Source organism: Aminobacterium sp. UBA4908, from assembly GCF_002398115.1.
In the GTDB taxonomy this organism is placed as follows: Bacteria; Synergistota; Synergistia; order Synergistales; family Aminobacteriaceae; genus Aminobacterium; species Aminobacterium mobile.
Genome location: NZ_DHCG01000004.1, coordinates 77,940 through 135,610, shown reverse-complemented (window position 1 = coordinate 135,610; position 57,671 = coordinate 77,940). Strand labels below are relative to the sequence as shown.

Below are 57,671 nucleotides of genomic sequence, written 5' to 3'. Positions count from 1 at the left end.
GAATGGGAAGATCTTGTTCAATCTTATTCTCTTGAAAAAAGCATGTTTAGAGAAGCAGAACAATTGAAGCAAGATCTTATAAGAGAAGCCCATGTTTTGGAGCCCGAACTTTTATGGAGATCCCTCTCTACTCCTCTTTCCTTGCGCCAAAAAGCGGCGAATAGTCTCTCGTTATTGATGATGCTCTGTGATGGTCATCTCGAAAGATGGGAAAGTGTAGAAGGATTTTGGTATCCACACATTATTCCTAGATCTTTAGCCTTGATGGATGGATTTTACTCTGCAGTTGTGTCTTTGAGCTATATGCCTGATACATCAGCTCATTGGTTGGCATTCTCTCTCTTGAAAAATTTAAGGCAATCTTCTAGAGGCAAACTTCTTTTTTTAGAGGAAGCACCTCAAGCGTATATTGAAGCGTTACGGTACCTTCAAAAGAGTCATATTCCAGTACCGGATTATTGGATTGATATAAAAGGAAGAGGACATCTTCCTCTTGTAAGGCGTTTTGAAGGTGTTGTTAGCTATGGACAAGCTCTTTCTCGTAACATGTTTTTTCTTGACGCTGTAGGTCGTCTCGCAGCAAACGGGGTTTATGCGTGGGATCGAGAAACGGGAGGAATTTACGAGATTGCACGTTGGAATCATCGAAGAATTTTTTTCCCGTGGAATGATTAATAAAGTAAAAAAACTACCTATATGTAATTTTCTAGGCAAGGGGTTTACACTTCTCACTTTATAGGGAGCGACGATGATAAATGGGCACAGAAAGTTCTAAAAATTGGAAAGAACAGAGAAATGTTTTAAAGAACTGGATTCGGCAGGAATGGGGGACTCTAGCGTATACTACGATTGGGACGATTATTATGAGTTTTGCCATTATAGCCCTGACCGCCCCTTATAAATTTGCAAGTACCGGATTGACAGGCATTGCGTTAATCACTCATTATGCCTGGGGTATATCGCCTGCATGGGTTCTTGCCCTTGGGAACCCCCTCTTGCTTATGTGGGGCTGGAGAGTGCTGTCCCCTCGTTTTGTACTTTGGACATTATATGTTACGGTTCTTAATACCCTTTCTATTATGTTTTTTGAGCTTTTTCACTACCCAGTCCTTCACAACACTTTCCTTGCAGCTATTTTAGGAGGCGTTTTAGGCGGGCTTGGGATGGGGTTGGTTTTTCGTGGGGGAGGCTCAACGGGAGGTACTGATGTAATAGTAATGGCAGCGAGAAAAAAGTACGGTGTTGATGTAGGTATGTATTCTTTTTATATTAATATTGCCGTACTCATTGCCTCTTGGTTTGTTGTGGATATAGAACAGCTTCTCATGGGCGGTGTGTTGCTTTATGTTGAAAGCCTCACTATCGATAGTGTATTAAAATCTTTTGACCGACGAAAACAACTTCTCATTATTACGCAGCGACCAGAAGAGATAAAACGATTTATCATAGAGAACCTTGACCGAAGTGCTACTCTTATCGATGCGCGAGGAGCCTATTCGGGTCAACCCAAGAATATGATTATGGTTATCTTAACGCGGCGGCAGGCCATGGAATTAAAAAGATTTGTGGTTTCTATTGACCCACAGACTTTTATTGTGCTTTCAGATGTCTCTGAAGTGGTAGGGTATGGCTTTAAGCATTGGAAGAACATATGAACTGCTAGGAGGATGGAAGGGTAATGGATAGTAGTATCACGAGTATTACAGCGCTGAGAGGTATGTTACGTCAATATCGTAAAGAAGGTAAAAGTATAGGTTTAGTCCCTACTATGGGGTTCCTCCATGATGGGCATATTTCTTTAATTCGAAAAGCGGCACAAGAGAATGATATAGTTGTAGTCAGTATTTTTGTAAATCCCACCCAGTTTGGTCCTCAAGAAGATTATGCATCGTATCCTCGGGATATTTTGCATGATGAAGCTGTGGCTAAGGATGCCGGTGCCACCATTATTTTTCACCCTTCTGTTACTGAAATGTATCCAGATGGCTTCCAGACGCGTGTTAATGTAGAGAAACTGACGAGGGGATTATGTGGACGCTCTAGGCCAGGACATTTCTGTGGAGTGACAACAGTAGTGACAAAACTTTTTAATATAGTCAGGCCCGGCCGAGCATATTTTGGGCAGAAAGATGCCCAACAGGCTATCGTGGTTCGGCGTATGGTTGAAGATTTGAATCAGGATATCCAAATTCGTGTATGTCCTATTGTACGGGAAAAAGACGGTCTTGCCATGAGCTCTCGTAACGTGTATTTAACTGCTGAAGAACGAGACCAAGCGCTAGTTCTTTATCGTTCGTTACAGAGAGCCGTGCAGTTGATTGAGAAGGGCGAGAGAAGTCACGCAACGATTTATGAGACTATAGAAAAAATGATTCATGAGAAGGAAAAAGCGAATATTGACTATATCGAGATTGTAGATTGTTGGGATTTAGAAGCGGTAGATCCTCTTCAAGGGAAGGTCCTTATTGCTTTGGCAGTGAGGTTTGGTTCAACTCGGCTTATAGATAATGTTGTGGTGGATATATAGCGATACACGAAAAGTGATCATATCTCTTGACAGCTTTCTATTTGTTTCGTATAATCCGACCCAATCTGTACCATTTGGAACTTTACCATGATAAATAATAGTAAAGGCGAAGAAGCAGGGCGCCTCGTTTTGTCGAATCCTTACCAGAGATGGATGTTCACCGGCTGAGAGACATCCTTAAGGTGGCGAAAAAGGCCTAAAACCTGTGGAGCTGGGGTGGAAAGGCTTTTGAAAAGAAGGCTGGAGTACATTCACGAATTGCTTCCACGTGACGGAAGTCGAGGCGGGGCACGTTATAGTGTCTAAGCAGGGTGGTACCGCGGGCATTGATATATCAAAGGCTCGTCCCTTCGGGGACGGGCCTTTTTTTATATAGTGTTGATGGAGATTGTTAATGGTATGAGAAGGAGGAATAGATCCATGAGGATTGCGATAGCAGGAGCTACAGGCGAAGTAGGGCGCATGATGGTTCGTGTGCTTGAAGAACAACATATCCACCCTGACGAATGTCATTTCTTTGCATCGTCAAAGTCGGCAGGTTCCACCCTTATGTTTTATGGCCAGGAATACAAAGTGGAGGAGCTGACCCATGAAAAACTCAAGGCTGGCTATGACTACGTACTTTTCTCTGCAGGTTCAGGTGTGTCTAAAATTTTCGCTCCGACGGCGGCTGAAGCAGGTTCTGTCGTTATTGATAATTCTTCTGCTTTTCGCATGAATGTAGACGTTCCCCTGGTTGTACCTGAGATTAATGGAGATATATTAAAAGGATATCGGGGTATTGTAGCTAACCCTAATTGTTCAACTATTCAAATGGTTCTTGGGCTCTATGAAATTCATCGCCGTTTTGGAATAAAATCAATAGTTGTCAGCACCTATCAATCTGTTTCTGGAGCTGGTAAAAAAGGCATGGATGAGCTTCGAGATCAAATTGAAGGTCATATTGAACCTAAAAAGTTTATTCGACAAATTCACCTTAACGTCATTCCTCAAATTGGCGCCCTTTTAGAGAATGGTTTTTCCGAAGAAGAGATGAAAATGGTTCACGAACCTCGAAAAATTTTTCGAGACGAGAGTATTCTTGTATGGCCGACCACAGTTCGTGTTCCTGTCTTTTATGGTCATTCTGAATCTGTTCTTGTCGAGACTCGTCGATCTGCTTCCTTGAAACAAGTGAGGGATGCATTGTTGGAGAGTGAGAATGTGGTGCTTACTGACGATATTATTTCTCCCATTGAAGCTGCAGGAACAGACTTCGTTTATATTTCTCGTCTTCGTGCTTTCGATGAATTTAGATTTTTAATGTGGAATGTTGCTGATAATATTCGAGTGGGAGCGGCGACAAATGCCGTTCGCATTCTACAGAAACATCGGGCACTTAATGCCCGTACTCTATAGCAGGAGGTGTGCCAGATGATTTTTAGGGGAACAGGAACAGCAGTGATTACACCTTTCAGAGAAGGCAAGGTGGATTATGAGAGTTTTGAGAGGTTTCTTGCTTTTCAGATGGATGGTGGCGTGGACTTTTTTGTTGTGCTGGGAACGACTGGTGAAGCTCCAGCTGTAACGATGAAAGAGCGGGAAGAGATCATTCGCTTTGCCGTCAAAATGGGATCTGGACGGATACCTGTTGTGATTGGAACAGGTTCTAACTCTACGGCAGTGGCTTTGGAATTATCGAAGCAAGCAGTTTCTTTAGGTGCTGATGGGGTGTTAGTGGTGACGCCTTATTACAATAAACCTCCTCAGGAAGGGCTTTATCAGCACTTTAGGGCTGTTGCTTCGGGTATTGGAGATACGCCTCTGATTATTTACAATGTTCCAGGGAGAACGGGGATCAATATTCTTCCTGAAACAGTCCTTCGTCTTGCTGAGATAGACAATATTGCAGGAATTAAAGAAGCTTCAGGTGATGAAGCTCAGGTGGATTTTCTCATTCGAAAGGTTCGAAAACAGCGTCCTGATTTCCTTGTATTATCAGGAAATGACGACCAAGCCTTTCACCTTGTCAATGCCGGAGGCGATGGAGTTATTTCGGTGCTTTCCAATGTAGCGCCACGAGAGACATCTGACATGATTCGATATGCTCTCGCCAATAATGTAGAAAAAGCCCGTGAGCTTCACCTTCGTCTTTTCCCCTTAATGAAAGGGCTATTCTGCGAAACGAACCCAGTTCCTGTGAAATATGGAGTCAGTAGCTTGGGATTGTGCGCTAACGAACTTCGCTTGCCCTTAGTTTCAGCATCGGAACGAGCTATGGCTGTTGTGGATAGCGCTATGAAGGAATGTGGCATTCTGTGATGCGGTACGGATTGATTGGGGCCTCGGGCCGAATGGGGCAGGAGATTCAGAAAGTTTTTGCTGATCATACACTTTGCCTCTCAGTGGATGTTGATGGGGAGTGGTGCAACGATACGCCTCAAGTAATTGTGGATTTTTCCAGTCGTACGGCTTTTCCTCGAACCATAGAGTTGTGTCGAGAGCATGGGGCAGCTTTGGTCATTGGCACTACGGCCATTACAAAAGAGGACGTAGACCATCTTCGCTCTCTGGGACAGGATGTTCCTGTTATTCAAAGTTTTAACTTTTCGGTAGGAGTGAATGTTCTGAAAATGATCTTGAGAGAATTTTCTTCTTATCTCTCTGACTGGGATCTTGAAATTGTCGAGGTTCATCATAATCGCAAAAAAGATGCCCCTTCCGGAACGGCGCTCCTTTTGAAGGAAGCTACAGGGCGGAACTGTCCTACCCATTCCTTACGTATGGGAGGCGTTCCTGGAGATCACTCAGTTTTTTTCTCCAATGAAGGAGAAGTTCTGGAACTGACCCATCGGGCTCTTTCAAGGACAGTTTTTGCTCTTGGAGCCTTGCGGGCGGCTCAGTTTGCTGTGACAGCTGAACCAGGATTCTATGCTTTTGAGGAGGTTATTGCATGCGCGCCGAAGAAATCATCAAGTTGATTAAGGAATCTAAAAAAAGGACCCCCACAAAGGCCTTTATTTCTGGTCATTTTGAAGGTTGCGCATGGGGAGCCCTTACTTTTATTGGGGGCGACCATTTCGGTCTTCTCATTGGAGATTACAAAGAAGTGGAGTCCGCCCTGTCGGCGAATGCCAGCCGAATCAATGCTGTACATATAGAGGTTGAGGCCCGTAACTCTGCTCTTCCATTGGCCAATCTCACCAAATATGAGGCTCGAATTGAACCAGGTGCCATTATCCGCGATATGGTAGACATCGGTAAAGGTGCGGTTGTTATGATGGGAGCCGTTATCAATATCGGAGCTATTATTGGGCCTGGCACAATGATCGATATGAACGTTGTAGTTGGTGGACGGGCTATGATTGGTTCCAATTGCCATATTGGCGCAGGGGCTGTAGTTGCAGGAGTTGTTGAGCCGCCAAGCGCGACCCCGGTTATGATTGAAGACAATGTTTTGGTGGGAGCTAATGCCGTTATTCTCGAAGGGGTGCACATCGGGAAAGGGGCTGTTGTTGCTGCTGGTGCCATTGTAACAAGGGATGTTCCATCTAACGCTGTAGTTGCAGGTTCTCCTGCTCGTGTTATTAAAATGGTGGATGAAAAAACAGCTGACAAAACTCAGATCGTACAAGACCTGAGAAACCTCTGATCCAGGAGGTCTGGACAAGTGATTGTGCAGAAATACGGTGGTTCTTCAGTAGCGACACCAGAGAAGATCCGAAGTATTGCAGAAAAAATAAAGAAGCGAGTAGAAACTGGAGAAAAGTTAGTGGTTGTCGTTTCTGCTATGGGTAAAACCACAAACAACCTTATTGAATTGGCAGGGCAGGTCTCGAAAGAGCCTCTTCCTCGGGAACTCGATATGCTTTTAGCTACAGGCGAGCAGGTTTCGGCTGCTCTTTTGGCCATGTCTTTAAACGATATTGGCGTTCCCGCAGTTTCTTATAATGCTTTTCAGCTGGGGATGGTCACTACAGGTGCTTTTTGCAATGCTCGTATTGTGGATCTTGATATGGCGAAACTTGAACGGGAGCTGGAACGACGGCATGTAGTGGTCGTAACAGGTTTTCAGGGGATTACGCCTGAGGGAGAGGTCACGACTTTAGGGCGAGGAGGTTCTGATACCTCAGCTGTGGCTATTGCTGCTAAAGCAAAAGCCAGATGTGAAATTTACAGTGATGTAGCTGGTATTTATACGTGCGACCCGAAAATATGTCCTTCCGCTAAAAAACTTGATTATGTCACATACAGTGAGGTGTTAGAACTTTCGTCCATGGGGGCGAAAGTTCTCCACTCGAGGGCCGTGGAAATAGCAAAAAAATATAACGTCGAACTTTACTGTGCCTCTACTTTTTCTGATGAAAGGGGGACCCTTGTAGTGAGTACATTGCCTGAATGGTTGGAGCAACCGGTCGTTACAGGAGTGACGGCCGACCCGAACCAGAGAAAGGTTACTATTAGCCCCATGCCCGGAGGTAATGAGGCCATGAGTGTTTTATTCACGGCATTGGCTGAAAAAAGTGTAAATGTGGATATGATATCCACAGTAAACGATAACGGGCATTCTTATCTTACATTTACAGTGGTGGAAGGAAAGGGAGCAGTTGTGCGATCCACTGTAGAGGAAGTCTTTTCCTCCTATTCTGGATGGAGATTAACGGAAGATGATAGAGTGGCAAAAATTTCTGCCGTAGGTGTGGGTATGGAGTCGGCGCCGGGCGTGGCGGCTCGCTTTTTTTCTGCTTTATGCCGAGAAAAAATCTCTATGCTCGGGACGAGTACATCTGAAATAAAAATTTCCACTCTTGTTACCAAAGAAAATGCTGACCGCGCAGTAAAAGCTTTGGTAGAGGAATTTGGTTTAACGGAGCATCAGAAATAATGCTGTGCCCAGTCTATCACCCCTTTGACCTCACTATCCTTTCGGCATCGGGCTCGGAGATCACAACGAATAGGGGCGTTTTTCTTGATACCTTCGCTGGGATTGGTGTTCTTCCTTTAGGTCACAGCTATCCGGCTGTCGTAGAAGCTGTGACAGAGAAAATGAAGCGTTATGCTCACATCTCAAACTATTTCTCTGACCCTGATGGAGTCGAAGTGGCGAGGCTTCTCTGCCAGATGGCGGGAAGAGAAGGGGATGTTTATTTCGCCAATTCAGGAGCCGAAGCTACAGAGGCTGCATTGAAGGCTATTCGAAAATATCGAAAAAAAGGGATGCTTGTTTCATTTATTGGGAACTTCCATGGAAGGACATGCGGGGCCCTCTCTGTTACATGGAGTCCCAGTATAAGAGAACCTTTTGAGCCGCTATTGCCCGACGTAGTTTTTTTGCCTAAAGACGTTAGGGTCTTTCGAGAATATGCTGCTTCTCATGATATTGCAGGTGTATTTTTAGAGTGTGTGCAGGGAAACTCTGGAGTATTGCCATTGCCTCATTCTTTAGTCGAAGCGGTAGCGGAACTTAAGGAAGACAAAAAATATTACATTGTAGCTGATGAAATTCAGGCAGGGTTAGGACGGACGGGGTGCTTTTTCTCTTTTCAACATTGGGGGTTAGAGCCTGATATTATTACCTGTGGAAAAGGCATTGGTGGAGGGTTGCCTTTAGGAGCCACTATTTTCTGTGGGTGGTCTCCTTTTCAAGAGGGGGATCATGGTTCTACCTTTGCCCCTAACCCTATTTCTCTTGCGGCTGGGAAAGTAGTTCTACAGGCCCTCACAGAAGAATTTCTAGAAGAAGTGAAGGAAAAAGGAGCCTATTTTGCGAAGAAATTGGAAAAACTTTCGTGGTCCATGGATATCCGCCAGCTTGGTCTCATGATTGGTGTTTCTACAATGAATGCTCAAGACGTGAAGCAAAAAGCGTTAGAGCGAAAGGTGCTCTTGAATGTGGCTGGTGGCAGTATTCGGCTCCTTCCTGCTTTGAATATCTCATATCAAACTATCGACGAAATTGTAGATCGACTCACATTTTAAATGATAAAAAGGGGCGTCCTTACAAGGACGCCCCTTTCCCTTCAAGGGAGTATAAGGCTTCTTCAAGTGTGAGACCTTCTGCTTTAAAGTGCTTAATTCCAGCTTGTGCCAAAGCTTCTTCTGCATTTGGCCCTAAACGGGGCACAATTACAAGATCTATATTATGTTTTGAGAGCAGACGAACAGCAGCTCCCCCAGCTCCGTGTCCCTGTTCTGCATTTGTGTTTTCAATGGCTTCAAGGAGATTCCCATTTTCATCAACAATTATAAAATAAGGAGCCCGGGCAAAACGTTCAGCTATAAGGCTTTTTATAGTTGGTTCATTGACAGCTGCAGCAATACGCATATGTGCACACCTCACATTTTTATGTTATTGATTATTTGAAGCAAGTTTGTATAAATAGTTTCTATTTCTGGATGTAAAGCGTCTAAAGGAATTTCTTTATTTGATATCGCTTCTACAACATCAGGCCTAAAAGGAATAGAACCCAAAAATTGCCAATTTTTGCTTTTAGCCCGATCTTGTATTTCCGCATTTCTTGTTTCTGAAAGATCTGCTTTATTGAGAATGACAGCTAAAGGAACTTCCAAAGAGGAACACAGATCGCCAAGACGAAGAAGATCATGAAGACCTGATAGAGAAGGCTCTGTAACAGCTATAGCCAATGTCGATCCTGTAAGAGCCGAAATTGTCGGGCAGGAGATTCCTGGGGGGCCGTCAACAATCACAAAGGGGTACCCTTTCTTACAAGCCTCTTCTCGAGCTTTGTTGCGAAGCTTGGCAACAAGCATTCCTGAATTTTCTTCTCCTGCATGAAGACGAGCATGCCAGAGGGGGCCCAAAGACGTTTGTCCCCGCCAATATTGGCCCTGTTCGTACGAATTCATAGTAATGGCATTTTGAGGGCATATAAGAGCACAGCCACCACATCCTTCACATTTCCACGATAGAGAGGAGATACCATCCATTTCTTTTTTGAGGGCATCAAAGCGACAGAAACTCACACATTTCCCGCAAAGATTGCAACGTTCAGAGTCTATTTGAGGTATTTTCCTACCACTAAATGAAAAAGACTCTTCATCGTTAGGATGGAGCAAAATCTGGAGGTTGGGCGCGTCTACATCTACATCACAAAAGAGGGCTTTCTTGCTGAAGAGAGCGCATAAAGCTGACACAATTGATGTTTTACCAGTGCCTCCTTTTCCACTGACAATTACAATTTCTTTTGGGTTCATGAGAGCACCTCTTTAACATGGTCAAGAATAGTGTATGTTGCTTCTCGCCATTTTCGATCAACACAAAAGGGGGCTGTCCCTTCTGCATAAGCATGTGCAACTTCTTTTGAAAATGGCAAGCGAGCGAGTATGGGTACATTTATTTTATTGCAAAAGACTTCTGTTTCTTTACTATTACCGAGGTCAGACCGATTGATAACCACAGCTGCGGGAATCTGAAGTTCGTGAACAGTTTCCGCGGCCAAGACAAGGTCAGAAAGTCCAAAGGGTGTTGGCTCTGTAACCAGCACGACGAAATGTGATTGTTCAATGGCGGCAACCATAGGGCACGCTGTCCCAGGAGGTCCGTCTACAATTTGTGGAAAGGGCAAAGAATTTGCCTTTTCGAGAACAGCATGTATAACAGGAACTGGATTAGGTTCTCCTATATCTAATCTGCCTTCAAGAAACCACCAATTCTCAGTACGCTTACTATTCAATTCCCCTATTTGTGTTTGACTGTCTTTAATGGTCTTTTGAGGGCATACATACTCGCATACGCCACATCCATGACATAATTTCATATTGACTGTCGGCACGTTCGTACCAAACTGATTGAGGGCGCCAAAAACACAACTATCAGCACATATGCCGCATCCTACACATCGTTTGGCATCTATCTGGGGAACAACCTTGTAAATAGATTCACTTTCCGGATTTTGGATGTTTAAAACTAAACCAAGATCAGGTTCATCTACATCAAGGTCAATAACTGTTCCTCCTCGAATAGCAAAGGCAAGAGAGGAGGCAACACATGTTTTACCAGTTCCTCCCTTGCCACTAACTACGGTTAATCGAAACATATTCCCCTCCTAAAGAGAAGAATGATCGTGACTACATTGGTCGCCAACAATCTCAAGAGAATTATCGAGAAACGCTCTGAGTGTCTTTTCTACGGAAAGAGGAGGTACGCAAGCTACGTTCACTCCTCCATCTCTCAGCATTTGAGATGCCCTTTGTCCAATACCGCCAGTGATGACAAGATTGGCACCTAGGGATGCGATCCAATGAGGCATAGCCCCTGGCACATGTTCTCCTTGCGGAGGTGTTGCAATTTCCCGTGCTATTTCTTTTTGATTCTCTACGTCAACAACGAGAAATTCTTTTGCGTGTCCAAAGTGTTCTGATACGTTACCTCCGTTTTTAGCAATTGCTATCTTCATGGGAAAGCTCCTTTTTATTTATTTTCTTCAATTTCTGCCATGCGTTTACGAATATTTTCCATCTCGTTTTCAAGCAGAGATAATTCTTCCTTGAGCATATTTCGTTCTTCTTCAATCGTAGGAGTCGTAGGAGCATAATCCCAATCTACTGGAGCATTATAAATACCCCAACCTCTCCCCATGCCACGGCCTAAACCGAAGAAGCAACGACCCCATCGTGAGAATCGTCTACGCACATATCCAAAGTGACATAAACCTCTGCCACCACCTGTCATTGGTCCCATACCACGCGGTCCTGTTCTATCAAAACCAGGCATGTTATTTTTCCTCCTTATTGATAATGATTATCATTTGCATATAAATCCTATTCTCTGTTAAGATATTTGTCAAGCTATATGGTAAAAAGTGTTACGAGGTAGGGGCTTTTCTTCCTACCCATTAATAGATATGTTGAAAAAGGAGTTTTTACTCTATGGATCAAAACGATCAGGTTAAACGCGAGGAGTATGTTGAAGCCCTTAAAAAGGCTGGTTTTCGTTTAACAAACCAGCGCCAGACAATTATAGATGTGCTTATTGAAGGGGAGGCCGAACACGGTAATATACAACTGATATGGGAAAAGGCCCACGAAAAAGATCCCTCCATAGGTATTGCTACAGTGTATAGAACAATAGGCCTTCTTTCTGACATGGGGTTGCTCTATCGTTTTTCTCTTGATGAAGGTTTTGAACGCTTTGAACTTCCTTCTTCGTCTATTCATTTCCATCTTTATTGCCGTTGTTGTGGAAAGGTTCTTCATCTCAAGAATGAAGAAGAAAAAGAAAAAATTATTAAGAAATGGCTTGAAGAGGCAGGTTTTCAGCCTATTCCTCAGAGTCTTGAAATTGCTGGAATGTGTGGTGAATGCGCATCTAAAGTGAAAGAGTGCAAAAAGACACAAGATCTTCCATGCACTCTCTTAGGAAAAGGGTGGAGGCGACGGTATTGTGGCCGTCGGCGAGGCTGTTTCCGTCATGATGACCTATAGAAGTCAATACTATATAAAGACGGAGGGGGAATTGGGAATGAAAGACGTCGTACGCGTTGGTATTATTATCTGTAATAGATATGGAACTTGCGCAGGAGGGAAATGTCTCAGAGCCCTTCATAACAGAGAGGGAGGATTCGCCCGTTACAAAGACAGAGAATTAGAACTTGTGGGGTACACGACGTGTAATGGATGTCCCGGTGGAAATGTGGAATATGCTCCGGCAGAGATGAAGAAAAATGGAGCGGATGTTGTGCATCTTGCTACAGGTATGGTTGTTGGCTATCCTCCATGTCCGAGAATTGATTATTTTAAAAAATATATTAAAGAAGCTTTTGGCCTCGACGTTGTAGTGGGGACTCACCCCATTCCTGAGAAATACTACACTGTTCACTCCGCTCTAGGCACATGGAACTCTCCAATGTGGCAAGACCTGATCTCCGCTGTTATTGGCGATGAAGAGATACGTTTAGCGTATAATTAATTAAAAATAAAAAGAGCCGCCTTTGTGACGTGCACCCTCCAAATGCTGGATTTTCTATCCAGCATTTGGAGGGTGGGACATTGGCGGTTCTCTTTATTTTAAAATTCGCAAAATTCGAAAATGGATGCTAGTATATAAAAACCCTGATTCTTTCGTCGTCCCCCAGTTTTTTAAAGGGGGAGATTTTTTATGGGAGGTAAACGTGTAAAAGTAGTGGAAGTTCTTTTGGTGGAAAGGGATCAACAGTATGCCCAAGAAATGCGAAAACTGTTGAGAGAAGAAAAGATCGTTAACTCTTTACACATTGTTTGTAATCAATATGAGGCTCTCGATTATATTCGCCAAGTAGGTAAATATTGGGATCGTTCCGAGCCTGATGTGGTGATTACAGATTGTGCGTTGCCTAATCATGGCTGTGAGGAGCTTTTGTCGGAAATACGAAGTGAGCCAGCCTTTTTTTATCTCCCCATTATTTTTATTTCCACTCCTGGTGAAATGATTCCTTTCGAAACGGCTGATTATATGGTTCGATTCGTAGAGAAACCTCTTTCTGGAAAAATTTTATTGGAAGCCCTGACTTCCTTTGAGAATTTTTGGATAGCTGTGACCCTTATAAAAGGGTATTAAGAATTTGATCTCTATTGACTAAAGAAGGAGGTATATCATGACTCGGAGTATTGTAAATACGAGAGATATGGTGTGGGTCTTAGATCCTTCTGAAACTTTTGATGGTCCTGTGAGAGATGGAGGTGTTATTGTTGCTCGTGTAAGTCCGGGGTGCTGGGGAGCGATGATTACTCCAGATTTCCCGAGTGGTCATGAGGTGACCCGGCCTATAGCTGTAGAAGGGGCAGAAGTTGGAGATGCCATTGCGTTAAAAGTACGAAAAATACATGTCCTTTCATTAGCCACTACATCTGGTACCGATAAGCCCCAGGAAGGGCATTTTCAAGGGGATCCTTTTGTAGCGAAACGATGTCCTGCCTGTGGAGTCATAAATCCTGAAACATATATAGAAGGAATAGGAGAAGATGCCATACGTTGTAAACAGTGTGGTGTTCCTGTACATCCCTTTAAACTTGAAAGTACTTATACGATAGTGATGGATGACAATAGAAATGTAGCGGTAACGGTTCCTCCTGATGTAGCAGCAGAGATAGCTTGTGATGCGGCACATTTTAGTGCTCTTCCCCCAGAATCCAGACAGTACTCGGCAAATATTATTGCTCGTGGAGATCTGTCGGGTATTATTGCTCCGTTGCGTCCTATGGTAGGGAATATGGGGAGTTGCCCAGCAGCGGCTATGCCAGCATCTCATAATGCAGGTGATTTTGGAAGTTTCCTTGTAGGCGCTTCTCATAAGTATGCCTTAACTGAAGAGGCATTGAAGGATCGTACCGACGGCCACATGGACGTGAATGAGGTTGTGGAAGGTTCTCTCGTCATTGTTCCTGTGAAGGTTTTTGGCGGCGGTATTTATGTTGGAGATGTCCATGCCATGATGGGAGATGGAGAGATCGCTGGCCACACAACTGATGTATCAGCAGAAGTAATTATTGAAGTTCATATCATTAAAGGGCTGACTCTTGATGGACCAATTATTCTCCCTACTCATAATGACCTCCCGGATATTGTAAAACTTCGTTCCCCAGAAATAATGGAAAAAGCTTTAAATATTGCTGCTTCGTGGGGTTTTGATCTCGAACAGGAGGTTTTACCCCTTCAAGTAGTAGGAACGGGGAAAAATCTTAACGAAGCTGTTGATAATGGACTTATGCGTATGGTTTCCCTAACAGGAATGATGCTGCCAGAGATTAGAAATCGATGTACCCTTACCGGCCAGGTAGATATTGGCAGACTTCCTGGGGTTGTACAGATTTCCATGTTAGTACCTCGACCAGTTTTGGAGAGACTAGATCTTTGGAACATTATGTTGGAGCATTATTGCCAGTGTTAAAAGATGTTAAGAGTAACGAATAACCAATAACCAATAACCAATAACCAAAGAGGCTGCCTTAATAGCAGCCTCTTTGGTATTCCCCCCTATAGAGTAGTTCTTATTTTATAGAAACAACCCAGCTCCTGGTCCCATTGGAAGGTTAAAGATGTACCACACAATAAGCTGAAGAGTGAAGAATATGAGGTAAGCAATAGTATAGGGCATGGCCAGAGAGATGACGGTGCCCATTCCTACAGGTTCTGTGTGTCCCTCTGGTTTATATTGCTCCATTAGACCGATAACTACTGGGAGGTAGTAGGAAAGAGGGGTAATAATATTTGAAGATGAGTCTCCAATTCTGTAGGCAAGTTGAGTGAGGGCTGGAGAAAAACCTACCATGGAGAACATGGGTACAAATATGGGAGCTAATATAAGCCACTTTGCAGAACCGCTCATGATAAAGAGATTGAGGAATGTACAGAGCAATATATACATGACGAGGAGAGGAATTCCGCCGAGATTCATAGCTTCAAGCCATTCTGCACCTCGCACGGAAAGTATGGTTGCCATGTTGCTTGTGTTGAAAAGGTTAATGAATAGAGAGGCAGGTAATGCCACAACCAAAAAGCTCAGGCTGCCTTGCAATCCTTTTTGCATAAGCTTCGGAATATCAGAAGCTTCTTTGATGCTGCCTGACCCATATCCATAGGCAATTCCCACAAAAAAGAAAAGAAAGAAGATAATAGCTACGACGCCAGATAGAAGCGGAGACTTTGGAACAATGCTGCCATCATCAGCCCTGAAGAATGAGCCCTGGGGCACCGTAAGGTAGAGCAAAAGACCAATGCATATGATAGCAGCTATAAGAGCGTAACGAAGCCCACGATTTTCCTCTGGAGTTACAGCATGTTTCAGAAGTTCCGATTCATCTTCATGTCCATGAGTATCGCCAAGAATTTTGACTGTAAATCGTTCTGTAACGAAGGTTGTTACAAAGGTTATAACGAAGGTTGCCACTACAAGGAAGTACCAGTTGATAAGGGGATGAACAGGCCCGGGAATGTTCATCCCCTTGGTTACAGACTCTGTGATTCCAGCTAAAAGAGCGTCTGTTCCGGCAATAAACAGATTCGCAGTGAAGCCTCCAGAGGCAGCGGCATAACCTGTGACGATTCCGACCCATGGATTTCGCCCCAACGCTTTGAAAACGGCAGCACCAATAGCAGGAGTGAAAATGATGCCGGCATCAGATGCTAGGTTAGCGTTGATACCTACGAAGGCGAGAACCGCTGTGACAAGAAAAGAGGGTGCACCCATAATAGTTTTTCTCATGAGAGCTGAAATGAGGCCTGTTTGCTCGATGAGCCCAATCCCAAGCATCATAGTCATAATGAGACCCAGAGGCGCAAATCCTACATACGTTTTTACAAAGTCTGCAAAGAAAGGACGAAGCGCTTTATAACTAATCAAGTTGGTAACGGACACAGTGGTTTCTTTTGCGGCTTCTCCTCCTTTCCCAGCAGCCATGTATGTAACAGATACCCCTGCTTTTGAGAGTAAGAGTGAAAGAATAATGACGATAAGTGAAAGGGTGACGAAGAGCCAGAATGGGTGAGGAAGTTTGTTTCCGATAATTTCAATACCTTTGATGAAGCGTTGGAAAAGACCAGGGCCACTTGCTGACGACTTTTTCTTGTTTTCTACCATATAAAGCCCTCCTTTGCTATGTTGTATCATTGCTATTACAAGGGGGGAACGATTCACTAAGAGTCGTCGTACAAAAGCAATAAGCATGTTTTTTATATACTGCTTTTAATAATCAGTCAAGTATTAAAAATATCAGAAATGAAACGGATATAGGGATCCTATGGAAATATATACACACAGGTGTGTAAGTTATCCACAAATAAAGCCGATCGATGTGTTCATTCGATCGGCTTTATTTGTTATTGAAGTTGTTGAAGCAATAATATAATTCTGTTGAGTTGGTTTTCCATAAAATGCCGCACAATAATATGCCCTCTTGAAGTTTGCGGAGAAGAGGAAAGGGCTAAAGAGAGGCCGGGGATGTAATCAAGATTAATAGCCCAATCTTGTAGTTCCGGAGCTTTAAAAGCATAGAGAATCCGATTAAGATTCCTTATGTAAGATAATTGCTTCTCGAGAGACAAGGGATCTCTCAGAGTTTTTTGAATTCTTTGAAGTTCTTGAGTTATGGATTTTGCCTCGTCTTGCTTTTTAAACGCCTTGAAAAGAGGCTGGTCGAGACGCGCTGTAATAGTTTCAATAAGAGCGCGGATATTGTACGAGAAAGACGAAGCACATAATATTCGCGAAAGGGCGAGAAGATAAATTTGCCCATCTTGCTTCAAAATGGAGCTATCGGTGTACTGTGGAAGATCTTTTTCTGTATGCCACCACCAACTCATGAAGCTGTTGGAGGTTGTGTAGGGACTGCCTTTTGGAAGAGTGGAGGACCAAATAAGGTATGGAGAAATGCCGATATTTTGAAAAGATTGATCCCACCCTCGAACATGGGCTCCCCAGACACCTTTTTGTCCAGTGAGATCCTCTATAACAGATGCGCCCCAATTCATGAGGTCGGAGCCCACCGTTATTCGAGAAAAATTTGAAGCCCCTCTCATCCCTGGCATATCGATATTTGAATAGGCTAAGCAATGTCTGTTAAGAGAAATGAAGTTACGAGATGCGAAAGCGGAGGATCCGGCATAACGTCCGTTTGAATGACCTGACCACCAACAGATTCGAAGCCCAAATTTTTTCCCTCTCAATTTCGCAAAGGTTTCTGCCAACGCTAGGGCAATCGCATTGCCGGTGGCGTTGTCAGATGCTCCATAGTGCCAAGAATCTAGGTGGCTTCCAACGAGAAGATAATATGGAGATTCTGTATCCGAAGAAATTACAGCTTCAAGAACGGGTATGTTTGTTACAGCCTGGAGAACGTTTGTATATATTGTTCCCTGGAGAGTTTCCTTTTGTAGCGTCGATGCGAGAGTGTCACTTACGGGTTTTGAGAGAACAATGACAGGAATGGAAGTATACATTCCTGTCTGTTCCGGCTCTGGCGTACCCCATACCATGTTTACATTCCCTTCATGAATAAGTTCCTCATCGCCTTGAGACCAGAGAATAACAAAAGCAATGGCTCCACGACGCTCGGCATCCATAATGGCTACGGGATTCGATGTTCTTGAGACGACTATGATTCCTTCAAGATCTTTTTTATTTTCAGAAGGGTTTCGTTCTGCCCAAAAGGTAAGGGGATGATGTTCCAATGCTTGAGGGGCCATAAGCCGTAATGGAGCCGTAATGCCTTGAGGAGCTGTGGAAGGTGTGAAACTCCATGTTTTGCAAGGAACGTTCCTCTTTTCTCCCTGAGCGTCAACATAGGAAAAATGCGCCTCTTGGGGGGTACTTAAAATAGCCGGGAAATAATAACGCTGGAAAGGAACCCCAGTTGCCTGAAGCTGATTTTCTATGAAATCTAGGGCTCCTGCTTCTCCTTGGCTTCCAGAAAGTCGATTAAAAGAAGCAATAGTTTTTGTATCGTCAAAAAGCTGAGGCCCTGAGAGAGAAGCGCATAGTTCCTTTTCTGTTGGGGAAAGCATATCTAAGCCTCATCAGAGCGATAGATATGAGAGACTTTCAGAAACTCTTCAGTAAAATTAACAAGGTATGCGGAGACTCCTTCAATAATTTCTTTCCCCCATGGCGCATTCGCTTTTTCAGGGACATCCGTTCCACCATAAGCGCCATTAGATGTAACATCTTTCACGTTCCGGATAACTCTTACAGAACCTTTGCCGAAAAAGACAGTGCTGATATGGGTATTCTGAAGGGTATCACTGAGGTGGTGTATTTCTGCAGGGAAAAAGTCCTTCATATGTACCAAATCTGGTTTAATGGCCATCATGACTGATGTCTCTTGACCAGCTCCGTGTCCGCCAGACCACGTAGAATTCAGTTGTCCCGCAAGGACCCACCAATCTACAATTGCAGCTATACCGCCGCGATTGTAAACAGCTAATGCCGCCTTATCTAGCGAAGGACCATTGCCACCATGTCCATTAAGAAAAATTATTTTTTTAATACCTGCATTCATAAGGCCCATCGCTATTCGGGTCATAACTTCTGCTAGAACTTCGAGCCCCATATCGATAGTCCCGGGGAAAGAAGTGTGATAGGGACAGACTCCGTAAGGCATTGTTGGTACAAGAAGCACTCGATCTGGGTATGCGGCTTCTATTCGTTTTGCCAGCTCTTCAGGAATCATATAATCGGTTCCGAGAGGGCCGAGAGGGCCATGCTGCTCCACGCTCCCTAAGGGAATAAGTCCTATGGTTTCTTCAGAAATACTTTCCTCGAGTTTTTTCCATGTAAGAGAGGCTAAATACATTAGTATTGGCTCCTTTCTGAGTGAAACTAAAGCTTATTTTTATAAAAAGCCCTGGCTGTAAACGGCCAGGGCTTTTTAGAGTAGGGTAAGGTTATGCGAAGTGCTTCTCTAAAGTTTCTTGGGAAGCTGGACGAGTACACTTGCTGACGATGACCATAACGATCATTGCATAGATCCAGCAAACGATTAAGGGGTTAAATCCGAAAGCCCAAGACTTGAATTTGAGAGTCATAAGAACAAAGAGTATCTCTCCTACAACAACTGAAGCAAAAGCGCCAGCTTTTGTAGCGCCTTTCCAGTACATTCCCAAGATAATAGGCGCAGCCCAAATTCCTAATCCACCGAAGGCGAAGAGAATGAGCTTAAAGATGGTTGCTGGCCGGGATATACCAAAAAGAATGGCGATGACCCCAATAATGACTGTAACGTACCGCGATATTTTAAGGATATGAGCATCGGTAGCTTCAGGATTAAAAAGCTTCTGATATATATCTCTCGTTACTGCGCCAGTAGAGACGATAAGGAGGCTATCGATTGTGGACATTCCCGCAGCCATAATGCCTGCTATGAGAACAGAAGAAACGAAGGGGGATACGCTCTGCTGAAGAATCAGAGGAACAACAAAGTCGATTTGTTTCCCTTCTAAGAGAGGAATGGATACGATAGCATTGACGCCAGACCACTCAATAAGAGTTGCGGCAAGCCACATGCCGATTGTTCCCAGAATCACGGCTTTGAACATGACCTTATAATCTTTCATAGCAAAAAATTTTGTGAATAACGTGGGTTGGCCGATAGAGAAAAAGCTCCACATAACGATCATGGAAACATAATTTCCCCAGCCATAGGATCCCCCGACCCCAGGATGGCTCATATACTCTGGGTTCAGCTCCAGAAGTTTTTGGGAAATAGAGGAGAAGCCTCCCCCTATTTTCACTGAAATAATGAAGGTTACGATAGCTGTAAGAACCATGAGAGACCCCTGCACCACGTCTGTGAGCATGGCGCCGCGAATTCCACCGCTCATGCAGTATAAGATGACAATGACTCCCATGGCTACAATACCTACCCATTCAGGTGCACCAGTAAAGGTACGCAGAATAATGCCGGCACCAATAGTTTGTGCACCCATCATGGGGATAAGAAAAATGATCATAAGAACAGCAAGGAGAACGCGCAATCCGTCAGATTCAAAACGATCTGCAAGATAATCGGCCATAGTAAGAAATTTGTATTTATGGCCGAGGTGGACTAATTTCCTCCCTACAAAGAGTGCAGGGATGATCATGCTGAAAACAAGGCCGGGAACGGATATAGATAGGCCCGCAAAGCCTACTTTATAGCAAGTGGCTGGGCATCCCATGAAGGTACTCATGCTGTATTGAGTAGAGAAGTATGCAATACCACTTACAATAGCTCCAGCCTTACCACTCATAACAAAGAAGTCTTGGAGCGTGTTTGTGTTTTTGGCAGAGTAGTAACCAATGAGCGCCATTAAAATAAAATAAAAACCAAGAACAGAATAAAAAGCACCAGGCATTGGGTGGATTAATGTAGAGACAGCATCCATGATTATTCCCTCCTATTTTCCACTATCTTCGTCGAATTCGTGGTACTCGGGACGAGACATGGCCTGCTTATAAAAAATGTAGATGAGAACCATTGTCGCTGCCGTATGAAGGGTCCAACCTACGATAAACAAGGGAAGTCCTGCTATTGACGGAATGTACTTCGTGGAGAAAAAAAAAGGGAAAGGAATCATAATTAAAACGTACATAAACATGAAGATCCAAAACCATTTCTTTTCAAAAGCATTACTGAAAACACCCATGAAGAACGACCTCCTCTTAGCTGAGATGGGATTATAAGACGTTTTTTGTCGTTTCTTCAGGCATCACTCCCTTCCATAGAGCATAAAACTCCAAGTCGAAGAGAAAAATGGGGATGCATTGCAAGATTTCAAGGATGTAATATGCAAAAAGTAAGGAAGAAAGCAAAATATATGTAAAGGGCAATGTCAAGAACAGATAATGTATATGCATCCCCCTGCTCATCAATGGATACACAACTATATCCATTGATGATGATATTGTACATTCCGTATTCTTTTTTTGTCAAGTGTAGCCTTTAAAAATCGGTAGGTATGCTTTGAATCTTCTTTTTGATAAAATATCTTCGTTTCTTCTTAGGAACAAATTTGCGTATACGTGTTAGTATGCAATTATTCTTTTTCCTCTATGGGGGTGACAATGAGCGAAAAATTGCAGTGTTTTTTAAGAGCGACCACAATTAAGGAGGGAATATATGATGACCGTGGAAAAAGAACATCGCGAAGTTGGCTTAGCAGGTTCCATTGGAATTTTTAGTGCAATTCTTGCGATAATCATGGTAGGGAAATTGTTTTTTGGCTTCGATACGGCTCTTCTCTTAATGATTGTTTCTATGTTTACGTCCTTTGTGTATGTTTTTGGATATAAATTTACATGGGATGAACTTTTTAACGGAGGTATCGTTCCCATGGTGGCCAGAGCTTCGGGAGCTATTATGATACTTCTCACCGTGGGACCTATGATTGCAGCTTGGATGATTTCTGGAACAATTCCTTACATTATCTATCTTGGCCTTCAACTTCTTACTCCCAAAACGTTTCTTCTTGCCGCTTTTATCGTTACGTGTATATCTTCTACTGTAACTGGAACATCCTGGGGATCTGCTGCGACTTTTGGTGTGGCTTTTATGGGGATAGCTATGGGATTAGGAGTTTCTCCCGCAGCGGCTGCTGGTGCTATTGTAGCCGGCTCATATTTCGGTGATAAGCTGAGCCCTGTTTCTGACACCACTGTTTTGGCAGCTGCTACTGCAGAAGTAGATGTTATTGATCACATTCGCTCTATGATATGGACTACGGCTCCAGCCTTTATTATTAGCCTTTTGATCTATTCCCTTGTTGGGTCCAGAGCTTCCGGGGCTATCGATATGAGTCAGATTAACGAAATCCTGACAGCGTTACAAAATACGTTTACGCTGACACCAATCGTTCTCATTCCACCTGTCGTTCTTCTTATCCTTGCTTATATGAGGAAGCCCACTCTTCCTGTTCTTTGGGTTGCCATGATGGCTGCAGTACCTTTAGCTATGATGCAAGGGTATACAGTTCCTGAAGTTGTCAAGATAATGGCTAATGGCCCTAAAATTGCTACAGGTGTGGCCAGTGTCGATAAGTTACTGAGCCGTGGGGGACTTTCGTTCATGGCAGGGTCTGTTGCAGTTGTTTTCTTTGCTTATATTTTTGCCGGTCAACTTGAGTATTCTGGTACTTTTAGCAGGATAAGCACGGCATTGCGAGATAAGTTTATTCGTGGAAATAAGGGAAAACTTGTTTTCTCTATCTCTCTTTCAGGTATCATGACAGGTCTGGGAACGGGAAATTCGTACTTGAGTGAAATTGTTCCTGGTACTATGTATCGCGAATTGTGTGATGAGATGAATGTTTCAAGACGAGTTCTTTCCAGGACTCTTGAGGACTCTGGAACTGTGGTAGTTCCCCTCATCCCATGGTCTGCTGCCGGTATCTATATGTCCACCGTTCTTGATGTGCCGGTGTTTTCTTATGCGCCATGGGCCTTCTTATGCTACCTCGGTTTCTTAACAGCCTGGTTTTACGGCTTTACTGGTATAGCCATTTGGCCTTCAGATAAATCTAAGGCGAGAGGCTAGGCGATAGGTATGGGGCTTTTACTGATTAAAAATGGTCATGTTTATGGGCCAACATCTCTGGGGAGAAAAGATATACTTATAGCAGGACGTTCTATTTTGTCTATAGATACTCACATTTCGGAAGAGGCGGTACGGGCATTAGATAAAAACGCTGCCATTATTGACGCTGAAGGGGCCTGGGTTACACCTGGCCTTATGGATAGCCATATCCATTTTAATGGTGCTGGAGGAGAGGGTGGTCCTCATTTTCGAACTCCGCCCCTCCAACTAAGCAGTTTTATTCAGGCCGGTATTACCACGGCAGTGGCGCCTCTTGGTACAGACGGTGTGTCTCGATCGTTAAGAGAGCTTCTTGCAAAAGCACGTTCTCTCGAAAACGAAGGGATAAGTACCTATATGTACAGCGGTGCGTATCGACTTCCATCAGTAAGCATTACCGAAAACGTTATGACAGACATTGTTCTTATCGATAAGGTTATTGGAGCCAAGGTGGCCCTTTCAGATCATCGGTCATCCCATCCCACAGTAGAAGAGTTGCGAAGATTGATTTCTGATGCGAGAGTTGGTGGTATGCTGGCTGGGAAGGCGGGGATTGTAGAAGCTCATATGGGAGCTGAAGAGTGGGGGCTTGGTATTATCCAAGAAGCTCTTGCTGGAACACAAATTCCTATGAGTCAGATTGTACCTACACATGTAAATAGAAATCAAAAGCTTTTTGACGAAGCCCTTAAATATTGCGAACAGGGTGGAGTTGCGGATATGACTACAAGTATGGGAAGTGATAGTGACTCGGTGAAGCCCTGCGATGGAGTGCGTCAGGCGCGGTTGCGAAATATCCCCCTTTCCAGGTTTACTATGAGCACAGATGGCAATGGAAGTATGCCAGTGTTTAATAAAGCAGGTGAACTTGTAGGTATGGGAATTGGCGAGCCTATAACTCTCTTTACGGCGCTGCGGGAGATTCTTCTGGAATCGGGAGTCTCTACAGAGGAAGCTCTCGCTTTAGTGACAAGTAATGTAGCCGATCGGTTGAAACTAGCCAATAAAGGACGTCTCTCTGCAGGGAATGATGCAGATCTTCTTATCATCACTCCTAGCGATATAGCATTACGTTATGTAGTGGCTAAGGGAGTTATAATGATGAAAGAAGGGACGGTTATTCGCAAAGGAACCTTTGAGTCCTGCTAGATTGCAGGCCGAAGATAGAAAGCAAAAGATAAAAGATAAGTTTAGAGAGCTCCTGTGAAAATAGGAGCTCTTCTTGATTTTTAAAAGAAGAGGGGGACTATGATAATGAATGGTCTTGTAATTAGGAATGTTCGTGTCTATGCTCCAAACTCTTTGGGCTATAAGGATATTTTTATTTTCGGGGGGAAAATCATAAAGATTGAAGACCATGTTTCTTGTAATGCATTGAAAGAAACAGGCCTCGTTTTTCGCATTATAGAGGGGGACCAACTTCTAGCTGTTCCGGGGCTTATTGATCAACATGTACACTTTAATGGAGCCGGAGGAGAGGGAGGCCCTCTCTACCGAACACCGCCTACCCCTCTCTCCCTACTCGTTAAAGCGGGCATAACAACAGCTGTGGGATTGCTAGGAACGGATGGTGTTGCTCGTTCTTTGCGAGAGTTGCTCATGAAGGCCCGTGCCTTAGAGATGGAAGGTATAACCACAAAGATATTTACAGGAGCCTATCAGATCCCCAGCCCTGTTCTGACAAGTGATATTACAAGCGATATAATGCTCATCGATAAAGTAATAGGTCTTAAAATTGCCTTTTCAGATCATCGGTCTTCGCATGTGAGTCGACAAACCCTTCAAGAAACTGTATCACAGGCACGGGTAGGTGGCATCCTCTCTGGAAAATCTGGAGTTGTGATGATCCATATAGGGGAAGGAACTCATCGTCTTCGTCCATTTTTAGATATTGTAGAGACAACTGATATTCCTATTCACCAATTCGCTCCAACCCACCTCAACAGATCTCAGGAGGTTCTTCAAGAAGCTGTTTTTTGGGGAAGGGAAGGGGGATATGTGGATATAAGTGCTGGGGTTTCGAGTCGTTATGGTTTTATTTCAGCTGTAAATCCCAGCCAAGCTGTAGCATTGCTTTTGAAACAAGGAGTGGCTGAAAACCGCATTACTATGAGTTCAGATGGCAACGGAGTCATGACTGTCCATAATCCCGATACAGGTACACTACAACCACTTATCGCGCCGGTGAAGGCTTTATTTGAAGAATTTACGCAAATGATTCGCGAGGGGATAGCTATAGAAACGGCAGTTCGGATTGTATCGACGAATGTAGCTGATCATCTTTGCCTTTTCGAAAAGGGAAGAATTGTCGAAGGTGGTGACGCGGATCTTCTCCTTTTAAGTGAAGATGAACTTTCTCTTCACACAGTCATAGCTCGCGGAGAGATTATGTTTGAAAAGGGACGAGTGATAAAAAGAGGACTTTTTGAGGAACAATAAAAAAGAAGGCCCTCTACTAGCTCTAGAGGGAGGGCCTCTATTTCTCTACATATCAAATTCTCCAAAGGACATATGCGGACTTTTTTGGGGATTAAGCATTGAGTTATAGGCGATAACAAGATGCTCTTGCATGGCCTTTTCTGCAGCAACAGGGTCGTTAGCGGTGATAGCTTCTACAATTTTATGGTGTTCTTCGTAGCTTAACCTTATTTGGGATCCAGGCTGGACCTTATTGAGTTGGGCCAGATTATAAAAACTCATGAAAAAGAAAACATAGAGGTTGGAACGCCAAAAAAGTTGTTGTATATAGCGATACAGATACGTATTTCCTGACATTTTAGCAATGGCCATATGGAACTTCTCGTTCAAGGCAGCATATTCATCTTTTTCGTTAGCGAGATATCTCTTTTTCTCTTCTTCATTGATGCGTGTCAGGGTTTCGGCCATTCTCTTGTCAGCAATTCGCGCAGCAATTCGTGCGGCTTTCCCCTCCAGTGTTATGCGCATGTAGTAAATTTGTTCCATATCGTCCGGAGAAAGAGTAGGGATCAAATATCCTTTTTGCTTAGGCATTTTTTCAATAAAGCCTGTTGAAGCTAAACGAGAGAGAGCCTCCCTCACGGGAGTTCTGCTCATATCGAGTTCTTCAGCCAGGTTTGTTTCATAAATTCTATCTCCAGGTTTAAGTTCATGAGACAAAACAAGTCCTATGATTTTTTGGAAAGCTCGATCGCTTGCTCCTGAACGTTCAGCCACAATTTTTCCTCCTCTGCATAGTAACGTATACCCACTTCATCTTAGCATAAGAAATACATAGCGCTTTAGTCTACCATAAATAAAAAGCGGTTCTGAAGTACATCCCAAAAGTTGGGCAGATATGGCATATGGAGGAACACATTGTCCTTGACAGAAGAAGAGGCTTCTTTATAATCGCTATTGAAATAACATGATATTATAAAACATATAAAGAAATATTTTAGGAGGAATAACCCTGGTTATAGATACGCATCTTCACTCAGAAGAATTTTCTTCCGATAGCTTTCTTCCCATAGAAGAAGCCATCCAAAGAGGTCAAGCTCTTGGGCTTAATGGTATTTGTGTCACAGACCATGAAAGCATGGGAATGCGTGCTTTTGCTCAGGAACTGTCGAAAAAACATAATTTTCTTGTGTTGGTAGGTCTTGAGCTTTTAACTTACGAAGGCGATCTTCTTATTTTTGGTCTTGACGCTGTTCCTCAGAAGAAAATGCATGCTATTGATGTGGTGGATATTGTTGCCCAACAAGGAGGAATAGCTGTGAGTGCCCATCCTTTCCGGGATAATGGCAGAGGTATGGGGAATTTTATTCGCTCTCTTCCTGGACTTAATGGAGTGGAATCTTTCAACGGAAGTACTCGCCTTACTCATAATTTTAGAGCTCATAATCTTGCTTGCGAGCTGGATCTTCCTTGCCTTGGCGGTAGCGATGCTCATCTTGTCAATAGAGTAGGGCGTTATGCCACCGCTTTCCCTGGTATTGTGAGGAGTGAAGAGGATTTTATTGGTGCTATTAAAACAGGAAATGTTTATCCCGTAGTCTATGATGTAGACCGATATGTACGTGTATAGTCTTTTACTTTAAAGGATATAAGCCACCCATATAACGGCAGTCATAACTGCGGCGCTTACTGGTGCAGTGAGAAGGTTGTCCAGCTCATGTTTGAAAAGACCCTCTGTAAAGAGCGTTGCCAAACTGCCCCAGAGTAATATGAGCCATGGTGCCTGTCCCATAGGAACCAACAGTCCAAAAACATATCCTCCAGAGATAGCACCACAAAAACATGCCAAGCTTCCTTCGAGAGTCTTGCCTTCCAGCCATGGAATTTTCCCCCAACGCTGTCCTACAAGTACGGCCCAGGCATCTCCGATGGTAGCCATGACGAGGGCTTGAACTGAAGCGGGATCTGGAAAAAGGGACGCAACAAAAGCGCCGAGAAGATAGCACGTTGTGCCAGAAATAGATTTTTCTTTTCTCTCGTAAGGTTCTGGAGATATGACAGTTAGCCATTTAGACAGGAAAGGGACATGGCAACTTATTTTCTCAAGAGCGAAAGAGAAAACTGTAGCGATCATAAGGTATTTATTCATGACGCCTGAGCCACCAAACGGGTAGATAATGCAGGGAAAAATCAGCCCCCCATATCGGAGTAATTTTCGGCGAACGAGAGGTTCTCGAAAGGCGCAAGTTACGAAAGTTATATCTGAAGCTATTTTGTGGCGCCAGTTAATGAAGAACCATATGCCCACAGGTATTAGCGAAAGAACAGTCCAAAGGTGTGTTTCCGCTCGAACCATCCCCAGAAAAACGCCTAAAACCCATCCTAGGAAAATGCAGAACAAAACGCCCCCACGAAAAGTCAGCCAAAGGGTCAGGGCAATAAGAATAGCTGCTGACATTTCAAGAGGGAGCAAGAGCATGGAAACGATTCCTAAAAGAATTGCAGATCCAATCATTTTTCTCCTTCCTTTTTATCATTTTCCTGCGAGAAAAGAGGATAGTCTTGAAGTTTAACGAAACGGAATCCTTTCTCTTGCAGTAGCGGAATTACGCTCATAAGCCCTTCAGCGGTGCTGCTTTCGGGATGGTTCATATGACAAAGAATAATGTCTCCAGGGCGAGCCTTTAAAAGAACAGAGATAATTTCTTTTTTCGAAAAAGAGGCCCCGCCATCGCCGGCAATTGTGTATCCTACAACAGAGTAGCCCCGTTCCTTAATAATGGAAAGAGCTATATCGTCGTAATAATTTGTTCCTGAACGAAATAGCTTAGGATGTCGCCGAGTCCTGTTGTAAATTGAAGCAGCGCCTTTATCTACCTCTTCCAATAATTCATCTATGGAGCAAGACCCTTTAATTCCGTATGCAGATTGGCCAGAAACAGAAGCAGGTTTGTGGTTCATCCCATGGTTCTCTATTTGAAAGAGGGGAGAGGAAGCGAGATTTAAAAAAACTTCTTCGTTTACCTCTATCCATCGTCCTGTAACAAAGAGAGTGGCGGGAATTTTTTCCTTCTCAAGCCATTCAATAAGCTCCCTGTCAAATCCGTTCCCTCTTTTCCCTCCGCAAGCATCTAACGTGAGCGCTACTACAGGCTCCTCGGTTTTCATGCGAGTACAAACCCCAGGAATAGTTTCTCCCCACAACCGGGGTACAGGGGAAGAAAAAACCTCCCCAGCAGGGAGTAAAAGATATGTATATACCATAATGATAAAGAAAAAAGGGTAACTCACGTATCTTTTTTTCATAGTTTTAGTGTGCTCAAGCTAGAGAAATTCCCTTCTCAAGATAAACATTTTGTACGGAATGAATAAGATCAATGCCTTCTTTAAAAGGTTTCTGAAAGGCTTTTCGACCAAGAATGAGCCCCAGACCACCTCCTCTTTTGTTGATTACCGCAGTTCTTACAGCCTCTCTAAGATCGCTAGCACCTAAAGAAGCCCCCCCTGAGCTGATGAGACCAATTCGTCCCATATAGCAGTTCGCTACTTGGTAACGAAGAAGGTCTATAGGGTGATCGGTAACAAATTTTTCATAAAGCTCTGGCGATGTTTTCCCAAAATGAAGATCTCGAAAGCCTCCATTTGTCATAGGAAGTTTTTGTTTAATAATATCTGCTTCAAGCGTAACACCTAAATAGTTTGCCTGTCCTGTCAGATCAGCAGCGAGATGATAATCCTTTTCTTTAGTTTTAAAGGCCTTGTTTCGTAAGTAACACCAAAGGATGGTGGCCATGCCCATTTCATGAGCTGCTTGGAACGCTGCGGAAACTTCTTGAATTTGGCGAGGCGACTCTGGGCTTCCAAAATAAATAGTCGCGCCTACCGCCACTGCCCCCAAATCTCGAGCTTGTTTTACCGACGCAAAAAGAATCTGGTCGTAGGTGTTGGGATATGAAAGAAGTTGGTTATGATTTATTTTAAGTATAAAGGGAATGCGGTGGGCATATTTTCTAGCCATGGCTCCCAACACGCCAAGTGTGCTGGCTACTGCGCTGCATTCGGCTTCTATAGCAAGTTTCACAATGTTTTCTGGATCAAAATAGATTGGATTAGCTGCAAAACTAGCGCCGGCAGAGTGTTCCACGCCTTGATCTACAGGAAGAATAGAAAGATATCCTGTCCCTTTAAGTCTGCCATGGTCAAAAAGTGTCTGGAGAGATCTCAGCACAGGGGTAGGGCGGTCTGTCTCAGCCGCAAAGCGATCTACAAAATCTGGGCCAGGAACAACAAGCATATCGGAAGGAATTCCCCAACACGTATATGTGAGGAGAGATTCCCTTTCAGGCCCAAGAATTTCCCCAATTTCGTCCAGATACTGCGACATAATTTATCCCTTCTTTCTTTTCTGGATTTCTTCAAAAAAGAGCGAAGCAGAAGAGAATATGGTGTAAAAACAATTCCATCATAACCATGATACCCAATGAATTCAAGCCATCATGTGATACCATACGTTATATAGTTAACTAGAAAGCGGAGAGAGGAGATGACGCTTATGGAAGACGTTCTTGCACCAAAAACTTCTGTTATCGGTTTTATAGGGTTAGGCGTTATGGGAGGTAGTATGGCGAAGCATATTCTCGATGCAGGATATGAACTACATATCTACAACAGGACTCGTGAGAAAGGAAAGGACCTCGTAGAACAGGGCGCTATCTGGGAAGAAAAAGTAGCTGATCTTGCGAGAAAATGCAATGGTGTTATCACAATGGTGGGGTTCCCCAGAGATGTAGAGGAAATATACTTTGGGTCTCAAGGGCTGATTGAGAATACAAAACATGGCACATTTCTTGTTGATATGACGACCTCAAGTCCGAGTCTGGCTCTTCGTATTTATGAAGCGGCGGAACGCAAACAACTTCACGCATTGGATGCTCCTGTCTCTGGTGGGGATAAGGGGGCAAGGGAGGGCTCTCTCTCCATAATGGTTGGGGGCAAAGAAGACACGTTTAAAGCGGTTCTCCCTCTTTTCCAGGTCATGGGAAAGAATATTGTTTACCAGGGCAGGGCTGGGAGTGGTCAACATACTAAAATGGCCAACCAAATCGCCATCGCTTCCAACATGATCGGGGTGTGCGAAGCTATTTCTTATGCTCTTAAAGCTGGCCTTGACCCGGAAAAAGTTCTTGCTAGTATTAGCCAAGGTGCCGCTGGCAGCTGGTCTCTATCGAATCTTGCCCCTCGTATGATTGCCGGCAACTTCGACCCAGGCTTTTATATAAAACATTTTATTAAGGATATGAAGATTGCACTGGAAGCGGCTGATGGAATGAGCCTTGACACTCCTGGTTTGGAGATGGCTCTTTCCATGTATAAGAAATTAGCGTCTTTGGGACACGAAAATGATGGGACCCAGGCCCTCTTCCGTCTTTATAGCGACAAAGAATAAGAGAAAATTTATAGAGCAAATGGAGAAGGCCCTCTCTACAGGAGGGCCTTCTTTAGAGTAGTTCTCGAATTTTCTTTAATTTTTGGGCACGTTCAATAGCACGATCCATAAGTGCCATATGGTTGACCACGACTCGCTCATGTGTGGCAGTTAAAATAATTCCGAGGGCATCGTTTGCAGAAATTTGAAAGAGTAAGCGATTCCCCTCTATTTCGGCGAGAGTCGCTTTGAATTCCAGAGAGACTCCGAGCATAGCGGTGGCTTCATGAACAACTTCAATAGATTTTCCAATAGAGATATATCCTTCGGGCAGAAGATGGTCCACTGTTTTCATACATGCCTCAATAATAGATTGAACACACGACGAGGTGGAAAGAAGCTGGTTGAGATGAACATTTTTATTCCCCACAGTGTCGTCCACTTCCACGGTTTTCTTTACAGTAGCAAAGAGACCTGGTGTCAATATATTCCGCACATCGAACATGTTCCGCCCTCCTTTACAAGATTATTTGTTCTTTATTTTAACACTTGTTTGTCGATCTATGAAAATTTTATGATATATTAAATATTAAGTATTTCCCAAATAGGAAGGAGAGAAGAGAGTGGCGAAAATACTTGCAATTTGTGTGAGTGAGAAAAGAAATGAACCTAAAAGACTACAGAATGAGGCCTCTTTTATTCCAGGTGGAATTGAAGGAGACTCGCACTATGGTTTAAGCGAGCGAGAAGTGAGCCTCCTTCGTCGTGAAGATATAGAGGATGCGGAACAAAAGGCAGGCTTTTCTTTCCCACCAGGTTCTCTTGCTGAAAATCTGATTGTGGAAGGCTTGCCGAGCGAGATGCCTTCAGGAGCTCTATTGCAAATAGGAAAGGATGTAATCCTCCAGGTTGTGGGAAAAGGGAAAAAACCTGGCGAACCCCACTCTTATGACTATAAAGGATGGTGCCTTCTGCCTCTCTGCGGATATTTCCTTAAGGTTTTGAGTGGAGGTACAGCTTTTTTAGGTGATGAAGTGATCTTCCGTTAGTTTGGAAGACCTGGACGTTTCTATAAACATGCTTAGATTAAATATGATTAATAAAATGGATAATAAAGAAAATACGCAACAAGTGATACAGCAACTTTTTGTCAATTCTCATGAGGCCGTTGTTTTAAGCGATGGATCTGGGCGCTGGATATGGGGCAATGAGCAGGCTGTACAGATTTTTGCTCTTCATGAAAAAAAATTAAGAGGGCATTTACTCTATTGGCTGGAAGATGACCAGAAAAGATGGTTTGAAGGAGGAGAGGTAAAGAAAGAGATTTTCATCACGGAAACAACGGGAAAAAGCTCTTTTAGCCTTCAAAAAACCCCCCTTTTCGATGAGCAGAACAATGTTCGGGAAATGGTAGGGGTTATTCGGGATGTTACGTATAGAAAGAAACGAGAGAAAATCGTTCAATTGACTTTAGGTGTTATGAACCACGCCTTGGAAGGTGTGGTTATAACCGATTCCTATGGAACGATTACAATGGTGAACCCTGCCTTTACAACTATTACTGGCTATGAATCTCATGAAGTGATAGGGAAAAACCCAAGAATATTGAAGTCGAATAAGCACACAAAGAACTTTTATATGAATTTTTGGAAATCTCTTATTGAGAAAGGATATTGGGAAGGCGAGATTTGGAATCGCCGTAAGGATGGGGAAGTGTACCCTGAGTGGCTTTATGTTACTAGCGTATACGATGAGAAAGGGCAAGTTACGGAATATATCTCTGTTTTTAGCGATCTTTCTACAATGAAGACGAAGGATGCCCAAATTCGCCTAAAATCTTGGTACGATCAGCTTACGGGACTACCGAACAAGGAGATGTTTCTTGACCTTTTACGTCGGGAGATGAAGAAAAGATCAAAAGATGCCCCTTTTTTGGGAGTTTTATTTCTGAATATAAATCGTTTTAAAGCTGTAAATGAGAGTTTAGGTCATTTTTCCGGCGATCTTCTTTTACAGCATGTAGCTCAACGTCTTCAAAAAGCTGCTGGAGAAATAAATACGGTAGCTCGTATCAGTGGAGATATTTTTTATATTCTTGCCCATCAGGCTAAAAATGTTATGGAGATAGCTCAGATAGCAAAGATGCTTTTAGAGTGCTTCAATGAGCCCTTTGATGTAAATGGTACGCGTTTTTTCCTAACAGCACGGGTTGGTATTAGCGTATTTCCAGACGATGGAACAGACGAGGAGATTTTACTTCAAAAAGCAGATATTGCTCTTTTTAGAGCGAAAGAAACGGGTTTAAATGCGCATCAATTTTTTAAAGGTGAACTTGGTGTTCAGACCGGTGAGCGCCTTTTACTGGAAAGCGATCTTCGAAGAGGGCTTTTATATAACGAGTTTTTTCTCTATTACCAGCCGCAACTCGATATGGTGAAAAAGCATGTTTGTGGAGTAGAGGCATTAGTACGATGGAAACATGGGAAGCGGGGGCTTATCGCTCCTGGAGACTTTATTCCTACAGCGGAAGAGACAGGTCTTATATTACCTTTAGGAGAAAAAATACTTTCTATGGCGTGTAAGCAAAAGAATCGATGGAACGATCGCTTTCTCGGTTCCATCGAAGTGAGCGTAAATATTTCTCCTAAACAGATCTACCAGAAAAATTTCATTGATGAAATAAAAAATATCCTTGAAAAGTATTCTATTGAACCGGGCCAAATTGCTTTTGAAATTACAGAATCTGGAATTATGAAGAACGGAGATTTTTCTCTGACGATACTTCAGAAATTAAAAAGCTTCGGTTGTCGGCTTTTTATCGATGATTTTGGTACAGGATATTCTTCATTAGCGTATCTTAGCCGTTTCCCTGTAGATGTTATAAAAATAGATAAGTCTTTTATCGATGGAATTGGGAAGAATAGCAGTGATGAATTACTTGTTAAAACTATAATCAACTTAGCACATTCTTTGGAACGTAGCGTGATAGCGGAAGGAGTGGAAACTGCGGAGCAACAGTGCTTTCTTGAAAACGTACACTGCGATGTAATTCAGGGGTATATTCTGAGTCGTCCCCTTCCTGCAGTAGAAGTCCCAAATTTCATAAAAAACTATTATCATGCCTAACATAATAAAGGAGTGGGTCTTCATGGATCATCAAAGTTCCATCACGCTCTATGAGCAGGAAGATCACAAGTTTTATCTTCTCGGATGGGAAGAACAGGAAGAAGAAGGAGTTGTCCAGACGAATCAATACGTTATCCTTTCAGGTAAGGAAGTTGTATTGCTCGATCCAGGCGGGGCTCATGTTTTTCCTAGAGTACTTGCCAACGTGGCAGAACTTTTTGAGCTAAAAGACATTAAACATATTTTTTATTCTCACCAAGACCCAGATGTATCGTCTGGCATTACGCTCTGGTTGTCTATGACAGAGCGATCTCAGGTTTATATTTCGGGGCTTTGGACCCGATTCCTTCCTCACTTTGGAATATACGATCATAGAAGAATTACAGCTATCCCCGATAAGGGGGGAGCCTTTTCTCTTTCTAATGGCCGGACTATGAAGCTGATTCCTTCTCATTTTCTTCACTCGACAGGAGCTTTTTCCCTCTATGACCCTACCTCAAGAATTCTCTTTACGGGAGATATTGGTGCTGCGATTTTCCCTCAAAATAGTCGATATCCCGTGGTAGATAATTTTGAAAAACATATTCAGTATATGGAGGGATTTCATAAACGGTATATGGCTTCCAACAATGTTTGTCGACGCTGGGTAAAACAAATCTCTTCTTTGGATATAGTCGCTATTGCGCCACAACACGGAGCTGTTATCAAGGGTAACGACGTGAAGAAATTTCTTTCCTGGTTCGAAAATCTCCAGTGTGGAATGGATCTTCTCGGAACAATATACGGAGCCTAAGGGATTCTTCATATGCTCAACAAGGGGGGATTCATTCTAATGGATAAAAAATATGAAGACATTATTCGACGGTTGAGTACGGCTTTTTTTGCCGATACTATAATGAATTCCTTTATGACTCAACTCGACGAAGTGTTGGTGAGACGTGTTCGGCAGGTGGAACGAGAGATCTCGGAAACAGCGGGAGAATTTATAAGATTGAACGTTTCTCTTGGAGAAATGGTGAAAGATTTTGAAAAAAAGAGTGAGCAGACTCAAAAGAGCATGGAAGAGATTCATAGAATGAACCAGACACTTATGGAAGATTTAAAACGTTCTGGCACGGATCTTGAAGGAATGAGTAACGATGTGGATCGTACCGTTCATACGACTTCCGGGACGTTGGAATCTTTTCTAGAGGTAGAAAAAATGTCTCGGGAAATTCAGAGAATTGCGAAGCAAACGAACCTCCTAGCCCTCAATGCCTCTATTGAAGCGGCTCGAGCTGGGGATCATGGGCGGGGTTTTGCTATTGTCGCAAAAAATGTTCAGGAGTTAGCGGCGGAAACTAAAGTCGCCTCTGAAAATATCACATCTAAGGTAAACGAAATATCTCGTTCAGTTAATGAAGCCGTGGAGAGTGTCCAGCGAGTGGGAAGCATGTTTAAAACGATTCGAGATTCTTTAGCGTCTTTTGCAGAATATTTAACCGAAAATAAGGTTTTTTTGGAACAAGTGCGGAATACAATGACTGACGGTGCTCTTCAAATAACGGAAACTTCTGACGAAATGGAGCGTTCTGTTGTAGTAATGGGGGATGCCTCTAAAAAATTTGAATCTATGGCGGCTACTATCTCTGCAATTGTCCTTGCACAAAAAAATTTGAAAAAAATCAGGCTTTAGACAACTTTTTTACTTTCTTTTCCCTTATATTCAGTAGACGAGGAAGAGAATATGAACGGAGGGAAGGGAGATATTATCCCCCTTCCCTCCGAAGAAGAATCCTTAAAGTCCGAGAATGTTAGGTAGCCACGTAACAGTAGCTGGAATATACGTGATGAGTGCCAGCAGTATCAATAAAGGTATGAGCAAAATACAAAGATCTTTAAGCATCTCCCGTATAGTTATTTTTGCAATACCACATGCCACAAAAAGGCACACGCCAAGTGGTGGAGTACACATTCCAATAGTGAGGTTTACAGCCACAACCACTCCAAAGTGTATTAAGTCGATGTTGAAGGCTTTGACTATAGGAAGGAATAGTGGCACAAAAATAGTCAGCGCACTCGTTGTATCAATAAAGGTCCCTGCGATAAGCAATACTATATTAATGATGAAAAGGGCTCCCCATTTACTGTGTACAAGAGACATAAGTGTTGCTGCTACCTCTTGAGGAACCATTTTTACGGTCATGAACCATATAAAAAGATTTGCAGTCATAAGCACCGTCAAGATAATACCGTTCATAATAGCGGCATTCACGAAAGCTTTCCATATTTTTCTCCATGAAAGCTCTCTATAAACTAATCCACCGACGATGAGGGCATAAGCAACGGCTACTGCTGCTGATTCTGTTGGAGTAAAGATGCCGCCAATAATACCTCCAATGATAATAATGGGCATGAGCAAGGCTAAAATAGCATCTTTAAGTCCAGCTCGGCGCTCTGTGGCAGTAGCTCGGGTTTTGCTCCCTTGATATCCTCGCTGCCTGCTAATAAAGTAATTGGATATCATAAGGAAAATGCCCATTAAAATGCCAGGAATAATACCGCCCATAAAGAGTTTGGCGATAGAAGCACTAACAATAACACCATAGACGACTAGGGGAATGCTTGGTGGAATAATGGGGCCTATGGATCCTGCTGTGGCGACAAGAGCTGCTGAGTATGACGGAGAGTAGTTTTTATTAACCATTTCCGATATAAGAATGCCGCCGATGGCAGCAGTGGCAGCGATAGCGGATCCGGTAACGGCAGCAAAGATCATAGAGGCTACGATAGTCACCATACCTAACCCGCCTGGCCAATGTCCCACAAGAGATTCAGAGAAGTTAGTAAGTCTCTTCGATATTCCTCCAGCAGCCATAAGATCTCCAGCGAGAATAAAGAGGGGAATAGCGATGAAGGCAAAATTATCCACCCCTGTGAACATTCGCTGCACAATAACCTCTAAAGGTAAAGATGTTCCGAGCAACCCTACAAGCGTGACGAAGCCCAAAGAGAAGGAGATGGGGATCCCCACAAGAAATATGGCAAAAAGACCAAGAATCCAACCCATAGTTTACCCCTCCTAAGCCTTGGGGGCGTGCTTGAAGAAGCCACCCACAATTTGAAAGGAATCGATAACAAGAAAAACAAGCATACTCAATACAGTAATCGGAATGACTGCATAAACATAACTCATAGGAAACATGAGGTATGGAGTGTATTGATCAGCGTTCGCTTGCATAAAGGGAATGCTGTAGCGAAGCAAACATGCCAAAAAGATAAAAATCACCACATTAGAGATCAGGTCGAAATAAGGGCGGGTTTTCGAAGGGAAAACCTGTAAAAGCACATCGATGTTGAGGTGTGATTTCTTAAAGAGCCCTACAGCCATGCCAAAAAAAACGGAATAGACGAAAAAAATACGAATAACATCAGTTGCCCATGGCATGGGCATCTGAAATACATAACGTTGGATCACCTGTGCAAAAGTGACGAGGAATAGAACAACAAGGCTGATGCCAGTTAATACAGAAAAAAGTTGCTCGATCTTTTTCAATAGAGGTCACCTCTCTAGCGCGACGACGAGCGCAAAATGGAAAAGGGTGAGGGCAAAAGCCCTCACCTGATAAAAGCTATTTTACCTTCGCCGCAGCATCCTTAATCTTGTTGATGAGTTCTTCAGGAACGTTATCGAGAACTTTGTAAAGGTCTGCTGTTGCTTGGGCAAAAGCCTCCTTATCGGGGTTCTCTACTATCTCTACACCAGCTTTGCGTATGAAATCCAGGCGTTCCTGATCCATCTCAAAAAGTTTTTCTCGTTGGTACGTAGCTGCATCTCTGGCAGCATCTTTAATAATTTTCTGATGCTCTTCAGAGAGAGAACTGAACCATTTGGGGTTAGCAATAATAGCTGCAGCCTCATATGTATGGCCATCTAATGTAAGATATTTTTGAACCTCATAATATTTCATGGAATAAATAGTAGCGATGGGGTTCTCTTGTCCGTCCACTACTTTCTGCTGAAGGGCGCTATAGAGTTCACCGAAAGAAATAGGTGTGGGGATACCACCGAGCATTTTAATAAACTCCATCCAGCTTTTTGATTCCTGAACGCGGATTTTTAGACCTTTTATATCCTCTGGTTTTTCAATAGGTCGAATGTTGTTTGTGAAGTTACGGAAACCAACTTCCCAGAAAGCAAGATTCTGGAAGCCTTTCCCCAACATAAGGGCACCGAGTTCATCTCCAACCTCACCATCAAGGACGGCATAGACTTGCTCTCTAGATTGGAAGAGGTAGGGAATCCCCAGAACCTGAAACTCTGGTACGAAGCTTGGAAGAGCTCCTCCGGCAGCAATAGAAACTATTTCGATCGTTCCCATGCGAACCCCTTCAAGAAGTTCACGTTCACTGCCTCCTAACTGTCCTTGCGGGAAAATATTTACTTTAATTTCTCCATTAGATCTTTCTTCAACTAATTTCTTAAAATATTCTGCGCCAATCTGATATTGGTGTTCAAGGCTTCCTCCATGGGCAAATTTCAACTCCACTGCTGCCATAGAAGTACCGGAAAGAACGAACAACATCGTTACTGCTAACATTGCTACAATTTTCTTCACTTTTACGTACCCCCTCACAATATGGATATAAAAACAGTGGGCATAGTGCCGCTCCTGCTTGTGCCTCCCATGTTATTTCAGATAGATTTCAGGGACTCTATCTTTAAAGATGGGCATATAGGTGCGTATCTCTTCAACTTTCTTCGTGTCAATAGTGACGAAGCCAGCTTCTTCTCCGTCTCCTGCTTTATATACAACCTGTCCCCAAGGATCAATCACCATAGAGGATCCACCAAAAAGGGTCCCTTTTGATGTCCCCACACGGTTACATGCCACAACGTACATCTGATTTTCGATGGCTCTTGTTTGAAGGATATTTTCCCAGTGGTCAATACGCACAGTAGGCCATTCTGCACTAACGAAAAGTACTTCGGCTCCATTAACGGCATAGGTTCGAAGCCATTCACAAAAGCGGATATCGTAACAAATAACACACCCAGCTTTTGTCCCATCGATGGAGAAGAGGCAAGATTTTTTGCCTGGGGCCAGATATGTATCTTCGCCCATAAGGCCGATAAGATGTACCTTATCGTAAAAAGCAATAAGTTCACCTTCCGGAGAAATAACTTGGGCGCGGTTAACGAACCTATTCCCACTCTTGGCTAGGACAGACCCTCCTACAAACCACACATTATATGTGCGTGCTAACTCACCAAGAAAATGTGCGGCTCCTTTCCCCTCAGGGTCTGCAAGCTCTTCAGCTTGTTCCAATGCGTAACCTACGTCCCATATCTCTGGAAGGACAATAGCTGTCGGAATCTCCGTTGGGGTAAGAGTCCGTTCTAACCATTTTTGTATATTAAGGCGATTGGCTTCTCTGTCCCCTATTTTTATATCAAGCTGCAGCATTCCAATTCTGAGCATAGGCACTCCTCCTTAATTCCGATCTGGCAACCTACGAACAGTGTACGTATGGCTTATAGACCGCTTTAGGACGGGATCATTCAGTTCCATCCTGAAATCGCCTTCGTAACAGATTTCGCCTTTGAGAGGTAACGTTCCACTGAAATAGGAAAATTTCCCGGGATAAGGTTTATCTTCTGTTGCCAGTTCTAGAAGTCGTTCTGGTATCAGAAGGCTCGCGAGGGTTCCCTCCTGATAAAGATACTCCTCTTCTTGTGGTGTTTTTCGAACCCAAGATCGTAGCTCTATTTCATCCCAATGAGGGCGAATATCGCTCATTTTCCAAAAAACGTTTCCAATCACCTTGCTGCAGGCTTGCTTGGCCTTTGAAACAGAGACGGTCTCCAATGCCCGATCTGTATGATCGCTGGCAACTGTCATAAAGAGGTTGCCGCCCTTATCTGCAGCAACAAAAAATTCTACTTCACCAGAACAGCCATTTCCTACCACCCATAAAATGGTATTAGTGGTTATACGTTCCGGATCGATCCAGTACATACTTGGAGTTTTTTCTGGTGCAGGGACGCCAATTTTTCTCAACTCCTCTACGTGGGCCATAACACCGGCTTGATCCCGACCAGCATAACCAATGGCTACACAAAGGTCCCATTCGAGGCAAATTTCTTCAAACCTTCCGTTATCTCTTAAAGCAATACTATGAAAATTCATGAGCTTTTCCTTTTCCTCCTTTCTGGATTAGGACATTTTTTTGTCATATAGAGCTTGATCCATAGCTACCATGCGCTTATGGAGAATCAATTCTGTATCGTCGAGATGTGCCAGTAGGGCTTTTTTGGCTTCCCGCCTCTGTCCATTTCGAACAGCACTGCAAAAAACAGAATGATCAGCAAGGACTCTGGGAAAACGCTCTTTCCCTGCGGCCATAGCCATGACTCCAAGCCATATCATTTCTTCGCTGATAGCATTCCAAAATTTTTGGAATCGAACATTCCCAAAAACCGAGAAATTCGCTGAATGAAAGTTTTGGTCTGAAGATATGAAAGAGTACAGGTTGTCCATGGAGTCTTTCATCTGTGAAATATGTTCGCTCATAACATCGGCTGCCTGTCGGTGGAGTTTTGCATTGAAAATAAGATTTAGCATAGCTGTTTCAAGAGTGCGTCGAACCTGGAAGACTTCTTTGAGGTCTTCCACTGAGACAGAACGAACCTGAATATTTTTTCGGGCATGAATTTTTAACCATCCTTCCTGAGAAAGACGATGAAGAGCTTCACGAACGGGAGTGCGACTTACCCCTAAAGAGTCTGCAAGAACTCGCTCTTGGAGAATAGCTTCAGGGGGGTATTCGAGAGAGAGGATGGAGGTTTTTATTTTTTGATATACAGATAAAGCTAAACTATTATTCTTCATCTGGCATACCACCAATAAAAAAGATTTTTTAGTTTCTTATACAGGTCTGTAATTAGAATGTATAGCAAGATAAAAAAACTAGTGTTTAAGCATGTTTACATGATATTTATAAAACAAAAAATATTTTTTGTCATCACCTAAAGAGGAGGCTAATAGTTTTTATCTTTTATTTATCTCAAACTAGTATACCAATAAATTTTTATGCCCTAAATTCGAGAATAAAGAAAATGGGAATATTAAGATTTTGAGATTCAATCTATTTATATCTGTAACGATGTTTAAAAATAACTGAACAAAAATAGACCCCCAGTCATCTTTTTGGATGACTGGGGGTCTATAAAAAACAAGTTTATAAAAATATAGAAGAACTTCTTCGCCTGTTTTATAACGAAGGAGGTTCGTCTCCTCGTAAGGATCCTTCGATTTCGTTGATTTTCTCTTCAAAACCATAAATTGTAGGATCAATATCATCGACTGTCTGATTTAATTCCCTCATGCTGCGGAAAGAATATCCCGGGGGAAGATGATTGGCATACCGTTTAATTTTTAAAAGAGATTGAAGATAATTTCGTTCATAAGGAGCGATAAGTTGAGCGGCAAAAAGAGCTTCTGGCTTTTCTTCTGCAAAAAAGAGTCTTGCCATTTCCAGATTTTCATCAGCGCTCATTTCTTCGTACCAAATTTCTGCCAAAAGGGTTCTAAATCGTTTCCGGTGCTGGGGACGTACCATTCGTCGCAGAGCCCGATCTATACGTTGCAGTCCTTGGCGGAGTTCCCCTCTGAGAATGGCCGGATCCATAGGAGGGAGAGAATATTTACTAATATAATCTGCCTCATCGTTAATATGTATTTCTCGGCGGAGAAGTTGCCCCCACGCTGGGCGTAAAGAGACTGAAGCTGCTTCTGGGTCAATATGGAGCAATTCCTTAAAAACGTCCCCTGTCTCATAGCCTCGATGCTCGCAAGGAGATTGAGAAAGCCATGTTACATATCCTGTTTCAAAGAGGCCTTTTCGTCCTGCCCGCCCGGCCATCTGTAAAAATGCGTTTTTGCTGATAGGCGCATTGTCATGAAACTGCACGAGCTGGGCAAAAATAACGCTTTCTGCTGGCAGGTTGACACCAAGAGCTAGAGCATTAGTTCCCACAACTACATCGAGAATACGTTCGCGAAAAGCGGACTCTACAAGAAGCTTCTCTTTGGGAAGCATGCTTCCATGATAGATTCCTACCCCGCATAAGAGAGGCATTTGGACCTTGGGGACATCAAGAATCGTAGCCAGCTCATAGAGTCGAGTTCGTTGATCTTTAGGAATGCGGCGACGAGTTCTTGCAATGGAGTAAGCTAGATCCATGGCTCCTCGCTGAGAGAAAACAAAGACGAGGGCATCATGTATATTGTAGATTTGAGCGGGTTTTTTAGGGGTATAAATCAACTCTGTAGCCCGTTCCTCCCCTTGGTAAACCACAAAAGAACGTTCGGTAATAGACTCTAAATACCTTCCGATAGCTCCCGGTTCGCTGAAGGTTGCGGACATGACGAGAATTGAGGTAGTGGGGGCCGTTTCTCGAATGCCGTCTATGTAGGTCCGCGCTCGGTCTGGATCCTCAAAAATATAGTGAAACTCGTCAATAATCAATTTTTGGTGAGGAGCCTTTGTATATTTTAGGGTATAGATTTCCTGAGTGCAGCAAATAATAGGGGCCTCTTCGTTTCTTTTGAAGTCGCCAGTTTCGATCCCTACATCGAATCCCATACGTCGAAGGTCCATATATCTTTCATTGCTCAATGCTTTTATAGGAGCTGTAAATATAACCCTTGATATATCGGGAATTTGCGGGTTCCCTTCTTTATCAAGGAGTCCAGACCAAAGATAGGCAACAAGAGTTTTGCCTGACCCTGTAGGGGCAGAAAGAACGGCATTTTCTTCCCGTATTTTTTTATATGCCTCTATTTGCCACGGGTAGAAGCTTTTTACCATATCTGCTGAGATCTCCCTTTACTTAGATAATACCTTCCAACTTATTATTTTTATATTATATCAGTACAAAAGAAGGGGCTGTACAGCCCCTTCTCGAAAAGTTGTTTATTTAAAGATCCTTTAACGTTTCGTCGGATCCAGGTGACGAGCAAAACCCTGGGTGATCCTATCTATGGCAATAGCCATAATGACGATGCTGATTCCTGCTTCGAAACCGCGTCCCATGTCGATACGGTTAATAGAAAGAAGAACCTCCTGCCCCAACCCTTGAGCGCCGATCATTGAGGCTACAACTACCATAGACAGCGCCATCATTGTTGTTTGGTTAACTCCAGCCATAATAGTGGGCATAGCTAGCGGAAGTTGCACCTCTTTTAGCAATTGCCACGATGTCGCTCCATACGCGATAGCCGCTTCTTGAGCTGGTTTGGGAACTTGTTTGAGCCCGAGAGCTGTTAAGCGTATTACTGGCGGTAGAGAATAGATAAGGGTGGCCAGTACAGCTGGGACTTTCCCCAAACCAAAAAACATCATGGTTGGAATGAGATAAACAAAACTTGGCATCGTTTGCATGGCATCCAAAATAGGATGAAAAATAGGCCCTACACAGTGAACTTTTGCTATGAGTATCCCCAGGGGGACTCCCATCAAAAGTGCTAAAATTACTGCTGCAACGACGATGGAGAGTGTTCCTATAGCAAGTTCCCATAATCCAAAGACTCCTATAATCAGGATAGACATGGGTAAAATGATCGTTGAGCATAAACGTTTTGTAGCTTTCCAAGCTAAGAAGCCTACGAGGAACACATAGCCCCACCAAGGGATTGCGCTTAACAAGTTTTCTATTCCTAGAAGTACCTCTAAAATGCCGTTGGCGATACTGTCGAAGGTAGGGGCTAACTTTTCAAGAAGATAGTCCACTCCACTATTTACGAAATCTGCAATATGAAATTCAAGCGTTTCCGGAAATATGTTTTTTCTCCCCTTCCTTTTATATCTCGTTGATATTGTTTTCCTTTAAAAAGATTCTTTATTAGCTATTTCTAACTGATGCCGTTTGTCCTGGACAAATCGCGCAACGTAGCTATCAGCTGGATTTGCAAGAATATGGGTAGGACGACCTGTTTGAACAATAGTCCCGTTTTTCATGATAGCCATCCTGTCTCCAAGTTGTATGGCTTCATCCAAATCATGCGTGACGAAAAAGATAGTCTTATGAAGCTCTTGTTGAAGGCGGGCAAGTTCGTCTTGCATCTCCCTTCTTATAAGGGGGTCAAGGCCACTGAAAGGCTCATCCATAAGCAAAATAGGAGCGTCCATTACAAGAGCTCGCGCGATGCCTACACGTTGTCTCATTCCTCCACTTAGAGATTGAGGGTAATAATTCTCCCATCCTTCCAAGCCGACATGGTTCAAAGCGGAGCGAGAACGTTCCTCCCCCTCTTTTTTTGAAATACCCTGTAGTTTCAACCCAAAAGCTACATTTTGGAGTATTGTCTTATGGGGTAGTAATCCGTAATGCTGAAAAACCATGGCTACGTGCTTTCTCCGAAATTCGATAAGCTCTTTTTGAGAAAGAGCCGTAACTTCTTGCCCGTTTGCTTGTATTTTCCCAGATGTAGGTTCAATGAGGCGAAGAATGCATCGAATCAACGTAGATTTTCCACTTCCTGAAAGGCCCATAATGACAAAAACCTCTCCCCGTCTGACTGAGAGGGATACACCTCGTATGGCCACTATAGTGTCTTCTGATTTGTCAAGTTGAGCAATCAGGTCCTTGTTTTCTACATCTATGTTCATATTATTTCTTGCGTAGACCTTCCATAGATCTTTTATTTCAAGGACTGTTTCTAGATTTTTATTGTTCTGGTTCTGTATCATCCTAAAATGTCCCCTTTTTCAAGGGCCATTTCAATTTTTTTAATTATCACTTCATCTTGAACCCATTCCTTCCAAACCCTCGAATATGTTTTTAAAAACCAGATCGCTGTTTCCATAACAGTGGAATTCGTGTCTCTCATGTAAGCTAGAGCGTTGTTATTTTGGTCGATAGTGGTTTGATATCTTTTTAAAAATTCTGCAATATCAGGGTTGGATAGAACGAATTGGGAGTTTGCCAAAATTAAGACCTTTGCTGAAGGAAAAGCACATTTTCGAGTGGTTTCCCATATTTTTTTATTGTAGGGAGGCTCCTCTAACTTTGTCATGGAGTATTTACCCATAATGGCTGTAGGCTCCCAATAGTAGGCCAAAATAGGTTCACCTTTTTCGTAAGCTGAAGCGATGGCTGATGCAAGAGCTGTCTGAGAACCAGGGTCAAAAGCTTCATATGTTTTATAAAGATTGTAAGCTTTTAACTTATTAAGGTTGATGCTATGAACTTTCCACCCTGCCGGGCCATTGTAAAATCGACCTTTTGAAGGCTCCTCCGGATCTCTAAATAACTTCCAATATTTTGGGAGATCCTTTACGTTTTTCAGAAGGGGAGCTACAGGTTGTAACTTGCGGGCTTTGTCCCCTTTTATTACATAGGTAGGCACATACCACCCTTGCGGTGCATCGGGGAAATTTTCTCCGAGGGATACAACTTTTCCCTCTTCTTGTGCCTTTTGCCACCATTCATGAACATTATCTGCCCAAAGTTCCATGGTGATTTGGGCATCTCCTCGTTCGATGCCAAGAATCCCTGGAAGAGATTCTGCAAACATATAATCAGTTTCTCTTCCATAGCCATACGTTATGATGTAGCCAGCTATCCGATTGTGTATTTGTACGCTATCCCAGCTGAAGTCAATGAAAGTTACTTTTTCTTCTGCTGCTCGTAATGGCAAGGTTTCAACAGTGAGAATAATCAACATACATACGCCTATAAGTATGGTTTTCCTTAAAAAGTTTTTCTTCAAATGTATCCACTCCTTTTGATGGGATGGTAGATATACTGGTGAGGGAAATAGAGCAGGTATTTCCGAACATAAAAAAGAAATCTCCCTTGTTTGAAGGAGAGTGCCTTAAAACAAATACTGATTCGTAGTATTAAATAGGGGGATATACAACACAGAAAAAGGGGAGATATTATGACTCCCATCTACTGGAAAAGCGTTTATATATTTTGCTTAATATGATTGTTGGGTTCAAACACAATAATTACAACCAGATCACTGTGAAGTATAGAACAAGTAATGCCCAAATTTCTCTTTTTAATTCTATTGTCTAACTCTCCAACCCTTTAACCCTTTCAGTCACCTTCCTTCGTGAGCGCAAGGTTGCTTGCTTCGTAGGGCCTGTGAGCGCAATGGGGCAAATAGTAACACTGTACAATAATTTAGTCAAGAAAACATTCTCTGAGTTATGAATGGACCCTTCCATTTACGTAGGGTTCGGTATATGATCAAAGTCGTCTGTATAGCTTGAAATAAAAGGGCTGAAGAAACAAGGAGGAAACGGTGTGTATAGCATGTGGAAGATAATAATTTCCGATCTTCTAGAAGAGAGTGAAAATCAGTGTCTATACTCCATGATTCCTAAAGAAGAGGAAGAAAAGAGAGGCTTAAAAAGCCATATTTTTTGGCAGCAGATTGGTGATGAGATAACAGCTCTCGCAGCCGATAGAAATTTGCCTTTTGAGGCAGTAACAGAATATTTAAAAAAAGCGAAAAAAAATTATGGAAAAAGAGTTTCTCTTTATATAGAAAAGTAGAAGAAACTCTAGGTAAAAAGGAGACATACTTTGGTTATTGACGTTTTATCCGCATCTTTGATCTCTTTATTGAAAGAGGCGGGAGATATTATTAAAGAACGAAAGAGTACATATATTGCTCGTCGAAGATCGTTGTCAGACTATACAACGGCAACGGACATGGAAGTAGAGCGATTTATAGTTAGTCATCTCCAAAAGCTTTCCCCGGAAAGTGTTATTGTAGCTGAAGAATCGTCATCGTCTCGCGATAAAGCTCAACTTTGCAATAAGGCATTTGTGCTTGATCCTATCGATGGAACGGTAAATTTTTATCATAACTATCCTGCTTTTGCCATTTCTCTAGCATATGTTGAGAGGGGAACTGTTCAAAGGGGTTATATTTACGATCCCATCAATGAAGAGTTTTTTTCTGTCGTGAGAGGAAAAGGGGCTTTTTTAAATGGCACACCTATCCGTGTTTCGACAACATCAACTCTTTCAGAAAGTCTTGTTGGTTTCGGAACTGCTTACAATAAAAAGCTCGGGAAAAAAGAAATTTCTCTTGTAATGAAAGTCTATGAGCAGTGTCATGACGTGCGTCGGCGAGGAGCGGCCTCTCTGGATGTTGCTTATGTAGCTTGTGGAAGACTTGATAGCTATCTTGAAATGGATCTGAAACCTTGGGATTTTTATGGGGGAATTCTTCTTCTTGAGGAAGCTGGAGGGCTTGTAACAGATTGGAGTGGTAATCCTATTCAGGGGCTTGGAAATCAGGATGTTCTCTGTAGTAATGGGTTCATTCACAATGAAATACTTGCGATCGTAGAAGGAAACCGATCACTTATACAATAAAGAGAGATTATAAAGTACTTTAAAAGTTAAGATCTTAAAGCAAATCTTTGTATGTAGGGCGTTTTTATATTTCTATTGTCCGGGGGGATTGTACAGGTGCCACTCTCAAGCATATTTCAGGTTCTGGGTGGTGTTGGGCTTTTTCTGTTTGGAATTAAGCTTATGAGCGATGCCTTGCAAGATTTGGCAGGAGACAGACTACGCAAGTTGATTGGCTCGCTTACCAGCACACCAGTTCGAGGCGTTCTTATTGGGACATTAGTTACGATACTTATTCAAAGCAGCAGCGGAACGACGGTTATGACGGTGAGTTTTGTTCATGCAGGTCTAATGACCTTGAAACAAGCAGTAGGGGTTATTATGGGGGCTAACATAGGAACGACTGTAACAGCCCAGATCATAGCCTTTAAGTTTAAAAGTTTTGCTCTCCCCGTCATTGGTGTAGGTATGATTCTTGCTGTTTTCGGTAAATCTAAGCGACGAAAGTATATTGGGAATGGGCTTGTAGGGTTTGGTCTCCTTTTTTTAGGAATGCAGACTATGGAAAGTGCAATGTCTTTTCTTCAGGGACGAAAAGATCTCTTCTTGCTTTTCGGCCGCAGCCCCCTTTTAGGCGTTTTAGTAGGAACTTTAGTTACTATGGTTGTTCAGGCAAGCTCTGCTACCATTGGTCTTACCATTGCCATGGCAAGCCAGGGACTTCTATCTCTTGATGCGGCAATTCCTATTCTTCTTGGAGATAATATAGGTACGACTATAACGGCTGTTATCGCATCTTTAGGGTCTAATAGGTCTGCGAAACAAGCGGCAGCGGCTCATGTGATGTTTAACCTTATTGGGGTATTTATTTTCGTGCTATTTTTACCAATTTTCAAAGCGGCAGTAGTTCTTACATCATCGGAAATTGCCCGACAACTTGCCAATGCCCATACTCTTTTTAATGTTGTTAATACCCTTCTTTTCCTCCCCTTCACTTCGCCTTTTGTAAAAGTTATTCAAAAGATGGTCCCCACTAAGGATAATGGAATACGGGTTGGGCCCCAATATTTGGATCCTAAGCTTGTTGTGGCATCTCCCGCGGCAGCTGTAGATGCTATTAAAAAAGAAATCGCTCGTATGGGAGTTGTGGCTCTTTCTATGTTACAGGGGGTAAAAAAAGCTTTTCTTGAGAACGATTCAAAGATGGTCGAAGAGGTAAATGAATCGGAGAAAATATTGAATGAGCTCACCCATGCTATCGCAAAATATGCTGCGGAAATATGGCAAGAAGGCTTGCCGAGTGATCTTTCCACAGTTCTTTCTTCTTATGTGAATGGAATTAGCGACATAGAAAGAGTTGGTGACCACTGCCAAAATTTAATAGAACTATACGAGTATAAGGTGGAACATCGTCTGGATTTTTCTCCTGTAGCCTTGTCGGAGTTTGAAGATATGTTCGATACAGTCTTCCGTTCCGTAACCCTCAGTCTCGAATCGGTGGCAGAAGAAGATATAAATAAAGCTCATGAAGTGATAGATGTGTTAGAGGTAGAGGTGGATAGAAAAGAGAAATCTCTTCGGAAAAGCCATATCAGGAGATTGAACCGGGGGGAATGCCAGCCATCGGCTGGAGTCATTTTCATCGATATTTTAAGTAACTTGGAAAGAATTGGAGACCATGCCCATAATCTTTCCTTTATAGCTATCGATATAGCCAAAACTCATCGCCATTAATCGTTGTCGTCTTTCGGATCAGTAAAGCGAGGGGGAGTAAGAGAGATGGAGTCATCCATTTCTGTAAGGTAGCGCCAGTACCTCATTGGCATATTCCTTTTCTGGAGTCCTTTGTTCCTTCGAGATGTTATAGTAACGCTATTGAAAAAGGTCTTCCAGAGCTTTTGATACTCTTTCTCGCCTTGTGGGACATTGAGAGATTTTTGGAGATGAAAGTCCGTTTCGTACCAACATCGCTGATCGTAAATCAATGCCTTGCCTCTCCCCGTGTCGTGAATGACCCAATTTTGATCAGCCATTCTGTGAGCGAAGTGGTTACCGAGTAGAGGCAATATATAGTGTTCCGGGGCGATAGGGGCGTAAAAAATGCCTCCGAGATCTTTGAAACGCAAAATGCCGCAAAACATATGACGCTCTCTCGATACTCTCCTTTGTGCGTCAAGTGTTTGCAGAACACTTTCATTAGAAAATAGAGTTTGAGCTTCTTTCCCTCTTTTCCAAACCATCTCTAAATAATTAAAAATGGCCATATCTATCTGAGGAAATTCTCCGTGGAAGGCATAATATGCAGTTGTGAGAGCTTCCTGTCCTCCTCGCTCCTTCAATAAAGTATAAACAGCTCCTGCTATTTTAGGGCGAGTGCCCACATGAATAGTCTGGAAAAGGTTTTGTTGCTCTCGCTCTTGAAACCTTCTGATAATGTTCTCTGGCCGAAGCTGCCTTAAAGAAGCTTCAAAAATAGTGCATAAAAGACCATCAAAAGTACTATCGTAACTGTAAATGATCATGATTCAAAGAGAAAGAGCTGCTGCCCATACGATGTGAATTTACTTCGCTCTGCTAAAAAGTGGTGGCGGAGTCTCGTCTCATCCATAGTTTTATCTCCGCGAAATACTCCATTGCATGTAATAAAATACTGAGCTCGCTTTATAACGACTCCGAGGCGGGAGAGTAACTCAAAAGAGATGATATTGTTTTTTCTCGCAACAACAATTCTCTTGGCGGATTTTACGCCAATGCCTGGAATTCGAAGAAGCTGCTCGTACGAAGCTTTGTTGACCTCTACAGGGAAAAATTGGATGTTCCGCAGCGCCCAATCTGTTTTGGGATCGAGATCCAGATCAAAATAGGGCCTCTTTTCATCAAGAAGCTCACTGGCTTTGAAACGATAGAAGCGAAGTAGCCAATCAGCTTGGTACAGCCTGTTCTCTCTCCGCAAGGGGGGTGTTGATAGCGCTGGAAGCAATGGGTTATCAGAGACCGGAACATAGGCAGAATAATATACTCGCTTGAGGTTGTAGTGAGAGTAAAGGTTTTCAGAAAGACGAAGGACAGTAAGATCATCTTCTGGGGTTGCCCCTACAATAAGCTGTGTACTCTGTCCTGCCGGAACGAAAAGAGGGGCTTTCCTGCCACGCCATGTTGGCTTTCCCAGCTGATTTTCTTCAATGCGTTTCGTGAGGTGTTTCATAGGACGCAAGATCGACTCCTTGCTTTTCTGGGGAGCGAGCAATGTAAGGCTTTTTTCTGTGGGGAGTTCAATATTGACGCTCATGCGATCAGTGTATTGTCCAACAGCGTCAACGAGCGCTGGATCAGAACCTGGAATCACCTTTGTGTGTATATATCCGCCGAATCTATGCTTTTGCCGAAGAAGCAAAAGTGTTTGAAGCAAATACTCCATTGTATGGTTAGGAGATTTATACACGCCAGAGCTCAAGAATAGACCTTCTATATAGTTACGGCGATAAAAATTAATGGTGAGTCCGGCAAGCTCCTCTGGAGTGAACGTAGCTCGTGGGCGGTCGACACTTCGTCGATTTACACAATAGGCACAGTCATAGATACAATCGTTTGAGAAAAGAACTTTCAGAAGAGAGACACACCGGCCATCAGCAGTCCACGAATGACATATTCCTCCAAGGCTGGCGTTGCCTATTCCTGACGGATTTTTACGTTGGCTTCCGCTGGAAGAACATGATACATCGTATTTAGCTGCATCAGCAAGAATAATAAGTTTCCCTTCCGTGTCCATTTTTTCCCCTTCCATTCTCTTAGGATACTGTTATTATGGTTCGGGGACGGCTGCAGCCCCGGGGATGCAAATTCGGGGGCATTCCCGGGGAGTCTCCTCCACCCTCTATTATATCCTTTCCATTCCCCCATAAAAAAGGTTTTAAAGAGAATTGTCATCTATTTTTTAGATATGGTTGACATATAAAGATGCCTTCGTTTATAGTGCATTAAGACGTGGATGGACGCATGTCTGGCGTTACATTTCGTAAACGCCCAATCGCCTGCAGAATTGGAGCGGATGTGTTATGGAGTCAATATATGAGTATATTCGTCGCACAGGTACTATATCAATACCATTGAAAAAACTTCTTTCTTGGGCAGAGACAGTTCCCCTTAAAGAGATTTTAGAAGCCGCTGATACTGTGAAACAAAAATATGCTGGTACGGGTGTGGAACTTTGTTCTATTTTGAATGCCAGGTCTGGTCGATGTAGTGAGGACTGCGCTTTCTGCGCTCAGTCGGCTTGGTGGAATACACATTGCGCTCCGAAACCCCTTATTTCTTTTCCCGAGGCTCTTTATGAAGCTCAACAGTGCGAAGCGAAGGGCGTTCATCGTTTTTCCCTTGTTACAAGTGGTCGTTGTCTTTCTGTTGAAGATATGGACCATCTCTGTCGAATATATGAAGGGCTTGCTTCAAAAACATCGTTGCGTCTCTGTGGGTCTCATGGCCTTATTACTGAGAAACAGGCTCGTCAACTAGCTTCAGCTGGAGTAAGCCGATATCACTGTAATTTGGAAACTGGACCGAACTTTTTCCCCTCTATTTGTTCTACCCATACTATAGAAGATAAGTTGAAAACCCTCTCTTGTGCTCGTCGAGCAGGTCTTGAGCTTTGTTCAGGAGGGATTATGGGGTTGGGAGAGACCCTTCAAGATCGTCTCGAAATGGCGTCTCTTGCTGCTCAGGCAGGGGCTGTCTCGTTCCCCTTGAATATCCTCACCCCTATTCCAGGAACTCCTCTGCAGGATTGCCGCATTCCTCAGGTACACGAAATACTGCTATCAGGAGCTCTTATTCGTTTCCTTCTCCCCCACGCTACTCTTCGTTATGCAGGGGGGCGAAAGGCCCTTGGTGTCCACGTGGTAGAGGGGCTCCACAGCGGAATAAATGGCCTTCTCACAGGCGATTATCTTACGACAACTGGACAATCGGTGGAGGAAGATTTAAAGATGGTTGCTTCCGCCGGGCTCTCGGCTAGTGTTCACGATATGACTCTGTTCCCAAATGGACTTCTCCGGAAAGAAGAGCCTCGGTAGAGCCATTTTTATGGCGCACAACGAGATGGCCTGATGAATCGATGTCTATTGCGGTGGCAGTAGTGACTCCCTGAGAGCTTTCATATGTAATTTCCTCTCCGATGAGAATAGAAAGCTCTCGACAAATGCGCAGATAGGCAGGATGGAGATGTCCTTCAAGAAAACCCTGGTAGAGAGGCTCAAAGATGTTGAGAATAGCGGCCATGAGGCTTTTACGATCACATGGGGTGCCTTTTTCTATCTGTACCGATGTAGCAACAGAACAAATGTCTGTTGGGAAAGAGGGAGTGTTAACATTTATTCCTATGCCAATAATGATATGTTCAATGTGGTCGAGCTCGCAGCTCATTTCAGTGAGAATGCCACATACCTTGCGCTTCGATAAAAGGACATCGTTGGGCCACTTGATTTGAGGAGACAACCCTAATTCCTGAAGAGCCGTAGCTACGGCAGCAGCTCCTACCTGAGTGACGGAAGCGGCTAGAGACGGAGCTAGATCTGGACGAAGGATGAGAGACATTTGGATGGATGTACCAGGTGCGGAAAACCATCCTCGGCCAGAACGACCGCGTCCTGTAGTTTGGTGCTCTGCCACGACAACGCTTCCGTGTGTTGCTCCTTCGCGAGCTAGTTTCCGAGCCTCTATGTTAGTGGAATCCAGCTTCTTATAGTGCAAAATAGGGTGACCGAGATGGGTTGTGGTCAGGAGGGGTTCTATTTCGTAAGAGTTGAGCAGGTCTGGAACATGTATAAGACGATAGCCTTTACGGGAAGAGGAGTCTATTTCATATCCCTCTTCTCGTAATTGCTGGATATGTTTCCATATAGCAGTGCGGCTGACCCCGAGATCCTCGCAGAGAGCTTGTCCAGAAACGTATGTTCCCTGGGCTCTTTTTAAAATATTTATAATATGTTTTCTCAAAAAATCGCTCCCTTACCATAACAATATATGGAGATATCGTCCTTGCCATAAACTATGCCTTGCCTTGTAGGGCTGTGCTATCAAAACAATTTACAGTAGTATTGTCTTCCCAAACATTATGCCTGCCCATGCAACAACAGCGGTTTGAGGCGGAACGCCATCGCCGATAAAAATTATAGCACTTCATTCCAATAATTATTGTCATGGGAGAAAAGTAGGCTATGGGCTGCCTTTAGCCGTAAATCCCCGAAATATATTCAGCTGTCCGTTCATCCTGAGGCTGACTAAAAATAGTCGAGGTACAGCCTTCTTCTACTATTTCTCCATCGAGCATGAAGAGAGTTTTATGAGCTAATCGTCGCGCTTGGAATAGATTATGAGTTACGATAATAATCGTATAGTGTTCACAGAGCTTCGCAAGCATTGTTTCTATGTTCAGAGTATTTTTTATATCCAAAGCAGAGCATGGCTCATCGAGAAGTAGGATTTCCGGCTCTACGGTAAGAGCTCTTGCAATACACAATCGCTGCTGTTGTCCACCGGAGAGGAGAGTTGCTTTCATAGAAAGATTATTTTGTACTTCTTCATAAAGCCCCGCTATTTTTAGCTTTTCTATAATGATAGTATGAATATTCTCTTTTTTATATCCATAATATCGAAGAGGATAGGCCATATTATCGAATATGGAGAGGGGAAAAGGTGTTGGTGTTTGAAAAACCATACCAATTCTTCGGCGAACCTTTTCAGGTTGTAGCGAGAGAATATTTTCTCCATCAAGTAAAACGTGCCCTTCTGTAATGGCACCTTCCTCCTCGTTAATAAGTCGGTTCAAACTTTTTAGAAAAGTAGATTTTCCGCACCCTGAGGGGCCAATAATGGCTGTAATCTGGTGAGGAGGGATAGAAACGTTTATTCCTTTCAATATAACCTTCCCCCCAAAGGATACAGATAGGTTGCGGGTTTCAAGCATAGGATCCATTTGCTACCCTTCCTTTCTGTGCATTCTTATAAAGATGGGCACACTATTTAAGGCTAACAGGATAATGATAAGGACGAGAGCGGTCCCATAAGCTTTGCTTAAAGAGATTCCTTGTCCTACAAGAATATAAAGATGATTAGGTAAAGCCATGGCAGGTGAGAAAAGACTACGAGGCACAGGGGCGAAGAGGACTGCTCCAGTAAAGAGTATAGGTGCTGTAGCTCCCATGGCAAAACTGCCCCCCAAAGCGATGGCGCTAGCTATATCTCCTAAACTTGCAGGGAAAACAAGGTGGAAAAGAGTCCAGGTTCTTGTAACGCCTAATGCTAATGAAGCTTGGACAAGTTGAAGAGGAAATTCCCGAAAAGATTTCTCAACGCGGACCTCTATAAAAGGGAAAATCATAACACCGAGAATAAGTCCCCCTGAAAGAAGCGATACACCTAACTTGAGAGTAACTACGAAAAAAGCGTACCCAAAGAGCCCCAAAATAATAGAAGGTACTCCTGCCATAGAGTAAATAAAAAAGTGACAAAGACTGGTAATGCAAAGATTTTTATTGTAAAAAACCAGCCAAATAGCTGTGGGAATGGCAAGTATGGATCCGAAAAGGCAAGCAATGCTTGTAAAACCGAGACTTCCCATAATGGCAGGCCAAATTCCCCCCTCTATCCCAAGAGGGAATCCTTGGGGTGTTCCCAGCAGAAACTGGATGGAAAGCTCGTTAATTCCATGAATGAATATATAGCCTAGAATAATGGCCAGTGATGCGAAGGTCAGGCATATACTTATGAAAAGCCAAATGCGAATTCCCCGATAACGACGGAATCTATTCATTACGCATCTCCTTCGAGACTTTTTTCGATTATAAAAAACAGGGTATTAAAAACAAACAACACGAACATGAGTACGAATCCAGCGGCGAAAAGAGCGCGATAATGGGGGCTTCCAACGTGGGCTCCCCCCATTTCCAGAGCGATAAGGCCGGGAATTGTTTGTGCTTTATGAAGAAGCTTGGGAAAAATGGGACTGTTCCCTATCACCATCATGACGGCCATCGTTTCTCCCATAGCTCTGGAAAAAGAAAGAATCAGAGCAGAAAAAAGGGCCTTAGACATGGAAGGGAAGAGCAAATATCGGATCATATGCCAACGGGAGACTCCAAGGGCAGTAGAAACGTGTTTGTAGCGGCGAAGAATTTTTGTTGCAGATTCATGACATGTAGAGATAATGTAGGGTAGAATCATAACAGACAAAAGAATTCCCCCAGCCAATATTGATTCTCCAGACGAGAAAGAGAAGTGGGTCTCAAAAAATTTTACGATGATTAAAAGCCCTGCGAATCCGTACACTACAGAAGGAATCCCAGCCATAAGGTCAATAAGCGGAAGACAGATGTTTGGGAGTTTATTGCCTGCTAGTACAGAAAGAAATGTGGCAACTCCTACTCCGATAGGGAAAGCTATGGCGGTGGCCAGCACTGAAACATAAACAGTAGCTGCAATCATTGGCGCCAGACCAAAAGCTGGAGGCGTAGCAAGAGGATTCCAACGCTGTCCTGTAAGAAAGGCCCGTAGAGGGGTATTTTGAAAAAATATCAGGCTTTCTTTTGCTATGAAAAGGAACATAAAAAATAAAAGGGAGACAGAAAGGAGAGTCACTCCTTTACATATTATTACAAAAAACCTCCCTCTTTTATCCTCCTCGACGAAAAGATAAGAAGAGTTTTTCACAAGCAAGAACCTCCTAAATTATGTTTCCGAGCCAGATATGCTAAAAATTTGTGTATCATTAACAAAAGAGGCCGGAGAACAATGTCTCCGGCCTCTTTAATATAACGTTTATTAATCGCTATTGGGCCGGTACGAAGCCCATTTGTTCTACAACAGCCATTCCTTCTTCAGAGAGAAGACTGTCTACAAAAGCTTTTTCATTAGCGCTCATGGCACCTTTCTTTATTATAAGAAGAGGTCGAGCTATAGTGTAGGAGCCGTTGAGAATGTTTTCAACAGTGGGTTCAACACCATCTACTTTAAGGGGAATGATTTTCCCTTTATTCATATTGACCATTCCGAAGGAAGCATATCCAATAGCGTTTTTATTCTCCATAACTTTTGTTACAAGTGCTCCCATGGAAGGTGCCTGTATGGCATTGGGAGTTACGTCTACTTTTCCCATGACAGTTTTCTGGAACACCTCATGAGCGCCACCGCCAATATCTCGAATTACAATAACGATTTCATCTTTAGGAAGGCTGGAATCCAAATCATTCCAATATTTATACTCGCCACTGAATATCTTGACTAACTCTTCTTTAGTGAGGTTGGGCTTGATCTCATGTACCTTGTTATCAGGATGGACCGAAATTGTAAGAGCATCTGTCCCAAGATGGAACTCGTGATAATCTCCCACAGATTTTTTCTCTTTTTCCGATACTGCTCGAGCTGTCATGCCCAAATTGCTGGTGCCATCAAGAATCGCCTTTACTCCTTCTCCAGAACCGCCGCCTGATACGAAAATTTCAATTTTTGTATTTGGTAAGGAGGAATCCACTTTATCCCAAGTTTCATATTTCTCTATAAATTGCTTGGATATTTGAGAAACAACAGGGGCCAGCGTAGAGGATCCTTTAAAAAAAAGTTGCCCATCCGCAGCATGAGCGCGTACTTTCCCAAGGGAAAAAAGCCCTAAAACCGCAAGATACAAACATAAAAAGCGGATCTTTTTGTTCAACTATAACTACCTCCTATATTATATATTCCTTATTTGCAACAAGATTATAGCCCGCAAAAAAGTCTCTGTCCATTACAATAGACTTGATTCAAAATAATTTTCATCAGAGAAGAGAAGAGGAGGGGAGCTTCGTGGATTTTTGTATTGCGGGTCTTGGTGGTGTTGGTGGATATTTTGGGGGGCGGTTGGCTTCAGCCTATGGAAAGTCGCAACAACATAGAGTTTCTTTCCTTTGCCGTGGAGAGCATATGACGCAAATTAAAAAAGAAGGATTGATTGTTAAGACCCTCTCTGATACGTTCCGTGCAATTCCCCATATGGTTTCTTCGTCTCCTGTGGACATTGGCCCTGTGGATGTAATCTTTTTTGCGGTGAAGGGGTATGATCTCTTCAATATGGCCGAAACAGTTCATTCTCTTTGTCATGACCGCACATTGCTTATTCCTGTGGGAAATGGCATCGATAATCCGCATCTCTTGGAGAAAGCGAGTTTAAAAGGGGTCTTCTTCAACGGATGCGTATATATTTCTGCGTATATATCGGCGCCTGGAGAGGTACGTCAGGTAGGGGGCAGTTGTAAAATGGTGGCAGGCCCTCTCGATGGAAGGGTTGAACGATATGGAGAGCTTGAAAGTGTAATGAAAGAGGCAGGTATCTCTTTTGAACTGACGCCTCATGTGGAAGAAGCGGTATGGACAAAATTTATTTTTATGAGCCCTATGGCGGCCATAACTACGTTGGTTGAAAAAACATTCGGGGAGGTATTGTCCGATCCCTACTTAAAGCAGACACTCCGCGAACTTATGGAGGAGCTTCATAAATTAGCCCAGAAGAAAAATATTTCTCTCCCTGAAGATATTGTAGATCGCTCTCTTGCCCAAGCCCGGTCTTTCCCTTCGGGGACGCGATCCTCTATGGAGCTGGACTATTCCAGGGGACGTCGAGTTGAGCTCGAAACATTTGTAGGGGCTGTCGTTCATTTGGCATCTTCGCTTCAAGTTCCAGTTCCCGTGTATGATCAAATATATCGACGTCTTCATAACAAAATTTTAACTTCAGGGAAAGAGAGAAGGTAGGGGCTGCTGTCTATAAA

Annotated in this window: 59 protein-coding genes (1 of these 59 only partly in view); 27 read left to right on the top strand and 32 right to left on the bottom strand. The window is 43.2% G+C overall.

Annotation, left to right across the window (positions count from 1 at the left end; genetic code table 11):
* The 9 genes from B4J50_RS05315 to B4J50_RS05275 all read left to right on the top strand — a co-directional run.
* Nucleotides 1-675, top strand: partial view of a hypothetical protein gene (locus B4J50_RS05315; RefSeq protein ID WP_024821271.1) — the 3' portion only. The gene continues 81 nt to the left of window position 1, outside the view; 675 of the gene's 756 nt are visible here — the last part of the coding sequence; the start codon falls outside the window, past its left edge; the stop codon is at nt 673-675.
* An 80-nt stretch (nt 676-755) separates the two neighbouring features.
* On the top strand, nt 756-1,655 hold the full coding sequence (locus tag B4J50_RS05310) for a YitT family protein (protein ID WP_024821270.1): 900 nt from the start codon (nt 756-758) through the stop codon (nt 1,653-1,655).
* Between the two features lie 23 nt (nt 1,656-1,678).
* A complete protein-coding gene (panC, locus tag B4J50_RS05305) occupies nt 1,679-2,527 on the top strand; it encodes a pantoate--beta-alanine ligase (protein WP_286847739.1) in 849 nt (282 codons plus the stop codon).
* A gap of 420 nt (nt 2,528-2,947) precedes the next feature.
* Entirely contained in the window at nt 2,948-3,925 is a 978-nt protein-coding gene (locus B4J50_RS05300) for an aspartate-semialdehyde dehydrogenase (protein ID WP_024821268.1), read from the top strand.
* Between the two features lie 15 nt (nt 3,926-3,940).
* The gene (dapA, locus tag B4J50_RS05295; protein ID WP_245587069.1) at nt 3,941-4,828 is read left to right on the top strand and encodes a 4-hydroxy-tetrahydrodipicolinate synthase; all 888 of its coding nucleotides are present in this window, start codon (nt 3,941-3,943) and stop codon (nt 4,826-4,828) included.
* A complete protein-coding gene (locus B4J50_RS05290; RefSeq protein ID WP_274532060.1) occupies nt 4,813-5,487 on the top strand; it encodes a 4-hydroxy-tetrahydrodipicolinate reductase in 675 nt (224 codons plus the stop codon). The genes dapA and B4J50_RS05290 overlap by 16 nt, the downstream gene beginning before the upstream one ends.
* On the top strand, nt 5,460-6,158 hold the full coding sequence (dapD, locus tag B4J50_RS05285; protein WP_024821265.1) for a 2,3,4,5-tetrahydropyridine-2,6-dicarboxylate N-acetyltransferase: 699 nt from the start codon (nt 5,460-5,462) through the stop codon (nt 6,156-6,158). The genes B4J50_RS05290 and dapD overlap by 28 nt, the downstream gene beginning before the upstream one ends.
* Before the next feature lie 18 nt (nt 6,159-6,176).
* Nucleotides 6,177-7,391 (top strand): aspartate kinase, encoded by a 1,215-nt coding sequence (locus B4J50_RS05280; protein ID WP_024821264.1) that lies wholly within the window; start codon nt 6,177-6,179, stop codon nt 7,389-7,391.
* A complete protein-coding gene (locus B4J50_RS05275; protein ID WP_286847740.1) occupies nt 7,391-8,485 on the top strand; it encodes an aspartate aminotransferase family protein in 1,095 nt (364 codons plus the stop codon). Before B4J50_RS05280 ends, B4J50_RS05275 begins: the two co-directional genes overlap by 1 nt.
* Before the next feature lie 19 nt (nt 8,486-8,504).
* Here the strand turns inward: B4J50_RS05275 and B4J50_RS05270 are convergent, their stop codons facing one another.
* The 5 genes from B4J50_RS05270 to B4J50_RS05250 are packed head-to-tail and all read right to left on the bottom strand — an operon-like array spanning nt 8,505 to nt 11,240.
* Nucleotides 8,505-8,831, bottom strand: a complete 327-nt coding sequence (locus B4J50_RS05270) for a NifB/NifX family molybdenum-iron cluster-binding protein (protein ID WP_286847741.1) — start codon at nt 8,829-8,831, stop codon at nt 8,505-8,507.
* A gap of 11 nt (nt 8,832-8,842) precedes the next feature.
* A complete protein-coding gene (locus B4J50_RS05265; protein ID WP_286847742.1) occupies nt 8,843-9,721 on the bottom strand; it encodes an ATP-binding protein in 879 nt (292 codons plus the stop codon).
* Nucleotides 9,718-10,563, bottom strand: a complete 846-nt coding sequence (locus B4J50_RS05260) for an ATP-binding protein (RefSeq protein WP_286847743.1) — start codon at nt 10,561-10,563, stop codon at nt 9,718-9,720. The genes B4J50_RS05265 and B4J50_RS05260 overlap by 4 nt, the downstream gene beginning before the upstream one ends.
* Nucleotides 10,564-10,572: 9 nt before the next feature.
* Nucleotides 10,573-10,923 carry a NifB/NifX family molybdenum-iron cluster-binding protein gene (locus B4J50_RS05255; protein ID WP_286953970.1) on the bottom strand — a complete coding sequence of 117 codons (351 nt, stop codon included), beginning with the start codon at nt 10,921-10,923 and terminating at the stop codon, nt 10,573-10,575.
* A 14-nt stretch (nt 10,924-10,937) separates the two neighbouring features.
* Nucleotides 10,938-11,240: a DUF5320 domain-containing protein gene (locus tag B4J50_RS05250; RefSeq protein WP_286847744.1), complete on the bottom strand. Its 303-nt coding sequence runs from the start codon at nt 11,238-11,240 to the stop codon at nt 10,938-10,940.
* A gap of 155 nt (nt 11,241-11,395) precedes the next feature.
* Here B4J50_RS05250 and B4J50_RS05245 point away from each other — a divergent pair, with 155 nt between their 5' ends.
* The 4 genes from B4J50_RS05245 (at nt 11,396) to B4J50_RS05230 (ending at nt 14,391) form a co-directional block, all read left to right on the top strand.
* Nucleotides 11,396-11,950: a Fur family transcriptional regulator gene (locus B4J50_RS05245; protein ID WP_286847745.1), complete on the top strand. Its 555-nt coding sequence runs from the start codon at nt 11,396-11,398 to the stop codon at nt 11,948-11,950.
* Nucleotides 11,951-11,987: 37 nt separating this feature from the next.
* On the top strand, nt 11,988-12,434 hold the full coding sequence (locus B4J50_RS05240; RefSeq protein ID WP_286847746.1) for a CGGC domain-containing protein: 447 nt from the start codon (nt 11,988-11,990) through the stop codon (nt 12,432-12,434).
* Nucleotides 12,435-12,623: 189 nt separating this feature from the next.
* On the top strand, nt 12,624-13,061 hold the full coding sequence (locus tag B4J50_RS05235) for a response regulator (RefSeq protein ID WP_024821254.1): 438 nt from the start codon (nt 12,624-12,626) through the stop codon (nt 13,059-13,061).
* Nucleotides 13,062-13,098: 37 nt separating this feature from the next.
* Nucleotides 13,099-14,391: an acetamidase/formamidase family protein gene (locus B4J50_RS05230; protein ID WP_286847747.1), complete on the top strand. Its 1,293-nt coding sequence runs from the start codon at nt 13,099-13,101 to the stop codon at nt 14,389-14,391.
* A 105-nt stretch (nt 14,392-14,496) separates the two neighbouring features.
* Here the strand turns inward: B4J50_RS05230 and B4J50_RS05225 are convergent, their stop codons facing one another.
* From B4J50_RS05225 to B4J50_RS05205, 5 genes are all read right to left on the bottom strand, one after another.
* A complete protein-coding gene (locus B4J50_RS05225; RefSeq protein ID WP_286847748.1) occupies nt 14,497-16,080 on the bottom strand; it encodes an AbgT family transporter in 1,584 nt (527 codons plus the stop codon).
* Nucleotides 16,081-16,319: 239 nt separating this feature from the next.
* Entirely contained in the window at nt 16,320-18,002 is a 1,683-nt protein-coding gene (locus B4J50_RS05220) for a M28 family peptidase (protein WP_286847749.1), read from the bottom strand.
* 2 nt (nt 18,003-18,004) lie between these two features.
* Nucleotides 18,005-18,790 (bottom strand): creatininase family protein, encoded by a 786-nt coding sequence (locus tag B4J50_RS05215; protein ID WP_286847750.1) that lies wholly within the window; start codon nt 18,788-18,790, stop codon nt 18,005-18,007.
* 91 nt (nt 18,791-18,881) lie between these two features.
* Nucleotides 18,882-20,360 carry a sodium:solute symporter family protein gene (locus B4J50_RS05210; protein WP_286847751.1) on the bottom strand — a complete coding sequence of 493 codons (1,479 nt, stop codon included), beginning with the start codon at nt 20,358-20,360 and terminating at the stop codon, nt 18,882-18,884.
* Nucleotides 20,361-20,372: 12 nt separating this feature from the next.
* Nucleotides 20,373-20,621, bottom strand: a complete 249-nt coding sequence (locus tag B4J50_RS05205) for a hypothetical protein (RefSeq protein ID WP_024821248.1) — start codon at nt 20,619-20,621, stop codon at nt 20,373-20,375.
* 473 nt (nt 20,622-21,094) lie between these two features.
* Between B4J50_RS05205 and nhaC the strand changes: the two genes are divergently transcribed.
* The 3 genes from nhaC (at nt 21,095) to iadA (B4J50_RS05190) (ending at nt 24,985) form a co-directional block, all read left to right on the top strand.
* A complete protein-coding gene (nhaC, locus tag B4J50_RS05200; protein ID WP_245587068.1) occupies nt 21,095-22,507 on the top strand; it encodes a Na+/H+ antiporter NhaC in 1,413 nt (470 codons plus the stop codon).
* Nucleotides 22,508-22,516: 9 nt separating this feature from the next.
* Nucleotides 22,517-23,695 (top strand): beta-aspartyl-peptidase, encoded by a 1,179-nt coding sequence (gene iadA, locus B4J50_RS05195; protein WP_286847752.1) that lies wholly within the window; start codon nt 22,517-22,519, stop codon nt 23,693-23,695.
* Between the two features lie 105 nt (nt 23,696-23,800).
* Nucleotides 23,801-24,985 carry a beta-aspartyl-peptidase gene (gene iadA / locus B4J50_RS05190; protein ID WP_024821245.1) on the top strand — a complete coding sequence of 395 codons (1,185 nt, stop codon included), beginning with the start codon at nt 23,801-23,803 and terminating at the stop codon, nt 24,983-24,985.
* Nucleotides 24,986-25,030: 45 nt separating this feature from the next.
* Here the strand turns inward: iadA (B4J50_RS05190) and B4J50_RS05185 are convergent, their stop codons facing one another.
* On the bottom strand, nt 25,031-25,741 hold the full coding sequence (locus tag B4J50_RS05185) for a GntR family transcriptional regulator (RefSeq protein WP_024821244.1): 711 nt from the start codon (nt 25,739-25,741) through the stop codon (nt 25,031-25,033).
* Nucleotides 25,742-25,958: 217 nt separating this feature from the next.
* On the opposite strand from B4J50_RS05185, the gene B4J50_RS05180 reads away from it, so the two are divergent.
* The gene (locus B4J50_RS05180; protein WP_334103969.1) at nt 25,959-26,594 is read left to right on the top strand and encodes a PHP domain-containing protein; all 636 of its coding nucleotides are present in this window, start codon (nt 25,959-25,961) and stop codon (nt 26,592-26,594) included.
* A 9-nt stretch (nt 26,595-26,603) separates the two neighbouring features.
* Here the strand turns inward: B4J50_RS05180 and B4J50_RS05175 are convergent, their stop codons facing one another.
* The 3 genes from B4J50_RS05175 to B4J50_RS05165 form a co-directional block, all read right to left on the bottom strand.
* Nucleotides 26,604-27,479, bottom strand: coding sequence for a hypothetical protein (locus tag B4J50_RS05175; protein ID WP_286847753.1), 876 nt, complete (start codon nt 27,477-27,479; stop codon nt 26,604-26,606).
* Nucleotides 27,476-28,132, bottom strand: a complete 657-nt coding sequence (locus B4J50_RS05170) for a polysaccharide deacetylase family protein (RefSeq protein ID WP_245587067.1) — start codon at nt 28,130-28,132, stop codon at nt 27,476-27,478. The genes B4J50_RS05175 and B4J50_RS05170 overlap by 4 nt, the downstream gene beginning before the upstream one ends.
* A gap of 151 nt (nt 28,133-28,283) precedes the next feature.
* On the bottom strand, nt 28,284-29,348 hold the full coding sequence (locus tag B4J50_RS05165; RefSeq protein ID WP_024821240.1) for a class I fructose-bisphosphate aldolase: 1,065 nt from the start codon (nt 29,346-29,348) through the stop codon (nt 28,284-28,286).
* Between the two features lie 168 nt (nt 29,349-29,516).
* On the opposite strand from B4J50_RS05165, the gene B4J50_RS05160 reads away from it, so the two are divergent.
* Nucleotides 29,517-30,410 (top strand): NAD(P)-dependent oxidoreductase, encoded by an 894-nt coding sequence (locus B4J50_RS05160; protein ID WP_024821239.1) that lies wholly within the window; start codon nt 29,517-29,519, stop codon nt 30,408-30,410.
* A gap of 52 nt (nt 30,411-30,462) precedes the next feature.
* Here the strand turns inward: B4J50_RS05160 and B4J50_RS05155 are convergent, their stop codons facing one another.
* On the bottom strand, nt 30,463-30,894 hold the full coding sequence (locus tag B4J50_RS05155; RefSeq protein WP_024821238.1) for a thioesterase family protein: 432 nt from the start codon (nt 30,892-30,894) through the stop codon (nt 30,463-30,465).
* Between the two features lie 118 nt (nt 30,895-31,012).
* Between B4J50_RS05155 and B4J50_RS05150 the strand changes: the two genes are divergently transcribed.
* From B4J50_RS05150 to B4J50_RS05135, 4 genes are read left to right on the top strand one after another with little or no spacing between them, the layout of a single operon-like run.
* The gene (locus tag B4J50_RS05150) at nt 31,013-31,438 is read left to right on the top strand and encodes an MOSC domain-containing protein (protein WP_024821237.1); all 426 of its coding nucleotides are present in this window, start codon (nt 31,013-31,015) and stop codon (nt 31,436-31,438) included.
* Between the two features lie 55 nt (nt 31,439-31,493).
* The gene (locus B4J50_RS05145; RefSeq protein ID WP_286953967.1) at nt 31,494-33,515 is read left to right on the top strand and encodes a sensor domain-containing protein; all 2,022 of its coding nucleotides are present in this window, start codon (nt 31,494-31,496) and stop codon (nt 33,513-33,515) included.
* 22 nt (nt 33,516-33,537) lie between these two features.
* Entirely contained in the window at nt 33,538-34,308 is a 771-nt protein-coding gene (locus tag B4J50_RS05140) for an MBL fold metallo-hydrolase (protein WP_286847755.1), read from the top strand.
* A 39-nt stretch (nt 34,309-34,347) separates the two neighbouring features.
* Entirely contained in the window at nt 34,348-35,190 is an 843-nt protein-coding gene (locus B4J50_RS05135; RefSeq protein ID WP_286847756.1) for a methyl-accepting chemotaxis protein, read from the top strand.
* A 102-nt stretch (nt 35,191-35,292) separates the two neighbouring features.
* Here B4J50_RS05135 and B4J50_RS05130 read toward each other — a convergent pair whose 3' ends face one another.
* From B4J50_RS05130 to B4J50_RS05085, 10 genes are all read right to left on the bottom strand, one after another.
* A complete protein-coding gene (locus B4J50_RS05130) occupies nt 35,293-36,564 on the bottom strand; it encodes a TRAP transporter large permease (RefSeq protein WP_286847757.1) in 1,272 nt (423 codons plus the stop codon).
* A 12-nt stretch (nt 36,565-36,576) separates the two neighbouring features.
* Entirely contained in the window at nt 36,577-37,050 is a 474-nt protein-coding gene (locus B4J50_RS05125) for a TRAP transporter small permease (RefSeq protein ID WP_286847758.1), read from the bottom strand.
* A 76-nt stretch (nt 37,051-37,126) separates the two neighbouring features.
* Complete coding sequence (locus B4J50_RS05120; RefSeq protein ID WP_024821231.1) at nt 37,127-38,113, bottom strand: DctP family TRAP transporter solute-binding subunit; 987 nt, start codon at nt 38,111-38,113, stop codon at nt 37,127-37,129.
* A 72-nt stretch (nt 38,114-38,185) separates the two neighbouring features.
* A complete protein-coding gene (locus B4J50_RS05115; protein WP_024821230.1) occupies nt 38,186-38,977 on the bottom strand; it encodes a carbon-nitrogen family hydrolase in 792 nt (263 codons plus the stop codon).
* A gap of 12 nt (nt 38,978-38,989) precedes the next feature.
* A complete protein-coding gene (locus tag B4J50_RS05110) occupies nt 38,990-39,685 on the bottom strand; it encodes a DUF2848 family protein (protein ID WP_024821229.1) in 696 nt (231 codons plus the stop codon).
* Nucleotides 39,686-39,712: 27 nt separating this feature from the next.
* A complete protein-coding gene (locus tag B4J50_RS05105; protein WP_024821228.1) occupies nt 39,713-40,387 on the bottom strand; it encodes a GntR family transcriptional regulator in 675 nt (224 codons plus the stop codon).
* 382 nt (nt 40,388-40,769) lie between these two features.
* Nucleotides 40,770-42,368: a DEAD/DEAH box helicase gene (locus B4J50_RS05100; protein WP_286847759.1), complete on the bottom strand. Its 1,599-nt coding sequence runs from the start codon at nt 42,366-42,368 to the stop codon at nt 40,770-40,772.
* Between the two features lie 120 nt (nt 42,369-42,488).
* Entirely contained in the window at nt 42,489-43,340 is an 852-nt protein-coding gene (locus B4J50_RS05095; RefSeq protein ID WP_333593012.1) for an ABC transporter permease, read from the bottom strand.
* Nucleotides 43,341-43,385: 45 nt separating this feature from the next.
* On the bottom strand, nt 43,386-44,249 hold the full coding sequence (locus tag B4J50_RS05090; RefSeq protein ID WP_286847761.1) for a betaine/proline/choline family ABC transporter ATP-binding protein: 864 nt from the start codon (nt 44,247-44,249) through the stop codon (nt 43,386-43,388).
* Complete coding sequence (locus B4J50_RS05085; protein WP_286847762.1) at nt 44,246-45,271, bottom strand: ABC transporter substrate-binding protein; 1,026 nt, start codon at nt 45,269-45,271, stop codon at nt 44,246-44,248. Before B4J50_RS05085 ends, B4J50_RS05090 begins: the two co-directional genes overlap by 4 nt.
* Nucleotides 45,272-45,813: 542 nt before the next feature.
* Here B4J50_RS05085 and B4J50_RS05080 point away from each other — a divergent pair.
* From B4J50_RS05080 to B4J50_RS05070, 3 genes are all read left to right on the top strand, one after another.
* Nucleotides 45,814-46,065, top strand: a complete 252-nt coding sequence (locus B4J50_RS05080; protein ID WP_286847763.1) for a hypothetical protein — start codon at nt 45,814-45,816, stop codon at nt 46,063-46,065.
* Nucleotides 46,066-46,095: 30 nt separating this feature from the next.
* Nucleotides 46,096-46,896 (top strand): inositol monophosphatase family protein, encoded by an 801-nt coding sequence (locus tag B4J50_RS05075; RefSeq protein ID WP_286847764.1) that lies wholly within the window; start codon nt 46,096-46,098, stop codon nt 46,894-46,896.
* A gap of 96 nt (nt 46,897-46,992) precedes the next feature.
* Complete coding sequence (locus tag B4J50_RS05070; RefSeq protein WP_286847765.1) at nt 46,993-48,609, top strand: Na/Pi cotransporter family protein; 1,617 nt, start codon at nt 46,993-46,995, stop codon at nt 48,607-48,609.
* On the opposite strand, the gene B4J50_RS05065 is transcribed toward B4J50_RS05070, so the two are convergent.
* Nucleotides 48,606-49,397: a TIGR03915 family putative DNA repair protein gene (locus B4J50_RS05065; RefSeq protein ID WP_286847766.1), complete on the bottom strand. Its 792-nt coding sequence runs from the start codon at nt 49,395-49,397 to the stop codon at nt 48,606-48,608. The two genes, B4J50_RS05070 and B4J50_RS05065, sit on opposite strands and share 4 nt — an antisense overlap.
* Nucleotides 49,394-50,644 (bottom strand): putative DNA modification/repair radical SAM protein, encoded by a 1,251-nt coding sequence (locus B4J50_RS05060; RefSeq protein WP_286847768.1) that lies wholly within the window; start codon nt 50,642-50,644, stop codon nt 49,394-49,396. Before B4J50_RS05060 ends, B4J50_RS05065 begins: the two co-directional genes overlap by 4 nt.
* A 286-nt stretch (nt 50,645-50,930) precedes the next feature.
* On the opposite strand from B4J50_RS05060, the gene bioB reads away from it, so the two are divergent.
* Nucleotides 50,931-51,944 (top strand): biotin synthase BioB, encoded by a 1,014-nt coding sequence (gene bioB, locus B4J50_RS05055; RefSeq protein WP_286847769.1) that lies wholly within the window; start codon nt 50,931-50,933, stop codon nt 51,942-51,944.
* Here the strand turns inward: bioB and B4J50_RS05050 are convergent.
* From B4J50_RS05050 to B4J50_RS05030, 5 genes are all read right to left on the bottom strand, one after another.
* Nucleotides 51,883-52,866, bottom strand: a complete 984-nt coding sequence (locus B4J50_RS05050; RefSeq protein WP_286953966.1) for a biotin--[acetyl-CoA-carboxylase] ligase — start codon at nt 52,864-52,866, stop codon at nt 51,883-51,885. The two genes, bioB and B4J50_RS05050, sit on opposite strands and share 62 nt — an antisense overlap.
* A gap of 232 nt (nt 52,867-53,098) precedes the next feature.
* Nucleotides 53,099-53,788, bottom strand: coding sequence for a phosphate ABC transporter ATP-binding protein (locus tag B4J50_RS05045; RefSeq protein ID WP_286847773.1), 690 nt, complete (start codon nt 53,786-53,788; stop codon nt 53,099-53,101).
* Between the two features lie 60 nt (nt 53,789-53,848).
* A complete protein-coding gene (locus tag B4J50_RS05040) occupies nt 53,849-54,682 on the bottom strand; it encodes a PstA family ABC transporter permease (RefSeq protein ID WP_286847775.1) in 834 nt (277 codons plus the stop codon).
* A complete protein-coding gene (gene pstC / locus B4J50_RS05035; protein WP_286847776.1) occupies nt 54,682-55,578 on the bottom strand; it encodes a phosphate ABC transporter permease subunit PstC in 897 nt (298 codons plus the stop codon). The genes B4J50_RS05040 and pstC overlap by 1 nt, the downstream gene beginning before the upstream one ends.
* Nucleotides 55,579-55,696: 118 nt before the next feature.
* The gene (locus tag B4J50_RS05030) at nt 55,697-56,578 is read right to left on the bottom strand and encodes a phosphate ABC transporter substrate-binding protein (RefSeq protein ID WP_286847778.1); all 882 of its coding nucleotides are present in this window, start codon (nt 56,576-56,578) and stop codon (nt 55,697-55,699) included.
* Between the two features lie 131 nt (nt 56,579-56,709).
* On the opposite strand from B4J50_RS05030, the gene B4J50_RS05025 reads away from it, so the two are divergent.
* Nucleotides 56,710-57,654: a ketopantoate reductase family protein gene (locus tag B4J50_RS05025; RefSeq protein WP_286847780.1), complete on the top strand. Its 945-nt coding sequence runs from the start codon at nt 56,710-56,712 to the stop codon at nt 57,652-57,654.
* Nucleotides 57,655-57,671: the final 17 nt, after the last annotated feature.

Excerpts from the sequence above, each read along its gene's own strand:
- B4J50_RS05275 (WP_286847740.1), top strand. The coding sequence starts at position 7,391 with ATGCTGTGCCCAGTCTATCACCCCTTTGACCTCACTATCCTTTCGGCA.
- B4J50_RS05250 (WP_286847744.1), bottom strand. The coding sequence starts at position 11,240 with ATGCCTGGTTTTGATAGAACAGGACCGCGTGGTATGGGACCAATGACA.
- B4J50_RS05230 (WP_286847747.1), top strand. The coding sequence starts at position 13,099 with ATGACTCGGAGTATTGTAAATACGAGAGATATGGTGTGGGTCTTAGAT.
- dapD (WP_024821265.1), top strand. The coding sequence starts at position 5,460 with ATGCGCGCCGAAGAAATCATCAAGTTGATTAAGGAATCTAAAAAAAGG.
- B4J50_RS05265 (WP_286847742.1), bottom strand. The coding sequence starts at position 9,721 with ATGAACCCAAAAGAAATTGTAATTGTCAGTGGAAAAGGAGGCACTGGT.
- B4J50_RS05060 (WP_286847768.1), bottom strand. The coding sequence starts at position 50,644 with ATGGACACGGAAGGGAAACTTATTATTCTTGCTGATGCAGCTAAATAC.
- B4J50_RS05160 (WP_024821239.1), top strand. The coding sequence starts at position 29,517 with ATGGAAGACGTTCTTGCACCAAAAACTTCTGTTATCGGTTTTATAGGG.
- panC (WP_286847739.1), top strand. The coding sequence starts at position 1,679 with ATGGATAGTAGTATCACGAGTATTACAGCGCTGAGAGGTATGTTACGT.
- B4J50_RS05090 (WP_286847761.1), bottom strand. The coding sequence starts at position 44,249 with ATGATACAGAACCAGAACAATAAAAATCTAGAAACAGTCCTTGAAATA.
- bioB (WP_286847769.1), top strand. The coding sequence starts at position 50,931 with ATGGAGTCAATATATGAGTATATTCGTCGCACAGGTACTATATCAATA.
- iadA (WP_024821245.1), top strand. The coding sequence starts at position 23,801 with ATGAATGGTCTTGTAATTAGGAATGTTCGTGTCTATGCTCCAAACTCT.
- B4J50_RS05240 (WP_286847746.1), top strand. The coding sequence starts at position 11,988 with ATGAAAGACGTCGTACGCGTTGGTATTATTATCTGTAATAGATATGGA.
- B4J50_RS05310 (WP_024821270.1), top strand. The coding sequence starts at position 756 with ATGGGCACAGAAAGTTCTAAAAATTGGAAAGAACAGAGAAATGTTTTA.
- B4J50_RS05170 (WP_245587067.1), bottom strand. The coding sequence starts at position 28,132 with ATGAAAACCGAGGAGCCTGTAGTAGCGCTCACGTTAGATGCTTGCGGA.
- B4J50_RS05225 (WP_286847748.1), bottom strand. The coding sequence starts at position 16,080 with ATGGTAGAAAACAAGAAAAAGTCGTCAGCAAGTGGCCCTGGTCTTTTC.
- B4J50_RS05290 (WP_274532060.1), top strand. The coding sequence starts at position 4,813 with ATGTGGCATTCTGTGATGCGGTACGGATTGATTGGGGCCTCGGGCCGA.
- B4J50_RS05210 (WP_286847751.1), bottom strand. The coding sequence starts at position 20,360 with ATGGATGCTGTCTCTACATTAATCCACCCAATGCCTGGTGCTTTTTAT.
- dapA (WP_245587069.1), top strand. The coding sequence starts at position 3,941 with ATGATTTTTAGGGGAACAGGAACAGCAGTGATTACACCTTTCAGAGAA.
- B4J50_RS05245 (WP_286847745.1), top strand. The coding sequence starts at position 11,396 with ATGGATCAAAACGATCAGGTTAAACGCGAGGAGTATGTTGAAGCCCTT.
- B4J50_RS05175 (WP_286847753.1), bottom strand. The coding sequence starts at position 27,479 with ATGATTGGATCTGCAATTCTTTTAGGAATCGTTTCCATGCTCTTGCTC.
- B4J50_RS05140 (WP_286847755.1), top strand. The coding sequence starts at position 33,538 with ATGGATCATCAAAGTTCCATCACGCTCTATGAGCAGGAAGATCACAAG.
- B4J50_RS05300 (WP_024821268.1), top strand. The coding sequence starts at position 2,948 with ATGAGGATTGCGATAGCAGGAGCTACAGGCGAAGTAGGGCGCATGATG.
- B4J50_RS05065 (WP_286847766.1), bottom strand. The coding sequence starts at position 49,397 with ATGATCATTTACAGTTACGATAGTACTTTTGATGGTCTTTTATGCACT.
- B4J50_RS05255 (WP_286953970.1), bottom strand. The coding sequence starts at position 10,923 with ATGAAGATAGCAATTGCTAAAAACGGAGGTAACGTATCAGAACACTTT.
- B4J50_RS05100 (WP_286847759.1), bottom strand. The coding sequence starts at position 42,368 with ATGGTAAAAAGCTTCTACCCGTGGCAAATAGAGGCATATAAAAAAATA.
- B4J50_RS05155 (WP_024821238.1), bottom strand. The coding sequence starts at position 30,894 with ATGTTCGATGTGCGGAATATATTGACACCAGGTCTCTTTGCTACTGTA.
- B4J50_RS05260 (WP_286847743.1), bottom strand. The coding sequence starts at position 10,563 with ATGTTTCGATTAACCGTAGTTAGTGGCAAGGGAGGAACTGGTAAAACA.
- B4J50_RS05235 (WP_024821254.1), top strand. The coding sequence starts at position 12,624 with ATGGGAGGTAAACGTGTAAAAGTAGTGGAAGTTCTTTTGGTGGAAAGG.
- B4J50_RS05215 (WP_286847750.1), bottom strand. The coding sequence starts at position 18,790 with ATGTATTTAGCCTCTCTTACATGGAAAAAACTCGAGGAAAGTATTTCT.
- B4J50_RS05135 (WP_286847756.1), top strand. The coding sequence starts at position 34,348 with ATGGATAAAAAATATGAAGACATTATTCGACGGTTGAGTACGGCTTTT.
- B4J50_RS05205 (WP_024821248.1), bottom strand. The coding sequence starts at position 20,621 with ATGGGTGTTTTCAGTAATGCTTTTGAAAAGAAATGGTTTTGGATCTTC.
- B4J50_RS05165 (WP_024821240.1), bottom strand. The coding sequence starts at position 29,348 with ATGTCGCAGTATCTGGACGAAATTGGGGAAATTCTTGGGCCTGAAAGG.
- B4J50_RS05110 (WP_024821229.1), bottom strand. The coding sequence starts at position 39,685 with ATGAATTTTCATAGTATTGCTTTAAGAGATAACGGAAGGTTTGAAGAA.
- B4J50_RS05130 (WP_286847757.1), bottom strand. The coding sequence starts at position 36,564 with ATGGGTTGGATTCTTGGTCTTTTTGCCATATTTCTTGTGGGGATCCCC.
- iadA (WP_286847752.1), top strand. The coding sequence starts at position 22,517 with ATGGGGCTTTTACTGATTAAAAATGGTCATGTTTATGGGCCAACATCT.
- B4J50_RS05115 (WP_024821230.1), bottom strand. The coding sequence starts at position 38,977 with ATGCTCAGAATTGGAATGCTGCAGCTTGATATAAAAATAGGGGACAGA.
- B4J50_RS05220 (WP_286847749.1), bottom strand. The coding sequence starts at position 18,002 with ATGCTTTCCCCAACAGAAAAGGAACTATGCGCTTCTCTCTCAGGGCCT.
- nhaC (WP_245587068.1), top strand. The coding sequence starts at position 21,095 with ATGATGACCGTGGAAAAAGAACATCGCGAAGTTGGCTTAGCAGGTTCC.
- B4J50_RS05145 (WP_286953967.1), top strand. The coding sequence starts at position 31,494 with ATGGATAATAAAGAAAATACGCAACAAGTGATACAGCAACTTTTTGTC.
- B4J50_RS05040 (WP_286847775.1), bottom strand. The coding sequence starts at position 54,682 with ATGAATAGATTCCGTCGTTATCGGGGAATTCGCATTTGGCTTTTCATA.
- B4J50_RS05270 (WP_286847741.1), bottom strand. The coding sequence starts at position 8,831 with ATGCGTATTGCTGCAGCTGTCAATGAACCAACTATAAAAAGCCTTATA.
- B4J50_RS05105 (WP_024821228.1), bottom strand. The coding sequence starts at position 40,387 with ATGAAGAATAATAGTTTAGCTTTATCTGTATATCAAAAAATAAAAACC.